The sequence below is a fragment of the Vibrio sp. CB1-5 genome (genome assembly GCF_059412285.1).
Window position 1 is genome coordinate 1 of the sequence record NZ_JBJHPB010000021.1, and the last position, 57,671, is coordinate 57,671.

A 57,671-nucleotide genomic window follows, 5' to 3' on the forward strand; every position below is an offset into this window, starting at 1 on the left:
TTTTTTTTTTCAAGCAGAAGACGGCATACGAGATACGCAACCATACCAAGGAACTGCGCTAGACGGTGCGCCTTAAATTTATCGGCCAATAAACCAATAATTGGAGCTGCAAGGCCTGCAACACCAAAGAAACCCATTGCTAGACCAGCGTTTGCAAAGCTGCCTGTACGCTCTGCAACAAAGGCAGGCATGACAATCGGAATGAAGACTAGCTGTACAAAGCCGTAGGCAAGGTGGGCGGAGAACCAAAGTTCTATCCCAAGTTTGTTAAATAGATTTTTTAGCATAACTATTCTGCGCATCCCTCTTGCTTGTGTGAAAACACTGTCTGCTTTCATACCGCAAAATTTCAGCAAGCATCCTTCTGGTAAATAAGTAGGCCACCGTGGCCTTTCATTCTGACTGGTATCAAACAAGTACAATATCCATACGACGACAGACTAAATGTTACTCCGGGTGTAACATTTTATTATGTTATCCATAGATCATATTGCTTTGTTTGTTGATTATTAACTTACTACCAAACTTAAATATTGAAATAGCCTGAATCAATATTTTGAAAAAATAGTCATGCTCAATGTCTCAAAATTATAAAATATTCTAATTAGAAGAACTAAAATGTTAATTTAAAGCTAAATGCATTAGCACAAATGACAACTTTTGATCCAAAAAGGTTAAAAACCAGCATCTTTTATAGCCTTATTGACCTATAAACATCAAAAATAGAACAAACAGCTATCCAGCAAAAATTCGAATAGAAGTAACGATTTTAATTTACCAGCTAACACAACAGCCAGAAAAATATACCGCAGTAAAATACCTGGGTATTTTACTGCGGTATATTTTAACTCAGAAGAATTAATTTATTCATAAGTTGATTTCTATAATTGGACATTCAAACCAACAAAAGAAAACGAAAGGTAAATATAGTTTTTTCATGTCTTTCGGGCAGGTAACAAGATGAGTAGTTACCACCAACCCCGTATCAGTTAAACAGATATTGCCTGGCGCACCTGCATCATCAGCAAAGCCAAAAACGAACATACCGTGCTTAGCACGAACACTACTAATGACTTCACTATGAAAACTCCTTGCCTCGCTTTTTCAGCATAGACAAGAAATTCATAGATTAGCAAAGAATTAGCTTTATTTTACTGTACAAAAAACCAGCACAAATGACTACAAGTCAAATCATTCACCAGGCCAATGCAAGGGCTGACAACTCACTTTCGCACATTTTGACAGCATGCATTCAGGATGACAATAAGTCTGACCCAACCATCACAAAACGCTGTCGGTTTGTTCCTACACTTTGTAGATCTCGATCCTCTGGGTAAACGCTATGCTATTGAATAAAAGACTGCTGATTCTAATTCTGAGTGCCTTTCTAGTAACCGGTGCTAGTATCTTTGATCTGAACAACTCCCCTAGCCAGCATCAGCTTCAGGCATACGCGAACGTGGTTAAAGATACTTACGAGTCCAGGCTATTCTCTCTATCTCCCTATAAACAGGGGCATTTTGGTTTACGCATGTACCGCCAAACTCAAGACGAGAAATACCACACCACCATTTTGGTCGACCTTGCCAATGTGACTGACCGGTTGAATCAAATAGCAGCAGACGTCACCACGCCCAAAGCAATTCGTCAGCACTCGCTTGCTCGCCTAACTGAATACAAAAAAGGTAAAGATGAGCGCAGTCAGCGCCGTTATGCTGCAACCAAAAATAATCCAGACTACTTCTATATGGGACTCGACCTTTTACGGTATCTCGCCAGATTGCAAGAATATGGAGTCACTCATAAGTCTGATCAAAAATTACGCAAAGTGCTTCGAAGCTACGATTTTGAAAACGTTCTGACTGATAAGACAATGATTACCGCCTGGGCGGCGCAACTGGCTAACCAAGCGTATTGGTTACGGCAGATCGGTGAACAAGATTTAATTTCCAAGTTTGTCGACGCGTTCCAACGCACGTACCCAGATAGCGAAGACTATCGTTTAAGCAAGCAGCAGTTTGGCAACAAACTCTATGGTATGACGCACATCATTTTAGCGGATTCTGGTTACTATCAACGCCCAGTCAATGAAAAAGACCATCAATGGATTTACGATTATTTCCGTCGCAACATCGATGACATCATCAAGCACACCAAGGAAGATATTGTTGCAGAAGTTGGGATCAGCTTTTTATTAGCAGGACTTCATGATGATCCTGTTGTAAAGAAAGCACGCGCCGCTATCGCTCGTGCCATTGATAAGAAACATGGCATGATCCCATCAGTTTCTGGCGATTTCGATTTTGCTTATGGCGAGCATCGCAACGTGCTCGCCATTATGTTACTCGACTGGAAAGCACCCTATATCGGACCGAATGTATCATCGGATCCAAAGCTCTTTAGGCAGTTGCCTTACGGCGTGCGACCAGGTGCATCACGAAAAGATGGAAGCATCGAGAGAAGTTAGAAGAATCGGCCTTTGGGTCTATTCACTGCCAGGTTTAAACTGTCCTGACTGTAAAAACTTCACAATGAGCCCCGTAACATAAGGATCTCGACGTAACCTGTCATGCTTAATGTCAACCTCAATAAAGTCTTGCATGCCTTTTAGCTTCGTTGACTCAACGGACACCAAACCATCATTGGTTTTGGCAAACATACCATTGAACACCGGGTAACTTTGTGTGCCAGCGATAACGCCAAAATTATAGTTGGGAAGTGGAAGACGGTTTGGAAAGCTCTCTGGTTTTGTCGTCAATGATTCTGCGGTGCCACCCACTAATGACAGCATCCAGGTATCAGAAAAGAAATCAGCAACATCACTACCATGATTAGGTGTGCCTACAAAAACCACATTGCCCATTTGCTCAGAATGAACAAAATCAGGTTGCTCCGCAAGATAAGAGCGAATCACCAAACCGCCGAGGGAGTGACCTACAAAATGGATCTTGGCGTGATTTTTTGAAGCATGGTTAGTCAAAGCATAGTTGGTTGGTACGTATTCACCAGAAGCATGCTCCGCCAATGCCTGACTATCTCTCTTCTGTCTAGAGTCATAGAACTCTGAGATGCAGCGCGACAATTCTTCGGCACTTCGATCCAAAGTGTTTTCGATGGGCTGACGCAACGTTGGATAATCTACGACACAGACTTGATAACCTTGTTCTTCAATGCCTTTCGACATATTTTGCATCGACCAAGCGCTACGAGCTAAACCATGCACTATCACCACCTGCTCGCCATGATGAGCCTGATACTGCGCGTCAGTGACATCCATTTCGGGTTTGCTACATCCTACGAGTAATATTGCGGGTACAAACAGTGCCCAATTCTTCCGCATCATGTTACTTCTCTCCAAACCACTGATCTGCTTTTAGCATATCAAACTGGTACTACCTGTACTAGAAGGAGATAAAGGGATTTTTGTTCCAAATTACGACATATTAGTGGTTGATAGAAGATTGAGAAAACGTGTAGCTCAACTTATTGATATAAAAACTATTAACAACTGAGAGATAGCAAAAGACGGGCAATCTTGAACTCGATACTACTTACCCCAATACTCACTCTCTAATGCGGAAGCAAAATCATAGTTTTGCCTCCTGAGCTCGTTAGATTTAATCACTTAGATTAGCTCCGCTTTCAATTAACCCATAGAAATACAAGGCTTAAATGATCAAAACAGTCACTTTTTCGTGATTAATATAGAAAGCGACAACAGTTATTCACTTTACGTACCAGACTAAACAAAACATTCACCAGGCCAATATCAGCCTTGTTTGATATATGAATTAACTTCGCTATGTTGAAGGTGAGTGCACTCCTATTTTCAATATCCATCGCCAAGCACGCCTGGCGGTGAAGATCTGCTTACCTATAAATAAGGAGTGGCATTATGTCCACAACCATAAAAAATCGAACACTGGTGATGGCCATTGCGCTTGCTTTTACGTCGACAACAACGTTGGCTAACGATACCGATGGAGATGGTATCAATGACAATCTTGATGTTTTCCCTTGGGATCCAACCAAATGGGCTTTGCCATTTCATGAGTTGCCCACCGTCATTGAAGCGGAAGACTTCGATCTCGGTGGTCAAGATGTTGCTTACTCGGATCGAGAGGTGGACAACCTAGGGTCAAAGAACTATCGAATCGAAGGGGTAGATTTCTCCACTCACGATGGCAAAGTCCATGTCGGCTGGTTTGGTCGCGGTGAATGGATGAACTACACCGTAAGCGTCCCTGAATCGGGTTATTATGAATTTTCGGCCTGGCTTGGTTCTAAGTCGACAAAAGTTCGCTCTATCGAACTGCATGAAGGGGATACTATCCTGGTCGACATGCCCTTCCTATCAAGTACAGGGGAGACAAGAAACTTTGAACAAACCCAACCACATACTCTGTTTCTAACCGCCGGTGAGCACACGTTTACTCTTTTTGCACGAGATGGTTCGGTACGCGTCGACAGAATACAATTCGACCTGTCACCACTATCAAAGGATTCCGATGGTGACGGTGTTGTCGATGCCGAAGATGCCTTCCCTAACGACCCAGCAGAAACTAAAGATTCAGACAAAGACGGAATAGGTGACAACCAAGATCCTGATGATGACAATGATGGCGTTCCAGATGTCGATGATGATTACCCTCTCGACCCAACACGTTCAGAAAATATCGCCACCAGCACTCAACCGGATCAATGTATAGGTGCGGAAAATCAGCAGCTGCTGTGTGATGTGCTCGCCAATGATCATGATCCTGAAAACGATCAACTCACCATTATACTGACAGAACAGCCAACATATGGCTCCATCAGTGTTGCTGAAGGCAAAGTCCTGTATACGCCTTCTGTTGATTTCGTCGGTCTTGATGAATTTAGCTACCGCATTGACGATGGATTCAATTTATCCGACCCAGAATGGGTAAGCGTACAAATAGATCGCACGACACCTATTGAGGATGCCGCCCCTATCTACACTGCCGGTTTCGAAAATGGAGACCCTCAATCAGGATTGAATCAAACGCTGACTGCTTCATTTTCAAGTAGCTATGACTCACTGACAAAAGAGCCAGCCAGCTACCATTATTACCAAGTAGAGAACGTCCCTTGGGCAAGAACGGGTGAGCATGTGCTCAAGTTTTATGGAGAGCCACCGGCGTATCGCAGTGAAATTGCCTTTATGAACAGTGATTACAATTTCGCGCCGGGGGATGATTACTATTACAGTGCCAGTATTCGCCCTGATGCATCATGGCAAAACATCACTAAGTACTCCATTATCGTTACGCAGTGGAAATCCTTTAGCTCTGGGCCACATGGCGCTATTCGACTGAGCAACAACGGCGACTTTAAGCTTACCTACCACGCACCTAACTATCCAACGGTGGATCTTGGTGTTGCGCCGCAAGACACTTGGACGGACATTCGGGTCTACTTCAAAAAATCGTTAGACGATGATGGTCGTGTGATGATCTGGGTAAATGGTGAATTGAAACTCGATCGCGCGGGTAAAACGCTACTGATTGGTAACAACGGTTATACCAAGCTTGGTATGTACACGGAGATTCGCGACGCAAGAACCCTATATTTTGACAACGTCTCGGTATCTAAAGCCATTAACCGCTCGTTAGAAGAATGGGGACAGGCGCCGGTAGATGGCATTTATAACGATAGTGACAATGACGGGGTGAGTAATGGACTCGATCCCTATCCTTTTGATCCCAATCGATAGCCAATAATACGCAGATCGGCGAACCGTCACTGACGATTCGCCGATCCAAAACTAAGTCACTCTATAAACACGTCACTCTATAAATAAAGTCGCTCTGCAACCTTGAGCAAGTCGAAAGATTTCGCTTAGTCTAAAAACTTCGCAACGTACCAACAGTCCGCTTCGATATCAAACTGCTCCGCACGAGCCCATTCCAGCCCCTTATCAACCAATTGTTTGGCGATACCTTGCCCACGAAATACATCCGGAACATAAGTACGAGTAAAGTTAATACTGTTACCGTTTAATTTATACTCCAACACACTCTCGTGGCCATCTTTCGCAACCACAAAACGTTGACGTTCTTGTTGGTGTTCAATCATAAAATCTCCAGATTCACGTCGGGATAGAAAGGCAAAGACTACAGAAATTCAGCGCGTTATGAAAATAGAAAACCAGTATTAAACATCAATCGTACCCCTAATTAGGGTCACTGCCTGTCCACACAGCTCAATACGCTCGCCTTTCACCATCATACCAACATAACCACCTCGCTCAGAATCCTGATACCCCACAAGTGAGCACTTGCCGAGTTTCTCTGCCCAGTATGGAGCGAGAGCGCAGTATGCGGATCCTGTCACAGGGTCTTCATTCACCCCAACCCAAGGGGCAAAGTAACGAGCAATAAAATCGACATCACTTCTCGAAGATTGAGCCGTCGCAATCACTGCCCGGCCATCCGATTCTAATAACGCATTAAAGTTTGGACGCAGATGGTGCAAGCTGTCTTCATGTTTCAGCACTAGGAAATCTTTCCCACCTTCTACTTCTCCAATAAACTCAATATCATCGCTGCTAAGCCCTAACGCAGCCAAACGCTCAGTTGAAATGGATGCCTGTGGGAGTGGTGGAAACAAAGGAAAGTCCATTGAAATCCGCGCACCAGATTTTTGCGCAGACAACTCTCCAGACAGAGTTTGAAAAGTAAACTCCCCTCCTGCTTCTAGCAGTCCAAGCTCATCTAACACATTAACGGTAGCCAAAGTGCCATGACCGCATAGCGCGACCTCAACTTGCGGCGTAAACCAGCGAAGTCGGTTATCACTAAGCGACAAAAATGCGGTTTCTGAAATCGCCATTTCCTTAGCGATATTGAGCATCAATGATGCTGGCAGCGGCTGCTGCGTAACACAAACCCCTGCGGGGTTGCCTTTAAACGGCTCGGCGGTAAACGCGTTTACCTGATAAATATCGAGTTTCATGAGAATGACCTTTTTACACCACTGCTGTGTAAAGAATAGATAATAAACGAGGGAATATCTCAATAAACCTGAAGCAACCTCGGAATCATGGTCACATTTGCTCCTATCTACAGCCGAGTTTCGTATATCAACTCACCGACCTAGACATGAGCTCCCTATGCACAACAAAACCCATCTGCCGAGTAAATTGTGCCCCGTGTGTCAACGCCATTTTAACTGGCGCAAGAAATGGCAACGCTGCTGGGACGATGTGAAGTATTGCTCAAAGCGCTGTGCTTCAAACAAACATCGATTACCACTCGATCATTGAACCATCGAAGGCTAGAAACTGACCATTGTTCTCACGCTGCAGCGACATCAACACACTCATGAGCAATCGTGCGGTTGTGTCTGCTGAAAACAGTTTGTGTTCAGGCACATTGGTTTGAAAAGGTTTTGAAAGAGAGGTATCGGTCGTCCCAGGATGTAGAGCAACAGTACAGGAATTAGGCATCAAACGCCCCCACTCAATACTGATATTTTTTAGCGCCATGTTCAGTGCCGCTTTCGAGCAGCGGTAGCTATACCACCCCCCTAAACCGTTATCACTGATACTGCCAACACGAGCTGAAACCGTTGCAAAACGAGGCGCAGCGGATCGCCTTAACAAAGACTGTAAATGCTGAGCAAGAAGCAGAGTCGGCAATGTGTTGATCTGCATCGCTTTGGCAAATCGCTCAGCCTCAATAGATTTCAGATTTTTCTCTGGCAGCTCGTGGTCGATAGAAAGCTGCCCAACACAGTTTATCACCCAATCCAGGCAAGCAGGCTGCCTAGCTGCCTGATTTCTTTCCCCTGATAGAACCTCTGTTATCCCTTCAACCAGAGACGCGTATTGCGAAGGCTCGCATACATCCAAAGGCAGCCAAGCAATGTCACTATAGTCTTCTGCTTCTTCTGGAATACCTTGTCGATATGTAGCCATTACTGTCACGTTGGGAAGTGTAGATAGAGTCTTGCATAGTGCCCAACCAATGCCGCCTGAGCCACCAACAATCAAAACGTTTAACCCTAAATCTGACATCCCTTGCTCCTAAACAGTGTAATGATTTATAACTCGTCAATTCGATCTAAATTGGCTTCCGCGGTCGTCAGATGCTCATCTTGCACTTCCGGCGCCATTCGATCCCAGGTTCGATATATCATCGCAACACGTGGGTTTCTCGCTAACTTGTCACGATGTTTGTGCATAAAGCGCCAATAAAAGCCATTAAACGGGCACGCTTGCTCTCCGCTTCTCTCTTTTACGTTGTAGTAGCAGCCACCACAATAATCGCTCATCTTGTTGATATAGCCGCCACTTGAGCAATACGGCTTTGTCGCAATGAGTCCGCCATCGGCGTACAAGGCCATTCCTCGCGTATTGGGCATCTCAACCCACTCTATGGCGTCGACATATATCCCGAGATACCACTCTTCAGCTTTGTCTGGGTCAACTTCCGTCAACAGTGCAAAATTACCCGTGACCATAAGGCGTTGAATATGATGCGCATAGGCAAACTCTAGCGATTGAGAGATGGCATGCTGCATGCAGCGCATTTTCGTTTGCCCAGTCCAGTAAAATTTGGGCAAAGGCCGATGTGCTTCAAGGGCATTTTTGTACTGATACTCCGGCATATTGCTCCAGTACATTCCACGAATGTACTCGCGCCAACCCAATATTTGACGCACGAAACCTTCCACCTGCGCTAAGCTAATTGAGCCCTCTGATTCGGAGTAGGTATTGATTGCGGCGTACAACACTTCCAACGGAGACAACATTTTGCTGTTGAGTGAAAATGACAACCGACAGTGATACAAACTCCACATCGAATCATGCTCCGCCGTCAACGCATCTTGAAATCGGCCAAATTTAGGTAGGCAGATCTGGCAAAAATGGGCGAGTAAGTTCAGCGATTGCTCGCGATTAATCGGCCACAGCAACTGCTGGCCGATCTCTCCAATGGACTCAATATCGTGTCTAACCATGCGATCGATGACATCACGGGTAGAGTTGGCGAATAGGAGAGGCGCTGGTAAGTCATTTAAGTCATTGCTTTTTAATTTATTTCTGTTGTCTGCATCAAAACTCCATTTTCCTCCAAGCGGTTTATCTTCGCTTTCCATCAACATGCCATGTTTCTTGCGCATTTTCCGATAGAAGCGATCCATAACGATCGCTTTCCCTTTCGGAAACAGCGCTTCGATCTCTGGAAACGGCAACAGAAAGTGCTCGGTATCCACCTCTTTCACCGCTATATCCGGCAGTGCGATTTGTCTCAGTTGCTCGAGCAAACGCCATTCGTCAGGTCTTTGATACTGAAAATGCTCGGCGCCATGATGTAGACACTTTGCGAAAATGAGTTCGTCTAGCGATTCAAACCGAGCGCTGTCATCAAGCGTTAAATGCTCAACATGATGCCCCAGCTCTGCCAACGCGTTAGCAAAGGACTCCATAGCAAGAAAGAAGGCGACCTGCTTTTGGATGTGGTGAGTCACATACTCAGACTCTTGTTTTAACTCAGCAATAAGATAGAGCACGCCATTTTCTACATCTGAAAACCAAGAGTGCTGTAAGTTGAGTTGATCACCCAGTATGAGTCGAACCGTATGATACGCCATCGCTACTCTCCCTTTCTATTGTATGTTGGCAGTCAGTTTTGCCCGTGATATCTGGCTCCGTCTGTATGATGCGACATCTTCAGCGGGTCATTTAGCTGTTATCAAGTGGCCAATCCACCATGTCTACCGCATCTACACTCATAGATATGCCATCACCTTCCCACTTACGAATGAAAACTTCATCAGGATCATAGAGTTGTGTCTGTTTTTGTAAGTCAAACTTACGATAAGAACGAGGGTCAGCCCCGACACCTGCCAAGTACTGCCAATTCCCCCAGTTCGAACCCACATCGTAATCAATCAATGTATGCTGAAAGTAGTTAGCGCCGTAACGCCAATCAATGGCAAGTTCATGGACAAGACAACTGGCCACCAGTTGTCGGCCACGATTAGACATATAACCTGTCTGTTTGAGCTGACGCATACAAGCGTTTACAATTGGATAGGGGGTGGTGCCGTTTACCCACTGACGGAATCGCTGAGCATAAAAAGAAGTCAACGGCGACTTGTGCTTAATACCTGAAAACGCGAACAAGCTGGCGCCGTGGCAGCGAGCGTACCAATGAAAATATTCCCGCCACAGCAGCTCGAACACAATCCAGTAGGTCGACTCGTTGGCACCAACCCGCCTTTCAAAACGATGCAGTTGACTAACAATCGTTCTCGGTGACACATTGCCATTGGCAAGCCACAACGAAAACTTGGTGGAGCCTCGCCAGTCGTCCAAAGCATTGCGTGTCTGCTTGTAGCTAAGCGCAGCATCTGTCTCGAAATATCCTCGCACATGCGAAAGTCCTGCAAGCTCGCCACCCCGGATGCCTTGTTCTCCCATATCTAACGCCTGCTCGAAGCATCCGTACGCTTCAGGAAGTCCTTGGCGATTGTTAATCGGAGGTGGCAGCTCAGTCACCGTACTTCCGGGAAGAGCGATGGGCTGCTTTTCTATCAGCTTTCGAAACTTTGAAAATGAATCGGGTAAATCAGACAAGTCGAAAGGTAATGTGTTTTCACTAAACAGACTGTGACTTTCTTCTCTATGTACAGTGAGTCTTGGGTACTGACGAACCAAGTGATCCACCACAGTCTCAGCGTACCAACTTGCTGTTTGTGCAACGAACAGGTCAGTAATGTCATAGCGGCCAATCAGTTCGCTTAACTGCAGCGATGCTTCCCCAAGGCTATTTGCCTCCAACTTGTGGAGCACTTGCCCAATTTGTCTGAGGGACTGATTAAGCTCTCCGACTGACTGCATTACAAAGTGCTGCTTGGCATCATTATTGATTTCAACCGGGAGAAATCGGCGTTCAAACTGTGTCTTTAATTCAGGAAAAAACACGCAGTGAAGAGAGCTAACCTCTCTAGCTGCTTTGGAGAGCAGTGCGTTGTCATGCAGCCGCAAGTCGTTATAAAACCAATACAATCCTCGTTTGATGGCCATCTTGTTCTCGCTATGTTCGTCGCGTTAAGCGTGGGCAGTGTTTACACATACGTACAGACGCGCTAGTTAGCTTAGTCAATGAGTGGGCGGTTCGCGAAGTACGCACGTAAGAAGTGTGTCTAAACCAAAAGAGGCTTGCGTTATGGCACTCAAAAAAACACTCAATAATCTCGCCCCACATTTTGAGCCAGGAGGAAAATACCAAACCTACTACCCACTGTACGAAGCTGTCGCTACCCTTTTTTATACGCCCGGTCACGTAACCCAAGGCCGCACCCATTTGAGAGACAGTATCGACTTGAAGCGCATCATGATCATGGTATGGATTGCGGTCTTCCCTGCCATGTTTTGGGGAATGTACAACATAGGTAACCAAGCAACAGCGGCACTCAGTGTCACCTACACACTGGATGAACTGGTGCCCGTGTTTGAGCAAAGTTGGCGCTTGTCTCTAGCGTTTGGATCCCCAGAGACACTGGCCAGTGCCGGTTGGGGTAGTGAAATGTTCTACGGCGCACTCTTTTTTCTACCTGTCTACGCGACGGTGTTTATCGTCGGCGGTTTTTGGGAAGTGTTGTTCTCTATCGTTCGTAAACACGAAGTCAACGAAGGTTTTTTCGTCAGCTCTATCCTGTTTGCACTTATCTTGCCCCCCACGATTCCCTTGTGGCAAGCAGCGCTTGGCATCACCTTCGGGATAGTGGTTGCAAAAGAAGTATTTGGAGGGACAGGGCGTAACTTTTTAAACCCTGCGCTTGCCGGACGGGCTTTTTTGTATTTCGCCTACCCCGCTCAAATGTCTGGAGGGGCAGTATGGGTGGCTGCCGATGGTTACTCGGGCGCAACGCCACTGAGCCAATGGTATGAAGGTGGCCAAAGTGCGCTTATCAATAATATGACGGGTGAAACACTCTCTTGGAGTGATGCCTTTATTGGTAATCTGCCAGGCTCCATGGGCGAGGTGTCGACGCTGCTTATCATGCTTGCTGGCATATTCTTGATTGCGATAGGCATCGCCTCTTGGCGAATTGTGCTTGGCGTATTGATTGGCCTAGCTGCTACTGCGACATTACTCAATCTGATTGGGTCAGATAGCAACCCTATGTTTTCCATGCCGATATGGTGGCACTTTGTGATTGGTGGTGTCGCGTTTGGTACTTTCTTTATGGCGACCGATCCGGTTTCCGCTGCATTTACTGACTCGGGAAAACTGGCTTATGGTGTACTAATAGGCGTCATGACCATCTTCATACGCGTGCTAAACCCAGCTTATCCAGAAGGCATTATGCTCGCTATCTTGTTCGCGAACCTGTTTGCTCCGCTGTTCGATCATGTGGTCAAAGAGTCGACGGTTAAGCGCCGAACACGTAGGATGAACAAGTTTAATCAATAATGTTCAAAAAGCGTCCAACGCAAATTGTAAACTGCAACAGCATTTATAAGAGTGCTGTTGCTGAAGCAAGATCACGCCTTTTTTAGTGTCTATTTTCAAAAACTGAGGATCCGAAAGTGACAATTTACTCATCTCATTAGATAATCGAATCGCTACATTGTAAAAAATAACTACAAGAAATCATGGCAATTATCAGAATGAGCTAAGGACAACGAAGGAACTATGAAGAAAAATGATTTTCAGAAATCAGCTGCCAATCTGAAAAAAGCAGTTCCGTTAATGGTCAAACATCACGTACCGGCGACGCCAGCGAATTATGCTTTGTGGTATACCTATGTGGACCAAACCATCCCTGAGTTAAATGCTGATATGGACGCTATACTCAAAGATTATGAAGTCCTACCACCTGTTAATTCCGCTTCTCTTTATCGAAACCATATTGCTGAAAAAGCAGAAGTGGATCTTCAGGGTTTAAAAGAAAACCTCGAGGCGATTGTGACTGAGATGTCGAGCTCGATGGATGATGCGCTCAATGATACTAGCGAGTTTTCGCAAGCACTCGAACACAGCTTTGATGGCTTGTCCTCAAGTCTGGATGCCGAACGTGCACCGACCCTTGATGAAGTGATGCCTCTTATCAAACAATTAGTCGATGAAGCCAATGACATTAGGCACTCCACAGACTTTATACACGGACAGCTAAAAAACGCCAGCGATGAGATCAGCCGACTCAAATCTGAGTTAGCAAAAGTCCAATGCAACGCCATGTTCGACAGCTTAACCTCGCTGTATAACCGCGGTGCTTTTGATGCTGACTTAACCATGTTTTGCGAAGCCAAGCAGCCGCTAAGTTTGATTTTGTTAGATATCGACCACTTTAAAAAATTTAACGATGAAATGGGACACCTGTTCGGGGACACCATTTTGAAAGGTATCTCTCAGCGTCTGAAGCAAGCTTGTCGCGGCGGCATTACAGCCTATCGATTCGGTGGCGAAGAATTCGCGCTGATTGTACCGAATAAATCACTGCGCGTTGCAAGACAAATGGCAGACGCCCTGCGTTTGGCCGTTGAAAAAATGACCATTAAAGATCGTAAAAACGGCCAAAAGATCGGCAACATTACCGCTTCGTTTGGAGTCGCAGAATTCATAGCAGGTGACAGCTACGCATCGCTGGTTGATCGTGCCGACAAGCAGCTTTACGACGCTAAACGTTCTGGTCGTAACCGAGTGATGCCGTTCTAAAAAAACGCCCCACCGTTAAGGCGGGGCAATACTACCAAAGGAAAATGCGGTAATAATAAACGTGCTAGCGTGAATTAAAATGCGAAGCTGAATCCTAATGTGTAATCATCACCGTTTTTCGCGGTGTACTCTTTATCCTCACTGCAAGCACGTGGTCGTCCTTGCTCATCGCCTTTCACTAGACTAACCCAGTGACGAATTCCCGAAGCGTGACAGTTTTCTGACTGACCAAACGTGGTACATGTTTCCAATTGAATGTCTTCGATTTCTACCAGCTCTAAATTGCCAGTACCTTTACGGCGACCAATCGTAACCTCCAGGTGAGTGCCGCTTTCATCGCGAAGCAAAATACCTTCTGGTGCGCATTTATCACCAAGGTAAGCCACAAAGTGCTTAGCGCGTTTGAGTCCCGTGTGCTCACCATTTTTGAAATACGCCTGTACGTGGCGATAATCAATTTCGTAGCTCACCACGTCCTCGTGTGAACCTTTTTCGAGGGGAAACAGGGTGTCTAGCAGCTGTTTTGCCATCTTTTGTTTTTCCATCTGCTCATCAGCTTTAACCATCTCGACGGCGAACACGGCTTCTGCGATAAAGGTTGAATGGTTCTTATGAAGTTCTGTTTTATCGAATGTCAGCATGTTCATAGTCTGTCCCTCTTACTGCTGCTAGATCCAAATTAGAGTAATTAACCCAAACGGATGTTTAAATTTATATTCGTTTTGTGATTTGTATACTTTGTAGACTAGCGTGTTTTTGACTACAATTTCACAACAAAAATTTTACAATGTGAATTTTACAAAATGCCAGTGTCAAAAAGTCTGATCCGCCAGTCCCATTTTTTGGGCACCAAAGTTCGTAACCTACGAAAACGTAACCACTTAACCATGGAAGATCTGTCTGCGCGTTGTATTCGCGTCAACCCAGAGTACGCGCCTTCCGTCTCTTACCTGTCGATGATTGAACGTGGAAAACGCGTCCCTAGCATCGATATGCTGGAGGTGATCGCCGAAGTATTTCAAAAGGATCCCGCTTGGTTTCTCGACAATGAACCCGAGCCAGATGAAATTACCCCGGTAAAAGGAAATCGCGGCGGAATAAGTGGTATGGCACTTGAGCCAAGCTTTTTGTTCTCCAATGACATTTTGCAGATCGCCATTCCCGAAATGCTCTCGCAAACCGGGATCACGGGTCGTCAATTTGCTCACTTGTTAATACGCGCGCATCAGGAAAGTTTGCAGAACCATTTCCCCGATCTTGAACGTGCCGCAGAAGACGTTGGCTTGAAACGACTCAATCTCTCGATTGAAGATCTCATCGATATTGCGAGCGATTTAGGGCTGCGCGTGCAATGGGTAAACCGGACTCCCAAAGATGTGGTGGACGAACTTGGGGTGAACGCCAAGCAGCTGGTGACATCATTTTTCGAGCCACCCGGCACCATCTACCTCAACGAAATCCTGAAAGCCTACCCAACACGTCTAAAGTACGATTTGGCGGTGTATATTGGTCACCGTATCCTGCATCGCGATGAAGGCTTAAAAAGCGTACTCAGCGTCGGCAATCAAAATACCTGGGACGACAGTGCGGCTCATCAGTCTTCTTCAGCACTCAACTCACAGGACATCCTTCAAGCATGGCGCGATTTTGAATCCAGCTTCTTTGCAGGGGCACTACTGTGCCCCAAGGTACCCTTTCGACAACTGCTCGACCGAAGCGGCTATGAGATTGATGTTCATAAACGAGTCGGCGTGTCACCTTCGGTAGCAATGCGTCGTATGACCGTCGTGTCGCCATATCCCCACTGGCACTATTTCGATGCTTATGGCCCAGGGAAACTCAAGGCCGTCTATCGCGGAAATGGTATTCCGCTTCCGTGGGGAAATATGCGGATGGTTAATGACCCCTGTCAGCACTGGGCGGTATTCAGAAGGTTGTCTGAGCCACAGAATGGTTCATCGGCGCAAATATCGATATTGAATGTCGGTGATGAACCAAGGATCTATTGTTGTGAGTCCATCAACATGACCGATCCTGCGGGTAACAATCGAGTGCTATGTGCAGGTATCGATCTCAATCCAGCGATAGATGCGCAAGGCGGTAATGCATTAGAAATCGCTAGCGAACTTAAGCGTTCATGCGTTGAAGGTGGTGGTAGTGTCACCATTCCGCGTCATATCAAAAAAGATCTGCAAACGGTCGCCAAGATACTCAATATCAACTGGGTAGAACGTGGTATTGAAGGCGATGCTCGATTAATCTGCTCTCGAGGTGCTGTTTGTCCGCGTAAACCAAGTTGTTATGAAGGTTGTAAGGATGACGCAAATCAGACACTGGGAGACATTGTTTAACACGCACAAGACCTAGCAAGCGAAAAATTGATGCAATGAAAGGGGAATCTAAATTAGGTGAAGAATAGGCTTGGAAAGAGCCTTTTCTGAATCCAGAAAGAAAAAAAGCCAGCCACAAAATCTGTGTGACTGGCTATATACAAGTGTGAACAAAATAGGTTCACTAACAACGTCAGTTGGCTAGGTGACCCTCGGCTTAAAAAGGGTCACTTTTATTAATGCAGTATGCGTGCCAACTTTTTAAAGTCTCTTTTTAATTGATTTTGACTAGATCTACACCAATTTTATGTAAATAGCGTTCATATGGCATTTGCAAAATGCAAATTTAAATGCATTTTGCAATCACAGCGCTTCTCATAGTAGGAATATTGATAAAACACGCACCCTACAAGCGTTATCTGTTGCATAAATGAAGGCATGAAAGAATTAAGTTGTCGTTAAGCCAGTTCGATTAAAGACACCCAACACACAACCTTCCAAACGTCAGCAATTGTCCGATTCTAAATTGAGCAACCTAAGTTTTCGCTCCACACCACCCGCGTAACCAGACAACTTTCCATTTTTACCCACCACTCGGTGACATGGCACCACAATAGAGAGTGGGTTTTTACCATTCGCCGTCCCAACCGCTCTCACTGCTTTTGGGTTACCCACTCGATTGGCTAACTCTTGATAGCTGATCGCTTCTCCATACGGAATCTCGCAAAGAGCTTGCCAAACCTTGCGTTGAAATTCAGTCCCTATGGCAGCTAGCGGCAAAGTAAACGCTTGACGCTCACCAGCTAAATACTCCTTTAGCTCAGTTTCTGCTTGTCTCAGCAATGGATAGCTTGGGTTGTACTCCCCAAGTTCATCAGGACAAGTTGTATGCTGCTCAAACCAAATGCCCAATAAGCCTTCACTACTTGCTTGCACAGTAATAGGCCCTAGCTCACTTATGAGCACAGTGTAATAATTCATGAGAAATGGCTCCAACAGTGAAGAGTGGCATAGCTGCCCCATGGTGCAGTATGCTCTGCATTGACTTCGTTATGATCAATCAAATATTTTTTAACAATAAGATCTGAGCTAAGTAGCAAATCTGGGGAGGATAAGCCGCGCATTTTTGCATAATTGACGGTCCATGGCCCGATGCCTTTTAGCGACAACCAATTATCAGGATGATCGTCTGGGTGTTCGCCTAGATGGCAGGCAAGTCGCGATAAGGTTTCTTTCCTGCTTTCGGGCATTCGCAAAAAACTCAGGTCTTTTCCTGCGACATGGTCAGGGGTCGGAAACACTCGCTGGCCTGAAAGGCGCTGATCCATAGTCTCAGTCAAAAGATTGAGCTGACCTATCGCGGCCTTCACAGATACCTGCTGTCCAAGCACCGCCCGTGCGCCCGCCTCCCAAGCCGACCAAACTCCAGGCAATCTAAGACCAGGCTTTAAAATAAGCCCCTCATCAACAGCGTTTAGGTGAGACTCGACAGCAGTAATGTCAGTATCAAGATCGAATACACGCTTAATACCACTTAACAAACTTGCCAACTGGGTGACCTGCTCTAGTTCAAACTCGACTTTGACCGTCTGCTCCCCGTTTAGGTCTGCACACAATCGAAACCAACCTAGCGTCCCATCGATATCAACGTAGCGCTCATAGCTTTGATCGGTGATACGCTCAACGCCGCTGATCGCACGTTTTTGAAGGAAACTGAGCATTGCAGACCAATCATATGCGCCTCGATAGGCCAGATAGACTTCGTTGCGAGCAGTGACTTTGCCGTCTCCGCGACGCAATTCCGATGGGGTTAACTTAAGCGTCTTCTTAAATGCATCATTAAAACGCCTTACACTATTAAAGCCGCAGGCAAAGCCAATATCCGAGATCGATAAATGGCTATGATGGAGAAGCTGCTTAGCAAACATTAATTGATGGTACTGGGCGTATTTCTTAGGTGACAAACCAAGATGCTCTTGAAATAGCTGGCGTAGATATCGGCTACTAATACCTAAACGATCGCTGAGTGTCTCACAACTCGATTGATTCAGCGCCCCTTGCTCAATAAGTGTCAAAGCACGGCGAAAGCTGGTTTCCGCGCCAAGCCAAGCCCATGAATTGGGAGCACTCTCTGGACGACAACGCAAACACGGACGATACCCCGCCTCAAGTGCAGCATGAGCGTGCTGAAAATAACTCACGTTGTGCTCTTTCGCCAGATTAGCAGGACAAATCGGCCGACAAAATATGCCTGTGGTTTTTACACCAACAAAAAACACGCCATCAAAACGTACATCACGCGCTAGCCTCGCCTGCTGGTACTGTTCGTTGGTCATTGAGATTACTGCCACTGCGTCGCCCCGCTCTTTTTGTCATTAGTGTCCAGTGTAAACCAAGAACGCTCAGTGACTAGCCATTTTCGGAACTCAACATAAGGTAATTTTCGCAAGGAAAGCTTCATCACATTGTCATCTAACTTTCAAATTTTCACGTGAAAGTAACGACTTACTAAATGCTTAAATTAATCGTCTGGCAAAATTTCAAAAAACGCCAAAGCTCTGTCTATACTGAGGCAGAGTTTGATGATAAACGTCATTTTATGAGGGTGGCTATGTCTAATGTAGATTTTCGTCTTGGAAAGAAACCATTCTACGACAACAAACGGTTTCGACGTGGGTTTGCAAAATCCGGAGACTTTACTATCGCTGAAGAGGAAATATTGATCCGCTTCGGGGATACAATGAACTTACTTGAAGGTGGCGAACTCGCTCCTGAATCTGAAGAGGAGCGCCATTTTCTGCAAGCTGTCGCCGATGAACAGCAAGCGGAAAGCAAGCTTGAGAAAACTTGGATCAAGTACATCCATCTAGCTCGAGACCGGAAGAAGTTCCATACTCTAAATGGGAAACAGGCAGCCGCAACCGAAAGCGTCGAGGATGAGTCTGATTATAATGATAGCAATGACGATATTGGCAATGACATCGTCGATGATGAGGCTCGCTCAGGCGACTAAATCTCAGTTTCGCGAACAACGGATCGTCTGAAGACTTTAGCCCAATTTGGAAATTGGGCTATAACTGATATTCGTAAGCTAAAAGCTAAGTGTCTAAGCTGGAGTCAACTTCCATTCAATGACGGATCGTGATTTGGGAATTCGACAACAATTACAGTAATAGCTTACATTGCCACACGCTTTCATGGCATCCAGCTTTGTGTCGCAATCAGGACAAAATGGCGTTTTATTGAAGCTCACCTGACACTGAGTGCAAGTGCGACCTTCCTCATTTTTCACTTCAATCTTGCATGTTGGGCAGGCCAACGTTAGTGCTTGAATCGCTGCGTGATCCATGTTCTACCTTTTACTTAGCGCTTCTCTCAACCTGTTCAAGAAGGCAAACAACTACAGATAGCTCAGTATAATTCCTCACCGACTTTGATGACAAAACCATCAAGCACTGACAATTGAAGTTGTAAATAGGTCAGGCTGGCAACTATTAAATACGTTGGTTCATCAGCTTCACCCATAGGCATTGTTCTAGCTAACGTTGATTAGACTAATATTGATTTAACACAGTTTTATCGATTGCCACCCCAGAAATGAGAGTAAGAGTCATTTACAATTTATAGCGATAAAGATGCCTATATACTGCGGGTAAGGAGAACACCATGACCACAGCCATCACTCAATGGTTAGCACGAGATCCGGATTCAAAAACTCGTCAAGAGCTTCAACAGCTTATCGATAGCAACAGTCAGCAAGAACTGAAAGATAGATTCAGTACACGTCTAGCTTTTGGTACCGCAGGACTCAGAGGCAAAGTCGGCGCCGGTCCCAACCGAATGAATCGACTCGTCATCCAAGAAACCGCAACAGGGCTTGGGCAATATCTGCTTGAGCAAATAGATAATGCGGACACGCGAGGCGTTATCGTCGGCTATGATGGTCGAATCGATTCAAAACAGTTTGCTCACGATACCGCTAGCGTGCTTACCGCTATGGGAATTAAGGTCTATTTGACCAGCCAAGTGGCGGCAACGCCGATTGTCGCTTTTGGTGTGAAAAAATTTAACGCCGCCGCAGCAGTCGTCGTCACAGCGAGCCACAATCCGCCAGAATATAACGGTTTCAAAGTCTATTGGGAAAATGGCGCACAAATCATTCCGCCCCATGACGCGGGCATCGCTAGTAAAATTGACCAAGCCACGACCAAACCACTCACTTTATTGCCTCTAGAGCAAGCGAGCGAACAAGGCCTGTTGGAATGGCTAAAAGAAGACTACTACCAATCTTATCGCAGTGCGATGAATGGTAACCCACTACTTAAACGTAGCAATAACACTGACGTTTCCATTGTCTACACCGCAATGCATGGTGTGGGTGCCGAGATGGCAGAAACTTTACTCGCTGATGCCGGATTTGACCACGTCGCTAGCGTTACAGAGCAGCGAGAGCCTGATGGTACCTTCCCTACCGTCAACTTCCCAAATCCAGAAGAGGCGGGCGCTATGGATAGGGTGATGGCACTTGGCAAAGCCCACAACGCGGATATCGCCTGTGCGAATGACCCAGACGCTGATCGCTTCGCCGCCGCAGTAAAGCGCGAGGATAACGAGTATCAAATGTTAACTGGTGACCAAGTCGGGGCGCTGTTTGCCGATTACCTATTGGAAAATCAGCCAAATGCGCTGGTTGGCAATACGATTGTGTCTTCCAGACTATTGAGTGCGATAGCCAAAAAGCACGGCGCGCAATACTATCAAACACTCACCGGTTTTAAATGGCTCACCAACATCGCTATGGAGCAGCAAAGCAAAGCCCATCCGTTCCTATTCGCCTATGAGGAAGCACTAGGCTATACCATCGGAAATCAAGTTTGGGATAAAGATGGTCTGTCTGCACTGGTTGCCTTTGCCCAGCTAACAGGCGAGCTAAAAGCACAGGGCAAAACTATCTGGGACAAGCTCGAAGCCTTGTATCGACAACATGGCTTCTACTGCAATGTGCAGCGCAGTATTGCGCTCGACCCGAATTCGCCACCTATCAGTGACCAGTTACGGAAGCAACCACCAACCCAGATTGCAGGGCAAATGGTCACCGTGACTGAGGATCTTAAGTCTTCAACACGCTTGTTAGCCAACGGTACGACTGAGCACATCAATTTACCTGCCAGTGATGTACTTATTTACATCCTTGAGGATAAATCGCGTGTTATCGTGCGCCCTTCTGGCACCGAGCCTAAATTGAAGTGTTATTACGAAGTGATCAGTGACTTTCCTGATACGATGAGTTACGAGGAAGCGAGTAAGACGGCGGAAGAAAAAATGGCTGCGCTCATTACTGCGCACCAGCAAAGTCTATAGAGACAAAAAAAGGAGTGAGCAATCACTCCCCTTAGACTTTTGTTAGAATCAGATATTCATAAAAGTGTCTAGCTTAACGCTATTAATGCACATAGAAGATTCTCACGCTTAGTACCTAAAACGACGGATCTGACTATTCAATTCAGTCGTGTTCAACGTGATGGCTTCAGCTAAGGTTTGCAGTTCATTGTTAACACTTCGCATGTCTGCTGCGCTGGAATCAAGCTCGCGCATATCCCCCGCAACGGTATTACTCACATTAGACTGCTCTCACAAGCACTCGCGACAGAATCAACCATGGCGTTGATGCTGGTTACCGCTTCAATGGCAGCGTTTAGAGCCAAAAGATTAGTCACAAAAATCACCTTACCAAACCTGGTTAAATTTCACCCAACCAACATAAATATGCGAGGCACTTCAACTATTGATCAAGAAGCGCCCCGACGAATAATGGTCAATATTGAGACGAATCTGGCTCGGTCTCAGGTGACACATCGTCATTTTCTTCATCTACCCACTTCATGAATACCTGATATCCCGCAGTCAAAAACGCCGCACCGATAAACATGCCGAGAATGCCGCCAGACATCATACCGCCAATGGCGCCAATGAGTACCACAGGCATAGGGACACTTAAACCTCGCCCAAGCACCATAGGTTTAAGTATGTTGTCCACTAAACTAGCAGCGATAATCAAGACAGAGAAGATAGTGTTATGCATGGTCGAACCATCGGTACTCGACCACAACATCGCGACAGCAACAATGGCAATAATGGTGACAGGCAATTGAGTGATCGCAAAAACTAAAGCAATGACCGTTAAAAACGCCGCAGCAGGCACACCAGCAAGTGCGATGACTGCACCAAAAATGGTTGCTGTTAGGAAAGCAATACCGATAACACCTACCGCCACTTGGCGAATGGTTGCCGTGGTCAAATGATGTAGCTCAGGCCCTTTGTGTTCATCGGAAAAGCTATTGAAAATCCGGCGCATCGCTTTTGTGCCATCTTCTGCCCAAGCGAGCATAATACCAGCGATGATCACCGCACCAATCAACATAAAGACACTCCCCGCGGCACCGCTGGCTTTATCAACAAACCAGGCAGATGCATTTTTAAGCTGTGGCTGATACTTATCGATAAAGTTCGGCAAGTCTCTCGCCGCCTCATTCCACGCCGTATAAGCATCTTCACCAACTAGTGGCCAATCCTTCACCTTTTGAGGAGGCGCTGGAATATGAAGATCACCTTGCTCATAACTTTGGTAGGTCTGCAGAGTTTTTACCGCGATTGAATTGCCCACCAAAGCGACAGGTGTACCTAGTACCAACACCCCTATCAAAGCGATGGCAATTGAGCTTCGTTTGGTTGTCCAACCAAACTTAGTCTTTAAGAAATTGCGCACTGGAAACAGAGCAATCGCAAGAACCAGCGCCCAAAGCAAAATGGGCAGAAAAGGAGCGAATGCCCACCAGCACATCAATACAATGAAGGTGATAGTAGAAAAACGTATTAGGGATGCCGTAAAGGCTTGGGATAAGGCTTGCTTAAGATTGTCCTTGTCGTTGTTCACGTAACACTCCATGTGCTAAAGAAAAGTATCAAACTCGTCGCTTTAAACAAGCGACTTCCTTTGAACTATAGTCCATGATAAATAGCCAACAAGCATACGATAACTATGCAACAACATTTCTCGTAAACGCCCGTAAAAATGAAACTCGACCCAAATCACATTTAACTGAAGAAAGTAGAAATATTACTAACCGTACGTTACCTAGAACTGGTAGATTTGGTCATATTAAAACGACGTTTCAAATAAATTCATACCACCTATTCATTTTGCATAGTCGGTACTAAAGAAAAGCGCAGAACAAATGTTAATGGGCTTAAATTCCGTACCTATATCACTTGCATTGATACAGCTAACCAACTGTAAAATATGAATTTAGACTCACAAAACTTAGTAAAACGGGTTAAACCGGTTACTCTCAAGCTGGGTATTTGACTATGAACCAATACAAAATAGCGATCATCGGCGAATGCATGGTGGAGCTACAACGCAAAGAAGATCTACTGAAGCAAAGTTTCGGTGGTGATACATTGAACACGGCGCTGTACCTTTCTCGCTTGACGAAAAATTACAACATTTCAGTAAGCTACATTACCGCACTAGGCAACGACCCTTTCTCATCTGAAATGCTTAAAGCGTGGTTGGACGAAGGTATCGATACCGACCAAGTGTTGCGCCTAAACGACAAAATGCCCGGCCTTTACCACATCGAAACAGATGAAACTGGCGAGCGCACCTTCTTCTACTGGCGCAGCGACGCAGCAGCCAAGTTCGTGTTTGATCAACCAGAAAGCCAATCTCTTGTTGAATCGTTAATGGATTACGATGCGGTTTACCTAAGCGGCATTACCTTGGCTATTTTGACCGACTCTGGACGTGACACTCTGTTTAGCTTCCTAGAGAAATTCAAAGCCAAAGGCGGCAGCGTCTTCTTTGACAACAACTATCGTCCCAAGCTTTGGGCGAACCGTGATATCGCTCAGCGCACGTACCTTGCGATGCTTGGTTTTACCGACACCGCACTGCTTACCTTCGAAGATGACCAAGACTTGTTTGGCGACACATGCCTAGAAGATTGCATCGAGCGCACTCAAAACGCTGGTGTCAGCGAAATTGCCATTAAACGTGGTGCAAAAGAGTGTCTAGTACTTAGCGAAGGTCACGCAGAGTATGTCGCACCGAAGCCAGTCGACTCCGTGATTGATACCACAGCCGCAGGTGACTCATTCAGCGCAGGTTATCTTGCTAAGCGACTAACCGGTGGCGACGCGTTTAACTCAGCCGCAATGGGGCACAAAGTAGCAGGCACAGTAATTCAATACCGCGGTGCTATTATTCCTAACACAGCAACGCCAACTCTTGATTAGTAGGACAAAGACAAATGACAACCCTAAACGAACAGCTAGCAAGCCTTAAAGTAATTCCTGTAATTGCCATCAACAAAGTTGAAGATGCTATTCCTCTAGGTAAAGCACTCGTAGACAACGGCATGCCATGTGCAGAAATCACGTTCCGTACCGAATGTGCAGCCGACGCGATTGCAGCGATGCGTCAAGCGTACCCAGAGATGCTGATTGGCGCAGGTACCGTTCTTACTAACGAGCAAGTCGATCAAGCGATTGAAGCAGGCGTTGATTTTATCGTAAGCCCAGGCTTCAACCCACGCACCGTTCAATACTGCATCGACAAAAACGTACCCATCGTACCGGGTGTTAATAACCCAAGCCTAGTTGAGCAAGCGATGGAAATGGGCCTGCGTACATTGAAGTTCTTCCCAGCAGAGCCATCTGGTGGTGTGGGTATGCTAAAAGCGCTGACAGCTGTGTATCCTGTGAAATTTATGCCAACAGGTGGTGTAAGCCTGAAGAATGTCGATGACTACCTATCTATCAAGTCTGTATTGGCATGTGGCGGCACTTGGATGGTTCCAACGAACCTTATCGACGAAGGTCGTTGGGAAGAGCTTGGTCAGTTGGTGAAAGACGCGGTTGCTCACGTTAACTAATTACACCCGAATGAAGGTTATGGCCTCGCGATTTAGTTCGCGGGGCTTTTTTGTTTTAATGTCAACCAAAGAGACGGCCTGTTAGGCGCTTACCATTCTTGAATATCATCGCGCTTGTTCTCGACTTTTATGGTTTGCATGCATTGGCACCGAAAGATCGCGAAACCGCCCCCAATTTAGAAACTCTTTTTCGAACCTTCAATCACTTAGCAAGCACATCGTTCAAATGTGTCTTTAACGAGTGATTAACTCTATTTATGCTCACGGTAATTCGCGATGAACCAAAAAAAAGCCAGTGATAACACTGGCTGGCAAAGTCCCGATATAGACATCAAGACAAACAACAAAAGAATAATAAACATGTAGTGCTGCTATGACTCTAAGTAACCTCGCTAACAAGGGTTCTCGAGGTTACTTGAATCTGAGTCGCGTCAATCAATCAAAGTGCGAACGTATTCAGCAATTTCTGACACTTGGCAATTTGCAAAGAAACACTCTTGGAACTGCGCACTGCCAACCGCTTGCTTAACTAGGTCTTGATCAATCGCTTTTAGTGACGCTACAACGTCTTTACAAACAGCAGCTTTAACTTCGCTAAGAATGGCCGCATTACGTTGCTGAGGTTCAGCACGCTCAATTGGGTAACCTTCGCCACGTGCACCAGTAAACGCTTTTTCGAAGATGTAACGAACGTTTAGCTCCCCAGCCCAACCAAAACCTTTCGCAAATGCCAATGAAATCGCATTACCGTTGTTAATTTGGTTGAAAAGGAATGCATCTGATGGCTCTAAGCAGTAACCACATACCACGCCAGGGTGAAGGTTACTCGCCATCAACGCACCTTGACCTGTACCACAACCAGTCACGACAAAGTCCACCGCTTTTGAGTTCAAAAGAATGCTCGCCATGATACCAAGGTGAATATAAGTAAGGTGATGGTCATTCTCATCAGTCATACCAACATTAAAAACATCATGACCTAGGCCACCAGCTACTAAGTTTAGCTCTGAAGCAACCATTGCATTTTTCGGTGCTTGGCTGTTTTCCATCATTAGTGCAATTTTCATAACGTATCTCCAGCGACTTTTGTCGCCCAAATTCTAAATTTCTTACCAAATAACTGATTCGTTCTCAGTCGCCACGCTCATTTTTTACTGTGACGACTGCGTTTGAATCACTACCACTTTGCTATCAATATACATTCTATAGATAGTCACCGAATTCGTGACGATCAATGTCGCTTCTAACAACATCCCACCAATCGAACCTACAACGATATTGTTAATTAACCAACATATCGCCCCAATCAGAAAGCCCACACGCATAGCAATACCATTGAGCATAAATACGCAGTAAGTACCGATAGCAGTACCGAGTATTGGCCAAATGTGAATAACGCCTTCAGAAACAAAGAGACCAAATACCACCGCAGCTACAATGAATGCCCAAGCGACGAGTTTTGATTGAGTAAATATCGATGCAAACGTTCGACTTGCGGACAACGCCGATGCAACCACTGACACCAACGAACCCAGTAAAAAATAGTGAATCAGATGATTGATATTGAAAACCACCATTAAGATTTTCAGTTGCTTGTCGTCTTTTTGGTAAAACGTCGCGATGCCCAAACCAAAACTCAGAAAACCAAGCAGTTGACCGACAAGCAACAAATCAATCATCGTTCTTTTAAACCTGCTAGCGAGCTAGCCAACCGCCATCAACAGCGATAGTGTAACCATTGATGTAGTCAGATGCCTTCGAAGCTAAGAATACACATGGACCTGCTAAATCTTCTGGTGTGCCCCAACGGTCTGCTGGAATACGCTCTACGATTTCTGCATTGCGTTTTTCGTCTGCACGCAGTGCTGCTGTATTGTTAGTTGCCATGTAGCCAGGTGCAATCGCATTCACATTGATGCCTTCTTTTGCCCATTCGTTTGCCATAAGGCGAGTCACACCCATCACACCACTTTTTGATGCGGTGTAAGACGGCACACGAATGCCACCTTGGAATGACAGCATTGACGCCACATTGATGATCTTGCCACCTTCACCCTGGGCAATAAATTGCTTGGCAACTGCTTGAGACATAAAGAACACCGACTTGATGTTAATGTTCATTACGTCATCCCAATCTTGCTCAGAGAACTCAATCGCGTCATTACGACGAATAATACCAGCATTGTTCACTAGGATATCGATACGGCCTAGCTCAGTAACAGCGCGGTCTACGATGCCAGGAATATCGTCTAACTTCATCAAATTTGCGCGAATATCGATGAACTTGCGTCCAGTCTCTTTCATCATCTCAATGGTTTCTAAAGGCTCAACAATGTTCACACCCACGATGTCACAACCTGCTTTCGCAAGACCTAGAGCCATACCCTGACCTAAACCTGTATCGCATCCAGTAACAACCGCTACTTTACCCTCAAGACTAAATGAATCAAGAATCATAATCCGTTCCTTTTAATGATTGTGTGGTGAACAAATTGGCATGCTCACTATGTTGCAAACTACAGTACACAAAAAAAATCATCATTGAAAGATTTTTTTGAAACATCGGTTCATTATTTACATAAACCTATCAAAAAAGTGAAGCAAGTCTCATGATGTTGGTTTTAAAATAATGAAATGGCATTTTGAAAATGCTGACTAACAGAAAGATGTCCGTTATAATCACTTGAACTAATTATTGATTTCAGAGCATAAAATGGAAAAATCAAGTCAGCCAGAGGCAGTATCCTCTGTACTAAAAGTGTTTAACATCTTGTCAGCACTTGCCGAGCAAAAGGAAATTGGAGTATCTGAACTATCTCAGCGATTAATGATGTCTAAGGCAACGACCTATCGTTTCTTACAAACAATGAAAACGCTAGGCTTCGTAGAACAAGAAGGCGAAGCGGACAAATACGCTTTAACTCTCAAGCTGTTTGAAGTCGGCGCAAAAGCTCTAGAACATGTTGATTTAATTAAACTGGCCAATCGAGAAATGGAAACTGTGCACAACGTCACGCAGGAGACACTTCATCTGGGTGCCTTAGAAGAGAATGCCATTATTTATCTTCACAAAATAGATTCCAGCTACCAGCTTCGCATGTATTCTCGCATTGGTAGACGCAATCCAATTTACAGTACCGCCATTGGCAAAGTTCTCATGAGTGGCCTGCCTAAAAAAGAGGTTTATGAGCTATTAAAAGATGTAGAGTTTGTCAAACATACCGAACGAACCCACTCAAACATAGATGAACTATGGGAAGAACTCTGTATAGTTCGTGAGCAACATTTTGGTGAGGATAACGAAGAACAAGAACCGGGGCTGCGATGCATTGCCGTACCAGTATATGACCGCTTTGACAAAGCCATTGCTGCGGTATCAATGTCATTCCCGATTATCCGCTTTGATGAACTTAAAAAGTCTGAGTATGTGGCGCTGCTGCATACCGCAGGGCGAAATATTTCACTAGCACTAGGCTGCAAGAACTACCCTGTGTAGTAGAACACAGCTAAACAGACACAATCCAGTTATACCCAAGTGCGCGCAAATAATTAAATGCATTTGGGTATAGCCATAAAGCACAACTGCTTCCTTTTCTCTTCCCTTTTGACTTTTTCTTCGCGACGCGTCCCTTACGTAGCTTCATACCACAACCTACATCACACCTCTTCAGATAAAGCACCTACTGTTTTGACTGTCTTCTTTTTTGGAATGGCGTTTCAAAATGAGATTTCTATCAAGAATTCTGATTAATTTCCACGCTTTTTAGAGTCATAGGTCACCATTAAAGTCGTTCATATACGAATGGTATTGATCATATAAGAATGTTCACTATCATTAATTACATCACTAAAGGCTAAGGAAAGTTATGTTAACGAAGTATTCCGCAAACCCAAATGACGTAAAAAAATACTCCACAGAGCAACTACGTGAAGAGTTTTTAATTGAAGAGTTGTTTGAAGAGTCAAAGATCAAAGTCGCTTATAGCCACATAGATCGAGCTGTAGCATTGGGTATTACTCCGACTGATAAGCCACTGGTTCTACAGGAGTGGATCGACAGTAAGTCTTTCGGTACTGAATTCTTTCTAGAGCGCCGTGAACTTGGCCTTGCTTGCTTATCTGGTTCAGTAAAAGTCACGATTGATGCCCAGACCTTTTACCTAAATACACTCGATGTTCTTTATGTTGGTTGTGGCGCCAAAGATATTGAAATCGTTCGAGAAGATGGTGAAGCAACGGTTTACGGATTGAGTGCTCCTGCTCACAAAGCACTCCCAACAAAAATTGTCACACAACAAGAAGCTCGTGTTGTTGAGCTAGGCTCCCTAGAAACATCGAATCAACGTGTTATCAATCAATATTTGCATCCAGACGTAATTGAAACTTGCCAACTTTGCTTGGGAATCACGCACTTAGCGCCAGGAAGCGTTTGGAACACAATGCCAGCACATACTCATGAACGTCGTATGGAAGCGTACCTGTATTTCAACATCAAACCGGAACAAGCCGTTTTCCATATGATGGGTGAACCGACTGAAACTCGTCACATTGTAGTACGAGATAAGCAACTGGTTCTTTCCCCAAGTTGGTCTATCCACTCGGGTTGCGGCACACAAAATTATAGCTTTGTTTGGGGAATGTTAGGTGAGAACCAAACATTCGACGATATGGACTTTATTCCAATGGATACATTGGCTTAATTGATAATAATAGGAAATCAACATGAACAAAACTCTGAAAAAAGCACTCCTAACCACTATTGCTGGTGCAACCGTTTCTGTTTCCTCAATGACATTTGCGGCTACGGAGATCAAAGCAGCTTTCAACCAATCAGACAGTCACCCTCAATACGCAGCTCTAGCTGAGTTCGGCAAACAATTGGAGACTGCGACCAATGGCGAGTACAAGGTAACCATTTATCCAAATGCACTTCTAGGCGACCAACGTGCTTCCCTAGAGTTGGTTCAATCAGGTGCTGTACAGATGGCGGTCGTAGCAAACCCACTCATCGAGAACTATGACAATACGTTTACGGCAATCGGTATGCCGTTTGCCTACACTGGCATTGAACACCAAGAGAAAGTGTTTACTTCTGGCGTACTCGACGAACTATTTGCCTCAACGAAGAAGTTTGGCTTTGAAGTACTAACAGCGTATACAGCGGGTTCTCGAAATATCTACACCAAGAAAGATAACGTCAAAACGGTTGCAGATATGGATGGCCGCAAGATCCGCGTAATGCAGTCGAACACTATGGTTGAAATGCTGGGCTGTATGGGCGGCACTGGCGTACCAATGAGCCAAGGTGAAGTATATACGGCAGTTCAACAAGGTGTACTTGATGGCGGTGAGAACAACGAAATCACCTACGCAGACATGAAGCACTACGAAGTTGCTCCTTACTTCAGCAAAACGTCTCACCTAATGGTGCCAGATCTTGTTGTTATCAGCGACGACTTCATGAATAGCCTACCAAAAGAAGACCAAGCGACCATCCGTAAGCTGGCAAAAGAGTCTACTCTGGATGAGTTTGCAAAATGGAACGCTAAGATCGGTGATGCACGAGCAGTTGCAGAAAAGAATGGTGCAACCTTCTTAGACGTAGATGTGAAACAGTTCCAAGACAGCTGCAAGCCACTACAAAATAAGCTAATCAAAACGGACGCTCAAAAGTCTCTAGTTGAAGCAATTAACGAACTTAGCTAATTCAGTAATTAGGTTCACATAGAAAGGCTAGGCTTGTGGCCTAGCCTTTCTTCTTTGTAAGGAAGAGTCTAGTGGAAAAGTTGTTATTCTGGACAGATAAACTCAAATCAATGTTGGACTGGATCGTAGAACGCGCATGTATTGCTATTATGGCGACCCTCACGATCCTCGTCACATACCAAGTCATTACTCGTTACGTCTTTGATAGTCCAAGTGCTATCAGCGAGGTACTTTCTCGTTATATGTTTGTTTGGTTAGTACTTATTGGCGGCGCCTATGTATTTGGTTTGCGCGAACACATGGCGATTAGCTATGTCCGCGATAAGTTTTCTCCTAAGGTCGGCATCGCTGTCGACATGCTCACCGAGTGGGCAATCGCTATCTTCGCCTTCATCGTGATGTGGCAGGGCGGTTACAAAGCGTCTGTCCGCCAAATGTGGCAACAAGACTCGGCATTAGAAATCCCTATGGGTGTTATCTACTCCGCTTTGCCGATTTCAGGTGCGTTAATTCTCATCTATTTCGCCATCAATCAAGTAAAGCTAATAGATAAATTTCAACAACTTAGAGTAAAAGGATAAAGTCGTATGGATGCTGCTACTCTTGCTGCGCTGATTATGTTTGGCGGCGCAATTTTGTTACTTATTTTAGGTGCACCAATCGGTATTAGTATTGGTCTTCCTTCTTTCGCTGCTATGCTCAGCATTCTCCCGCTCGCAGGGGCAACTACAACGGCGGCACAACGCATGTTCACCGGCCTCGATAGTTTTGCACTGCTCGCGATCCCGTTTTTTATTCTAGCTGGCAATATAATGAACAACGGTGGAATTGCGATAAGATTGATTAACTGTTCGAGAATTGTTACGGGCTACTTCCCGGGTGCGCTTGCTCAAACGAATGTAGTCTCCAACATGCTATTCGGTTCAATCAGTGGCTCTGGCGTTGCCTCTGCCGCTGCGATTGGTGGCATTATGAACCCAATTCAAAAGAAAGAAGGCTACGACTCTGCATTTCGTACGGCAGTTAATATAGCTTCCGCTCCTACGGGCATGCTCATTCCACCTAGTAATACGCTTATCGTGTATGCGACTGTTGCTGGTTCAGTATCTATTTCTGCCCTCTTTATGGGTGGCTATCTGCCAGGGCTTCTTTGGGGTGGCGGTGTCATGCTTATTGCTGGAATCATGGCATATCGTCGTGGTTATATGACAAAGCACACCATGTCAGGTATAGAGCGTGTGAAGCTGTTAATCGACGCCTTGCCAAGTTTGTCTCTCGTCGTCGTTGTGATTGGTGGCATTCTTGCTGGTATCTTTACTCCTACCGAAGCTTCAGCGATTGCCGTTGTATATTCCCTAATTTTAGGTTTTGCTTATCGCGCCTTAAAGGTAGAGCAACTTCCAGAAATTCTTCTTGCTACCGCTAAATTGACAGCGATTGTCATATTCATGATTGCGGCCTCTTCAGTTATGTCTTGGGTGATGGCATTCACTCAAATTCCAGGCGTTATTGCAGATACCCTACTGTCCTTAACAGACAACCCAATCATTATCCTATTGATCATCAATGTCGTACTGTTATTCGTTGGGACGTTTATGGATCCTACGCCGGCAGTGCTTATTTTTACTCCTATCTTCCTACCGATTTGTATGAACTTAGGTATGGATCCTGTCCAATTTGGTATTCTACTCGTATTTAACCTTTCGCTAGGTACGATTACTCCACCGGTAGGCCCTATCCTATTCACAGGCTGCAAGGTTAGCGACATTAAAATTGACCACGTAATTAAAACGTTGCTACCATTCTTTGCGGTCATCTTCTTGGTGCTCATGGCAGTTACCTACATTCCAGCAATTTCGATGACTATCCCTCAAATGATGGGTCTAGTTAAATAAGGAGTACGTGCTTGGAAAAAGCAGTAAGGCAGGAGTACAACGCTCCTGCTCTAGAAAAAGGCCTAGATATTTTGGAGTTATTGGCCGACTCTATCGAGCCTATGTCCAAAAAAGCTATCGCAGAAATGACAGGGCGCAGTGTCGGAGAGATTTTTCGAGTACTGTCGGTGTTAGTTCGCCGTGGTTATGTTAGCTATTGTGAAGACACAGGCGAATATGCTTTTTCGATGAAAATGTTCTCTGTTGCCAACCAATATCCTCCACAGTCATTGTTGTTGGATATTGCAAAGCCATTGATGAAAGAGCTTAGTGAACAAGTGAACCAATCATGCCATATCGCGATGTACGACAATCTTAATCTTGTTGTTGTGGCCAGAGAGGAAAGCCCATACAAAATGGGCTTTAGCTTGAAAGTAGGTGCTAAATTGGATGTCTGTTCATCTGGCTCTGGCATTGTGTTACTCAGCTTCAGCCCAGAACAAGAACTCATTTTAGAGCAAAGTAGGGCAACCGAATCAGAAATACTAAAAGCGCTAAGCCAGACCTCTAATACAAAGAAGCAAGGCTACTTCATTGGTCAAAGCCCACAAATTTCAGGGATTACCAATATCAGTGCTCCAATCTATTTAGGTTCAAAGCTAATGGCTGTGATGACAGTGCCTTATGTCACTCTAGATTCAGAAGCTGTTCACCACGCTGTTGATAGTGTCGATACGACCAAAGACAAGCTGCTTGACGTATGCCAAGCCATCGGCAGAAGAATTACACCAATTTCTCTATTAACTTAACAAGGCTAAGTTGCCCCATTAAAGAAAAAACACCCAGTGCTAATACAGTGGGTGTTTTTTCTTTAGTTATAGAATGTATATTCTACTATTAGTTGCTAGCTACCTTCTTTGGGCCAGTTGGACCAAACCACGCTTCACCATTAACAAAGAACTTATAGTTAGAATGGTCGATCTGCATGCCTTTTCCGGTATACACACCAAATTGGTAGTAAGGCGCAAACTTGTCATTTTTGCCGATTGGACCTTGGTAATCTGCCTCTAACTCACCATTGACCCAAAACTTTGCATGGCCGCTTTCAAGGACGCGATCTTCCTTGTCAGCATAGGTCGCATACTTCACTTCTAGCTTTAAGTTCATCCATTCATCAGCTTTAAGCTCTGATACTGGACGCTCCCATACGATGGTAGCAGAAACGCCATTCCCCAGTTTTGTGTAAGGAAGTGGATGTTTACCTGGGTGTGGAACGGGAGAGTCTGCATCGGTACCTGATAAACGATGCGGGTCATTACGGAAGAACAGATACAGATAGCCATCGGAGACCATAAGCTCGCCTATTGGACGTTGGTAAGAATCAACATACCAGCCATTTGGCTCCTTAGTCCCTTTTACATAGCCAACGCCTTGGTCTACTTCTGCTGAAATATCCATGGTTTTGCGTAGCTCTGCCATCTCTTGAGGCGTATTGTATTTAATGTTGCCTTCGGGATCGCGAGTCAAGGTTTTATCCGGACGTCCATGCCACTGAGCAATGATACCTTCGTGGCCATTTTGCGGCAGGTTTGGAAAGCGAATGCTCCATTCATAGGTGATGGTATCGCCGTAGTCACCAAGATTCGCGAGTCTATATAAGTCTTCGATATCTCGAAGAGTCTCAATAAATTCAGCATCATATTCTTTTGCCATTGATTCAGTCACATAGGCAGTGCTCAACTCAATACGACGACCTGCATTTAGGCGGAACTGATAGGCCGGAGACCCATCCACACCTGTAGTCTCATCACGATAAAGCACACCTTTTGGCGCATCATTACCGAGAATTGAAAACTGTTCATCAACAATTTGGTTGTCCGGATAAACCGTCGCATGACCGTACAACGCTGGTCGGAATGTCACCTCTTCACCGGAAAGCTTTTGATCTTTCGGACTTAACTCTGCTGGAAGTACGTAGCTGATCTCTTGCCCTTCTAGCGCAGGATCTTCAGTACAGCTCATCACTCGAGCTTCTAAAATGCTGTTCCATTTAGCGGAGTCTGGGTTGGAGTTACCATAACCGGTCAAACGAACATATCGGGCCTTAGTGGCTTCAAAGGGAAACGCCTCAAATCCTGCTTTATTGCCAGACGATTGGGTTTTATCAAGCACGCGATGCCACTGCTTACCGTCATCTGAAACATCCAGTTCGAAGAAGGTGCTTCTAACTTCTGCCTGGAAAAACGCAATATCAATTTGATTGATAGGCTTAGACTGACCTAAATCGTAAGTAATTTGTTTACCTTGGCCAGGGGAAGACCAGCGAGAGCCATCCAATAAATTATGGTCAATGGTATATTCCGGCCCATGACCGTCATTCTCACCGTCATCAAACGCTCGGTCGATAGCTACATGATAGAGAGGACAAGAAGCATCATTTGCTGCAAGTGCAAATCCTGGTGTTGCTAATAATGATAAGCAAATAACCGTTTTTCTCATGGTGTGTAGAGAGTTAGAGTTCTTATTTTTCACAACTTTTTCTCTTATTTATTTTAGGGTAATGGATTTTTTAAGATGTGGTAACGCCTTTCAATGGCATGACTGCATGCCATTGAAAGTGGGGGTAATATTAGACTGGTTTTAATTGGTTAGTTAATACCAAATAGTTTTGGTAGACCCATGGTAAATATTGGGAAATAAGTAATCAGCATGAGTCCTATAAACTGCAAGAAGAAGATAGGCAACAGTGGTTTCACAATACTTGTAATTTTTTGACCTGTGACACTACAGGAAACAAACAGCACAGTACCAACCGGAGGAGTGATCAAGCCCATACATAAGTTGTAAACGATAATGACACCAAATTGAACAGGGTCCACACCCAATGACATCGCTACAGGATAGAAAATTGGTGTGAAAATCAATAGTGCAGGAGCCATATCCATGAAGATACCGACCATCAACAAAGTCAGGTTCATAAGTAGCAACAGAACAATCTTGTTTTCTGATACAGTGATCAGCAACTCACCGATGGTGTCTGGAATACTGGCGAATGTCATACTCCAACTCATCAAGCCTGAACATGAAATCAGGAAAAGGATCACCGAAGACATCATTGCAGAGTCACGAAGTGTTTTTGCAAGAGAAGACCAAGTCAATGTGCGATAACACAGCGATAACACTAAGCTATACAAAACAGCGATACCACCCGCTTCTATCGCAGTAAACACACCTGTCAAGATACCGCCAATGATCACGACAATCATGGTTAAACTTGGAACTGTTTTCCAGACAGTGTCTAATACTGATTTTAGTGACTTCGATTCAGTATCTGTTTTATAGCCCAGTCGTTTCGCGTAAAAATAAGCAGCTACAATGACTGAAAGCCCCATCATTAACCCTGGAATATAGCCAGCAAGGAACATAGCTGCAATAGAGGCACTACCACCAGTAATCATGGAGTAAATAATAAACACACCTGTTGGTGGAATAAGCATACCAGTTGGTGCAGAAGCCGCGTTGATAGCAGTCGTAACTGACATATCATAGCCCTTCTCTTTTGCCATCGGCGTCATTACACCACCAATAGCAGTGGCAGCAGCAATGCCAGAACCTGACAGGCAACCGAACAGCATGTTTGCTATGACGTTCGAATGCCACAAGCTTCCCGGAATTTTACGACCAATGAGTAAAGCCAACTCAATTAAACGTCGAGCAATACCACCCTGGTTCATCAAGTTACCAGCAAGAATAAAGAATGGGAGAGCTAGGAAACCAAAGCTTTCCAAACCACTGAATAGCTTCTCACTTGAGGTCATGATCAACATTTCAGAGTCAAGTTGCAATGACATTGCAATTAAGCCTGAATATGCAAGTCCTACGGCAATGGGTAGGTTAATCGCCAACAATGCAAAGAAAACGGTAAATAGTACGATAGTAGATGTAATCTCAATATGTTCATCTACCAAATATTCATAGTACTCTGATGACTGAAATTGAAAATAAAACAGCGCAATGATAGACAAAATCAAACTAGATTTTAGAAAGCTTACTGCCAGCTCTTTATTGAAACCGATTTGCTCTATTACTCGACCGATCTGTTGCACGATCGTAATGCCACCAGCTATCCAAAGAATAGATTGCAGCACTGACATAGACACTTTCATCATTGGCGTCATAAAGCTGGCATTTTTTTCAACAGCTCCAAGCCCACCAACGATCATAATCACCGCCAAAGCACAAACTAGTGTGCCGTTTAGCATCGTAATCACGTTTTGTTTTTTTGGTGTTAGCGCGTCAAATAAGAGTGGAAGACTTAAATGAGAGCCCTTGCCAAAACACACCGCGCTACCTAGAAACGCCAGCCAAATCATCGAATAAATAAGAAGCTCTTGTGATGTACCGCTCGCTGAGCCTAGAACATATCTCGTAAATACTTGATATATAATCAAAGCACTCATTATAGAAATCAGTGCAATCAACACCGCTGACATCACGGAATCTAAACGCTTATATGCACCAACTACTGACTTTTTCCAACCCGATACTTCAGGGCACTCATCAATCGGTGTCTTATTCATTACTTCAGCCATTACAACATCCTTTGGTTGAATACGTAAAAGGGAGCCTAGGCCCCCTTTTTATGTTATCTAGGGGCTTAAAATTCGCGACCCTGTAGTTCAAATACTTTCTTCAACATAGGGCCCTTGTCTGGGTCTTCCATAGCTCGCTCATAGATAGGAGCCATTGACGCGACTAGTGGTGCTTTGTCAATTTCAACAATCTTCACACCAAGTTTCTCTTGAGCCAGTTTCAAAGACTCAGCTTCTTGGTCACGAACCACATCGTAAGACTTCTCGGTCACATCTTTCATGATACGTTTGACCGTATCAGCATCAGCTGGCTTCATTTTAGAAAGTGCTTTGTCGTTAATGACAATCAGGTCAACCATGCGAGTTTGCTCAGATTTAATTGCGTATTTTGCGTGCTCACCAAACTTGATTTCCCACAGAGCGCCAAGACCGCCTTCACCACCATCGATCATACCTTGCTGAAGCGCTGAATAGATTTCGGAGAAATCAAGCGGCGTTGGAGCTGTACCCATTAGCTCAAGCATTTCGATGTAAGTAGGGCTCGACATGACTCGGAGCTTTAAGCCTTTTAGGTCATCAACAGAATTGATTGGTTTAGTCGAATAGATGCTACGTGGACCATTATCTAGGAAACCAACAATCTTAAAACCTTTGTCTGCAGTTGAAGAGAACAGCTCATCTTGAATTAGATCACTGTCCATCACCGTCTTAAACTCATCGAATGAGCGATAGATATAAGGCAAGTTCAAGACACCAAACTTCGGTTCAATGTTTTCCATCATGGCCGAGTTCACTAGACCCATTTGGATCACGCCACTTTGCACTTGTTGTAGGTATTGTGCTTGGCCGCCTAAAGTGCCGTTAGCAAAAACCTTAATTTTGACTCGGCCATCGGTATCTTCAGTAACACGCGAAGCAAACTCTTGAAGTAGCTGACCTGGAGGACCATCAGCAGGAACGTTGGATGCCAATTTATAAGTCTTAGCCATCGCGCTCGCTGAAGTCAACGCCACTGCGCCTGTTAGCATTAGTGCTGCAAGTTTTTTTAGTTTCATGGATATTTCCTTTCCATTTTTGTAGGGGGTTGGTAGGCAGAGTCCTACCTCTTATTGTTTACCAGAACAGTTCTGTGTGCCCTTGAGCACGAAGCACTGCTTCGTAGTAGTAGTAGTCACCGTAAGGCAACATAGAATTCGCTTGATAGTCACAGTCATTTTCATGTGCGAAATGAACAAATGACGCAGCTTTGCAAAGTAAGCCTTGAGCTTCATCGATATGGGTAATATCACAGTGCTCACGAAGTGCCGTTAGCATAGCCAAACCAAATTCACGGTATTTAGTTGCTTTCTCTTCATTACCCATGCGCTCATAAACTGAAGCGAGAAGAAGTGCACCAGCTGCTGTCACTGAGCCAGCAGAAGAGTCTTTGTACTGAGGTTCATGTGCAGGAAGACGGTAGTCCCAAATTGGCACTAGGTCGTCGGTGATGTTCTCAATCACATAATCCAGAAGCTTGGCACTCACATCCGCATAACGTTCGCAGTTCTCAACGTCTGCAAGATGAGCAAAGCCATGAATTGCCCAAGCTTGACCGCGGCTCCAACAAGAGTCGTCTGCGTAACCTTGATAAGTGCAGCCGCGAATGGGTTCATTCGTCGTTGTATCAAAGTCGAAGGTATGGAACGTACTCCAGTCATCACGAACAATGTGCTTCAATGTTGTTTCCGCTTGAGCAAGCGCAACCGTTTTGAAAGACTCTGCGTTTGTCTCACGATATGCCCAAAGCAATAGTGGAAGGTTTTCCATACAATCGATGATGATTTTTCCTTGGATTTTCTCTGCGTGCTCTTTGCCTTCACAGCCTGCAGTCCAAGCGACTAGATAGTTTCCGTTCCAGTTAAATCGATTACGTAGCGCTTCAGCTGCACGTAGCGCGATGGATCGAGCTTCTTGGTTACCCGTTAATTTATAGTCGGCAACTGCACTTAGAGAGAACTGAAAACCCAAATCGTGGTTCATTAGTAATGGGTTGTCCAAAATTTTGCTTAAGTGACCCATTCTCATACGAGCTTGGTTTTTAAACTTCTGCTCACCTGTCTGCAAATACGCTAACCAAAGCTCTCCTGTCCAAAATGAATCCGTCCAAAAAATGTTTTCTGGGTAACGCCATTTAAATTCCGTTGGGCTATAACCAACCATCGGGTTCTTGATACCTATGCGCGGCATGTTGCGCTCAATACTATTTAGGATATCGCCGTTGATGTGTTCAAATTCTTTCATTTTGTCTGTACAACCTTGCTTTCAAACTTTGAGATAAATATACACACTCAAATTATGGAAAAATGTGATCTGTTACACCCTGTGAAACATCTTATCTTTCATGAAACGTTTCATGTAAGTACCATCACGTTTCATGGAGGAACTACTCTTTTTTTTGGTAGGAACACCTCTGTACTGGGTATGATATGGATGTATTAGTTTTGTTAGAGCTTAAGGTTTAACTACATGGGAATAAATGCAGGCATAACCCTTGATGACATTGCTTCGATGAGCGGAGTTTCAAAAGCAACGGTTTCAAGAGTCATCAATAAAAGCGCGTACGTGAGCGAAGCGACAAAACAAAAGGTAGAGGCGGTTTTAGACGAGCTAAGTTATCAACGTCCAAATGCCAATGTTAAATGGCAAGTCGCTTACGACGAAATTACAGTCATTGTCGAGAATCAGCTCAATGCAACGGGCGGTAATACGTTTTACGGTAACTTGTTCAGTGCAATGGAAAGCCAAGCCCATGAATTAGGCTTGAAAGTCAGATTAGTTAGAGTCCCTCGCTCATTGCATATTTTTAGCGAGAAGCTTAAAGAAGCAAGCGCAGTCGTATTGCTAGGTGTCGACGATACGGACATATTGAATGTCATTAAAGAACATCAACTTCCGGCCGTAATCATCAATGGTATTGACCCTAAGTGCGGAATATCAAGTGTATCACCGGATTATTATCTCGGGGCATATCAATCGACCAAACTGTTGATTGATAAAGGGCACTCTCGAATTAAAATGTTAACAAGTAACATCAACCATACGACACGCTTGCGACAGGAAGGATTTCGAAAGGCAATGAACGAGCATGGCTTGACGACACAGGACTGTATCATTGACTTTCAGAAGCTAGATCCTATTAATTCGCGTCAAGAAATCGATTTTGCTGCCAATCGTCTGCTTCCATCCCTAATTGAATCAGGCGAACTTGATGGCTATACCGCTATCGTCTGCATGTGTGACATGATAGCAATTAGTTTAACGGACACACTCGAAGAGCTGGGTATCAATGCTGCTGAAAAGTTCGCGGTTGTCGGCTTTGATAATATTGAAGCTGGTCGATTCAACACCCCCTCACTTACGACAATAACGAGTGAAGTGTCTGATTTATGTACGATAGCACTCAATACCCTTGTTCAAGTATCCAATAGCCCTAGTACGGCTGGAGCGCGCATTTCATCAAGAGTCACTCTAATTGAACGAGAGTCAACATCACTCATAGTGAGTAACAACTAACTTATTTATACCCAAGCAGCTTCTCGAAACAAGTCTAATCGACGGGTTCATTCTATTGAGCGCGCGACAATGTCAACAACGAAAGCTGCTTGCTATATTAAAGATCGAATGGAGAATATTATGCTGTACGGTTTAGATATCGGCGGGACGAAAATTGAATTGCGCGCCTACGACAATGAATTGAACGAAAAGTTAAAGATCAGGTTAGCAACACCGACCAATAGCTTCGATAAGTTTATCGATGCTGTCGTCAACATTATTGAGCAAGCCGATGAAAGCCTCGATTGTAAAGGTCGTATCGGGATTGGTATTCCTGGCTCAGAGTCCAGTGTCGACCAGGCTATCTTTGCTCCCAACATTCCTTGTATCGATGGCCGAGCTATTCGCGGCCCCATTGAAAAACGCTTACAACGAACTATCCGTATCGACAACGATGCGAACTGTTTTGCACTTTCTGAGGCGATTAACGATCAGCTTTCGTATTCTGATCATGTCTTGGGTCTAATCTTGGGGACAGGTTTTGGCGCTGGACTGGCTATCAAACACAAAAGTTATAGCGGAGCTAACCAACTGGCATTAGAACTGGGCCATACCCCATTAAGCTTCAAAGCAGCACAAACATTAACCTGCTCAACAAGAGGCACACCGATTTTTAAATGCGAGTGTGGCGCGACAGGCTGCCTAGACCGCTATCTATCCGGTACTGGGTTTGAGGATCTTTACCGCTTTTATTTCAATGAAAGCAAAAAAGCACCGGAAATCATCCATGACTACCAACAAAAACAACCAAACGCAGTCGCTTTTGTTGAGCGTTTTTTAGATCTTTTGTCGTTGTCACTCGCTCCTTTCGTCAACGCCTATGACCCCGACGTCATCGTACTTGGTGGCGGGCTATCAAACTTTGACGCCCTTTACCCTGCACTAAATCAACGCCTGTCAGACCTGAGTTTAAAACGCGACCGATTCCCTCAGGTGACCAAAGCTCGATTTGGTGACTCTAGTGGCGTTCGCGGCGCAGCGATGCTCGCTAGATAGTACCTATCAGCGTAACGATCTTACTGTATTTGGGGTGACATCAAGACACCCCTCTTTAACGCCATCAATAGGGACAAGAGTCACGGTTGTGCTTAGATCGTTGATTAGATATTGTAAACAATCCAATGTCTTACCAAGTAGTTGACCATGAAATATCCCAAGCCATTACAAAAAGGCAGTACCTTCGGTATCACCGCTTTCTCATCCGGGATTTCACCCAAACATAACGCGCGCTTTGAATGCGTTACCAACCACCTCAAGTCGCAGGGCTTTAACATAGTGGTTGGAGACTGCCTGTACGACCAAGGTAAACATGTCAGTGGCTCGGCAAAGCAAAGAGCCGAAGAACTGATGTCGATACTACTGGACGACAACATCGATGCAATCTACCCACCTTGGGGCGGGGAAGTTGCGATGGAGTTATTAACGCTGATTGATTTTGAAAAACTCAAACGGACACGTCCCAAATGGATTCTGGGATTTTCCGATGTCAGCACGATAACGGCCACCTTTGCGTACAAACTTGGCTGGGCAACGGGGCATTGTTCAAATCTTATGGATCTATCACCCAGCTCAAACGACCCACTTACCTCCAACACTCTCAACTATTTCGCAACGCCGTCAGGAGAAAGTTTTACTCAGTCACTACGCCAGTCAATGGCCAGATTTCGTGAACCAACCTGAATCCGGGTTAAACCTAGACACTGAGACTCAATGGCAATGGCTAAGAAAACCGCAGCACGGTAAAGCCATGAAAGGCAGACTCATTGGCGGATGCTGGGATACGCTCTCACACCTTTTTGGCACTGAGTACCTCGACCTCAAAGTGATGTCAGAACGTCACCCTGAGGGGCTTATTCTCTACTTGGAGAATGCAGAGATGCCGCCAACGGAAGTGGCACGAACCATTCTAAGCATGAAATATCGTGGTGTCTTTGAATGTATTAACGGCTTACTTATAGGCCGAAGTACAGCAGCAGATGAAAGCGACCCAAATCGCCTCAGCTATGACGAGTGTCTAAGACAATACCTCGGCGATCTCTCTATTCCAGTTATGATTGATCTCGATATTGGCCACAAGCCGCCTAACTTAACACTCATCAACGGGGCAATAGCATCCGTATCGCTGAGCGAAAAGTCGGAGGAACACATTGGCTCAATTACCCAGACTTTAGCGTGATAAGATAGCGGCCCCCCTGAGCAAACTACAGCGATAGTCTAGGCTGGATAAACTCAATAAACGCCGTAATTCGACGCGCGACCGACGACGAGCGGTAGTAGACGGCGTTAACTTGCGCGCGTCCTGTCGTAGTGGTCTTTTTGACTCAAGAAGTGGCACCAGTTGATGGAGAACAAACGGGCTTGCGGCATCGACTCTAAATCGCCCTTTTGGCAGCTCACCTCTGGCCACTATCTCCTCTTCTGTCTGCTGAAGAATACGCAGCCCTTCTCGGACTCCTTCCACAAACTGACGACCTTCATCGGTGAGCTCAATGCGGCGAGTGGTACGGTTTAACAGCGTCACCCAAGTTGGGTCTCAAGCTTACTCACACTGCGAGACACCTTCGCCACTTGAATGTCGAGTGCCTCTGCGGCAGCGGAAAAACCGCCACTATCGACAACAGAGAGTAATATTTCCAAATCATCAGAACGAGTAAGCATGTTTATTTCATAAATAGCAAAAGTTATGCCTGAGAGTATATCAATTTGGCAATGATCGGCGAGAAAGATCACGGGCTAAGATCAGCGCTAAGCCGAGAATTTGTAGAAAAACCGCGATGTTTTTGTAATACGCCATATCTTCTTCGACACTTGCTAACGTTTCTGAAAGCTCCAAATTGTCTAGATAGAGCCCATCAATCAAATCACGCTGCGTATCTTGCGCGCTATTGATCATAGCCATCAATTCAGGCAGGTGCTTACGATGAATCGGAGGAACTTGAGCGGTCACCCATTGAGATAGGTGCCCTCTCAACATATCCGCAATATCAGTATCAATATCATCACCATCAAGGTGCAGAAGCAATGCTTCGCGCTTTCTTTCCAGAGTTTCTACTTGGTTCCACGCAAGCTGCATCGAATACAGATTTGCCTCTTTACGTTCTTGTATTAAAGCAATATCACTCGACATTCTGTCCAGTACTTGGCTTGAAAGCACAATCGCCATCACATTAAGGATAAGACCAATAGAGACCATCACCCAAGCTGGCGGCAGTAATGCTCGTGTCATCCTTATCTCCCTTTGTTTTTATTCAGTGTAGGCAACAATCGTGATTCGTCACACAACTGGCATAAAATCAATCAGGTACCTAACCTTATAACAGTGTTACTGAGATTTCTCCGAGTGAGACCAACCGAGTGGCCATGTATCAAGTGTCTATGCATCAAGTAAAAATGTACCAACTGACCCTGTATCAACTAATTTTCATCGTTGTTGCTTCCACCCCTTTCGCAGCTAGCGCGAGCTGGTTCAACGAGCACAATATTGATAAATTTGACCGCATCGAAACCCACAGGGTGTGGGGGTTTGGTGATCTGGTTGAAGATAAATTTACCACATACGGTATTCGCTGCGATGATCGCTCGAAGTTGCTCATCACCTTCGGTCTTGCTCAAGACTTGGATGAAGAAAACGCCAAAGTGGATTTGGTATTTAAGGTCGACGACAACAAACCGCTAGCCTTTGAAGGGCAACTATTCTCAAACAGCAAAGAGTCAGGATTTGTGAGGGCCGACAAGCAAAACTTGGCGCTAATCAATCGACTGATATTACAAAGTAAGGAAGGCAGCACTGTCGATATCCGAGCCTCCAACAAAGACCAAAGTCAGTTTATTGAATACTCGGTATCGCTCTCTGGGTTTACTCGATTTAGCCAAGCCACCAGAGACGCTTGTGGGGTTGGAACGATTAAGCTCACCGTCACCCCGAAAGATAAGGCTGAGCTTATTCGGCTCAAACAGCAACTTAAAGATATAGAAAAGAAAATTGCCGAGATTGAGGCTAAGTACTCGACTGGTTTTTAACTTCTTGTCATCACCCAGTGATGAGTGGACAATCCCACCACTTTGTTACCTTCGATGTCAGCCATTTTTCTCTGCCAATCAATGCCTTCAATAACCTGTCGTTATTCCATTTTCACCTCCCACCTTACGTTAGGGTCAGTTATTGTTTTCATCTAAAGTACAGCGACTTAATGAGACAGCAGCGAGGAAAGTCATTAGTAACGGTAATTTCATGGTTTCTCCTTATGACCCTTAGAGTTAGGGGCCATGTCTTGTTAGTAAGTACTCAAGCGTTAAAAGGCGTAGTTATATTCAAGCCATACTTTGTCCGGAGCATCACTGTCAGAGAAGTTATGGTCGTTAAGGCGTAGGTTTTGACGGTTAGTGTACTGGTAACCGAGCGTCAATTCGATTTGCTGAGGGCTCAGCTCTAAACCGCCATCAATACTGGCCAGTAGCGTCGCGACTGCGCCGGCTTGAATTACTGCAGTCTGACTGTAAAAAGGATGATCTTTAACCACCGCATTCACCATGTGTCCAAGGCCGTTAGTGATATTCAGTGCTCTATTCCTTGCCAGTAAAGTTCAACCTCACAAATCACAGTGAGGTGGTTTGACCTACTTCTTCTAATCAGCATAGTTTCTATGAAAGTGGGATCTTAGCAACTTAGCTAACTGGTTCGAATAGGCCGTCTTATTTCCATTTTTTAACCTACCGAAGAAACGTATTCTCTGTTAGAGTCACCGTCAACTACGCTAATGAATAAAGATACCCACAGATCGCATGTAATTGATGGTTTTTTATTCACCCTTAGAACTCATTTTAGGAATCCCTAGTGACTAACAACGAAATTTTACGTCGTATCCAACACGCGTTAAACCTTAAAAACGCGCAGATAATGAAAGCTTTCGGGCAGGCCGAAGTCACTGTGGCTCACGATAAAGTGGCAAACTGGTTAAAAGATGAAAGTGACAAATCTTGCGTTAAGATGAAGGATCAAGAGTTAGCGGTATTCTTAAATGGCTTTATTAACCTCAAGCGAGGCAAAAAAGACGGCGAGCAACCTAAGCCAGAAGTCGCGTTGACCAACAACATGATTCTCATGAAGCTGCGCATTGCGCTAGACATGAAAGCAGAAGATGTGTTGGACGTATTAGAAGTGGTTGGTATTAGTTTAAGTAAATACGAAATTGGTGCGTATTTCCGCAAGCCAAACAACAAAAACTACAAACAGTGTGAAGACCAACTGCTGTGCGACTTCTTAAATGGTGTGCAGTTTACCAATCGTCCCGATTCTGAAGAGTTTACTGGGTAATTTTAATCTCGAATCGAACGTGGTAATTGACTAAAAAAGCGAGAACCATTTCATTTGGCTACTCGCTTTTATCATGTTAAAGATCGATATTAGAGCTTCACAATCACGTCTACTCTTTGCCTTTCTTCAGTAGATACCTATCAAACCACGCTGAAATCTGGCCAGCTTTTAGAATCAAGACACACACCGCCCCTATGACCCTACTAAGATAAACCCAAGCTAAAACCTTAAACCAGTTAGGAGCCCCTATTCTGGTCAAGCTATTCCAGACATTTTGTAGTGATTCACTAAAACTGGCCACGTAGATAGGGTTTTTCCATACTTTTTATCATGCTAGCCGAGTCACGACTGGCGCCATTGGTAACACAAATTTGTCCAAAAATCATTTAGGTAATATAACAAAAATACCCACGAGATCTGGCATCTCGTGGGCATCAAAATATTTACTAATCAATTAAGAGCATTACTCGTAATCAGAAGCATAAGTGTCTTCGTAAGAGTGAGAGTAGAACTCAAATAAGTTACCAAACGGGTCTTCTAGGTAAACCATTTGTGCTTGCTTTGAATCATCTTCTGGGTGGTAACGGTGAATATCCATGCGCACTTTACCGCCGAACTCTTCTACACGTTTAATTGCAGATTCAAACTGCTCTTTTGGAAGCTGTAGACAGAAGTGGAAGATACCTAGGCGAGAGAAGTCAACGTTATGACGCTCTTCACGGTCAACCATTTCGAAAAGCTCCACACCGATACCATCATTTGTCACTAGGTGAGCAATATTGAAACCTTTAAAGCCTTCACCAAATACAGCAATACACATACGACCGATTGCAGATTCGCGCTCTTCAATAACTTTAGTGTTGTTCATTACAACACGAAGACCTAGCGCTTTAGTGTAAAACTCTACCGCTTTGTCCATATCGCCAACCATGATACCAACGTGATTCATTTTCATAACTTTCTCCAAAAACTGATTTGATTAATTGTTTCGTGTTTCGTTTCGATGTGGAGAAGTATAGGGATGGCGCGACAAAATGAAAAATTATCAATGATAATAACAATGATAACAAAAAATTATACCAATCTTTCAAGGCTATTTGTTACAACTAAGATAAGGTGATTTCTTTTTACCCCGTTTCGTGCTTCAAGCCTTCGTCAAGATTACCGTCATTCCCTTGAAAAAGGGAATCTCATTCAGCGCGTCTCGAAACTGATTTACGTGACTGAGTTCAACTAACCCACCGTCTTAGATTTCAATTTCAACTTAGTCAGCACCTCTTTCCCTTTATCGGTACTATGAGGCCACAATAGAACGATAAACTTAACAACGCCTCGATTCACATCGGCTTTGGTTATCGACTTGCTCACGGAGTTTGCCATTAAATAGCTCACCCAGAAGCCACCAACGACGCACATCAATTCAATTAGCTCATCGATTTGATCGTCGTCGATGACAATAAACCCGTCGCGTCGCAGATTGAGCACCGACTCATGAGCTCTGGCGACCAATACATCATGCGCTTGCAAGTAGGCTTGATGCAGGTAAACCTCCGCAGGTGTATCACTGGATACCGGAACAAAGGAATCACGGACGTAGGCAATATGGTTGGTGGTAATGGCGCGTTCGCCTTTCTCATTGAATAGCTTCAAGCTGGCTTGAATGATCTTATCGCGGGTCTTCATACTCGTTAACGACTCTACCTCTCTCGTAGAGCGTGATAAACAAGAGCCCCAGCAAAGTGCTGGGGCTTCAACTCATTTAGCCTTGGTATTTGTAGAATACCGTTGAAAGCGGCGGCAGACGCAGTGATAGAGACTGAGGCTGCGCTTCACTCTCAACACTCTCCGTTTCTGCAAACTGAGCAACGCCAAAACCACTGCCTGCATAGAGGCTGTCGTCGGTGTTTAGCAATAGCTCATAACGACCCGCTAGCGGCACACCCAGTCGAAATGCTTCGTGTGGCACTGGCGTAAAGTTGCTGACAACCAGCACTCGTTCGCCGCCTTCGCTAATGCGCTCGTGCGCTAAAATACTCGCTTCTGAAGCATCTTGCAGTCGCCACTCAAAGCCTTGCGGATCTGAGTCTTGATCAAACAGCGCCTTTTCACGGCGATAAAGTAAGTTCAAGTCTTTAGTCAGCGCTTTCACACCTAGGTGGCGCTCAAAATCAAGCAAGAACCATTGAAGCTGGTCATCGTGGTTCCACTCACCTGTTTGACCGAACTCGGCCCCCATGAAGTTTAACTTCTTGCCTGGCTGAGCATACATATAGCCTAAGTAAGCACGTAAGTTTGCCGTTTGTTGCCACTCATCACCTGGCATCTTATTGTGAATAGAGCGTTTACCATATACCACTTCATCATGTGATAAAGACAATACGTAGTTTTCACTATGAGCGTAAACTAACGGGAACGTGATGGTATCGTGATGGTATTTTCTGTTAACAGGATCCTCTTGGATGTATGACAAACTGTCATGCATCCAACCCATATTCCACTTAAAGCCAAAGCCTAAGCCACCAGCAAACGTTGGTGCTGATACGCCAGGGAAGGCTGTCGACTCTTCTGCAATCGTCATGGCATTTGGGAAGTGCTTATACACTTCTTCATTCATCCATTTTAACGTCGCTATCGCGTCGTAATTTTCACGACCACCGTCCACATTTGGGATCCATTGATCGTGACTGCGGGAGTAATCTAGATAGAGCATCGATGCCACCGCATCCACACGAATACCGTCGATATGGAACTGCTCAAACCAATACAAGGCATTAGATACTAGGAAGCGACGAACGTGCTCACGTCCAAGATCGTAGATGTACGATTTCCAGTCTTGATGCCAACCACGTCGTGGATCTGGATCGTGAAACAGTGGCGTGCCATCGAAGTTTGCTAAGCCATGATCATCTGATGGGAAGTGCGCTGGTACCCAGTCAAGTACAACACCAAGGCCTGCTTGGTGGCACTGATCAACAAAGTATTTAAAGTCATCTGGCGAGCCAAAGCGACTTGTTGGCGCAAACAGCCCTACTGGTTGATAACCCCATGAACCATAGAAAGGGTGCTCCGAGACTGGCATTAGCTCTACATGGGTATACCCCATATCAGTAAGGTAAGGAATAAGTTCATGCGCTAACTCGCGGTAATTTAAGAAATCACCGTTGTCATTGCGTTTCCAAGAACCAGCATGAAGCTCATAGAAAGAAAGGGCTTCTTTACGCTTTTCTGTTACTGCACGCTGTTGCCACGTCGTATCTTGCCAGTCATAGCGGTCATGATCATAGGTAACAGAAGAAAACGATGGGTACTGCTCTGAGTAGAAACCCCAAGGGTCCGCCTTATGTGGCAGACCTTCGCCATCAGGGCCTTTAAGCTCAAACTTATATTGAGTACCCTCTGGCAAATTAGGAATGAAGATCCCCCAGATGCCGTAGTCTAGTCGCTGCATTGGGTTGCGACGACCATCCCATGCGTTGAAGTTACCAACAAGGCTGACAGCTGACGCATGCGGTGCATACACCAAGAAACGGGTACCTTCGACTTTGTTACCGTCTCTTTGTTGCGTAATGAACTGCGCCCCCATGTGATGGTACATCTCTTTTGGCGTGTGCAACTCTTCGTATTCTGCATACAAACCGTGATATTGGTACGGATCATCAAGCATCTGCTCGTTACCATTCCAATCAATAGCCAACTGATAATGGGTAAAGCGCAAATCAAGGTCTGATTCAAGGACAAACCCTGACGCCTGATCTCGCACCATTGGCATTCTCGTGCCATCTTCTAAAACAACCGCAACAGCATCTGCGCCGGGCATCCAAACCCTAAGCGCATGAGTCTCATCCTGTAGATATGGACCTAGGAATGAAAATGGGTCAGCAAACGATGCACCTGAAAGTCGATCGTACGCCTGTTGTTGTCTTTTAAGCCCTTTTTTATTCAACGTTCATCTCCCTCGACCTTACACTGTGCCCCCCCTTTTTATTGTAAAGTCTTAGCCAAAGCAAAAGACGTCGGAGGCACGAAATAAAAAAGCCCACGATGCGCGGGCTATCTGCAAGATTTCATTGTACTGTAAACCACATGTACGGGAAGTGACAAACGCCCACTTTTGTAGTGCAATCCGTCAAAATCACCGACAATTTACAATATAAATTTTCAAATAATATAGCGAAGTCTTTATGCAAAAGAAAAGCACGACCCCTTGGAGATGACAGAACAAATTTCCAAGAGAGTCGTGCTTTGTTAGCGATTCAATAATTTATGATTAGCTGGCTTTCGCGCGTACTTCCGTTAGACGTTTAGCAATGCGATTTACCCCTTCTTGAGCGAAGATTTCTTCAAGGTTCATCGACAGTTTACGACGCCAGTTTGGATACTCATTGACCGTGCCAGGAATGTTTACTGGTTTATCCATCTCGAGCCAGTCTTCCAACTGAACACTTAGTAGTGCAGATGAACCTGCCGCCACGTGAAGTTGCAGAGCTTCACTTAAGTAAGCGTCCATCGGCACAAGGCTTGCGTCACGACCTACACCTTTAGGCAGGTAACCATGCCATGCAACACTGTCTAAGATACCCTGCTTGCACTCTAGGCGATCATCAAACAACCCAGCTAACTGCTCTTCATTTGGATAAAGACCAATTTCACGGCCCATTTTCAGGTCATCACAGTGCCAGAAACCACGTAATGTTGGCATATCATGCGTACATAGTGCAGACATTGATTGATCGGCATAGTGCTCAGGAGAGATAAAGCCGCCATCTTCTGCTGTTTCGAAGAAGAATACCTTGTAAGAATGAACACCCGCATCACGTAGAATTTCTACGATTTCGTCTGGCACAGTACCCAAGTCTTCACCGATAACGCTACATTGATGACGATGTGACTCTAGCGCTAGGATTGCTAGCATATCTTCTACAGGGTAGTAGATGTAGGCACCTTTTGTTGCGTTCTCACCTTTTGGAATCCACCAAAGGCGCAGCAGACCCAATACGTGGTCAATACGCAGTGAACCACAATGCTTCATGTTCGCACGAAGTAACTGAATGTATGCGTCGTAAGACGTTGCTTGAAGAGCTTGCGGATTCAGTGGAGGTAGACCCCAGTTTTGACCCAGTGGACCAAGAATATCTGGCGGCGCACCAATGCTCGCATCCATCACTAGGTTGCCGTTATCTGCCCAAGTTTCTGAGCCAGAATCCGCAACGCCCACAGCTAGGTCACGGTACAGACCTACCGCCATGCCCTTCTCTTCTGCTAGTGCTTGAGCTTCATTGATCTGTACGTCTGCAATCCACTGCAAGTACATGTAAAGCTGAACTTTGTCTTGGTTATCTGCAATGAACTTCTGTGTCGCTGCATTTTCGAAACGGCGGTACTTCTCTGGGAATACAGGCCAGCCCCACATGTTGCTGTCTTCTGCATGAAGCTCAGCATGGATCGCGTCGAACGCGGCTTGATGCAGTAGGCTCTCACCGCCTGCTTCAATAAAGTCTAGGAACAGTTTCGCGCGCTCAGACTGTTTGTCTAGGTGACGAGATTTAAACTCATCGAATAGCAGCGGCAATACGCTCATCTTAAGCTCAGCCACTTCGGTGTAGTTCACCCAGTGTGACTCACGCGCTTTTTGTAGGCGTGCTTGGAACTCAGAACCACCAACGATTTGTTGTGCGTCTGCACTTAGTGCAAATTCCGCAACAGAGCTTACGTCGATGTAGAGAATGTTTAACCAGCGACGTGAAGATGGGCTGTATGGGCTCGCACCTTCTGGGTTTGCTGGGAATAGCGAGTGAATTGGGTTAAGACCCACAAAGTCACCACCACGTGCAGCGATATCCGCAACCAACTGTTTAAGGTCGCCAAAGTCACCGATACCCCAGTTGTGCTGAGTACGAAGTGTGTAAAGCTGGATACTTGGACCCCAAAGCTTTTTGCCTTCATCAATCGCGCTCTGCTTGTAACATGCACGAGGTGTGCGAATAAGAGTCATCTCATAAGGTGCTTTACGGCGCTTACGCTCCAGGTAAAGCTTGTGATAACCCCATGGGAGGTTGCTTGGTAACGCAAATACTAAAGGGCCACCCTCAGCACGTTCATCACGAACGATCTGAGATTGAAGATAGCCTTCAAGTACTTCTCCTTGCTCAGTCTCTAGACGCCAGCTGAAATCGCTTTCTCTCGCGCTCACACCTAAATGAAGTTCTACTTCTACTGCATCACCGTCTTTAACAACCAGTACTGGATCGAGCACTTCTTTCTTGTGCTTTTTCTCAGCAGATTTTAGTAGTGATTCATCATTTGTCGTGTCGTAGCCTAAAGACGCAAGCAGACGAAGAATGGTTTCGTCCTCAACTTTGGCTTCATCGCCCCACGCACTTACGTAGCTGTCGGCTATTCTTGCCATCTCAGCAACTTGTTTTAATGCTGTTTGTTCTGTCATCGCTCTCTCCGAAGGACTTCTCTTAACCTTCAAATCGGTAGGGTTATTATTAATTCAAGTAAAAACCAAGGTACCTCTATCCCTTGAGGAACTGAGGTACCTTGGTTAAATTTGTTAGCGTGAAACGGATTCAAGCTTCCAAATGTTATTCACGTAATCGCGAATCGAACGGTCTGAGCTGAACTTGCCAACTAGCGCCGTGTTTAGAATCGCTTTCTTCGCCCAACCCGCTTGGTCACGGTATTGCGCGTCCATGTCTTCATGTGCCTTCACGTAAGATGCGAAGTCAGCAAGACATAAGTACGGGTCACCACCATCTAGTAGGCTGTCGTATGTTGCACGTAGCAGACCTGGTTGACCTGGAGTGAACTCTTCACCTAGCAGTAGATCTAGAGATGCCTTCAGTAGTGGGTCAGCGTTGTAGAAGTCGTATGGGTTGTAACCTGCCGCTTTGGTGCGTTTCACACCATCAACCTCTAGACCGAAGATGTAGATGTTCTCGTCACCGACTTCTTCACGGATCTCAACGTTAGCACCATCCATCGTACCGATAGTGAGTGCGCCGTTAAGCGCCATCTTCATGTTACCTGTACCCGATGCTTCTTTACCTGCCATAGAGATTTGCTGAGAAACGTCAGCAGCTGGAATCAACATTTCAGCCATGCTTACACGGTAGTCAGGGATGAATACCACTTTCAGCTTACCGCCTAGGCGTGGGTCGTTGTTTACTTTCTCAGCAACCTTGTTAATCGCAAAGATGATCTCTTTCGCTAGGTGGTAACCCGGTGCAGCTTTAGAGCCGAAGAATACAACGCGTGGCGTCATATCAAATGTTGGGTCATTCAATAAACGGTGGTACAGAGACAACACGTGTAGCAAATCAAGCTGCTGGCGCTTGTACTCGTGTAGGCGCTTGATCATCACATCAAAGATAGCATTCGTATCTAGCTCAATACCCATGTTCGCTTTAACCCAGTCAGCTAGACGCTGTTTGTTCTGCTTCTTAACAGCCATGTAGTCTTTCTGGAACTTAGCGTCATCAGCGAATTTCGCGATACCTTCCAGCTGCTCAAGCTTAGCTGGCCACTCAGAACCAATCTTCTCAGTGATAAGAGCCGATAGACCTGGGTTACAGAATTTCAACCAACGACGTGGTGTCACACCGTTCGTTACATTATGTAGACGAGTTGGGTACATCTCGTGGAATTCAGGGAACAGATCTGTTTTCACTAGCTGAGAGTGAAGTGCTGCTACACCGTTCACTGCGTATGAACCGATAACACATAGGTTAGCCATACGAACCATGCGGTGGAAACCTTCTTGGATGATAGAAAGCTTCGCTTGTTTCTCACCATCACCAGGCCACATTGCACGTACTTCTTGTAGGAAGCGGTGGTTGATTTCAAAGATGATTTCCATGTGACGTGGAAGTAGACGCTGGATTAGCGACTCAGACCAAGTCTCTAGTGCTTCTGGAAGTAGAGTGTGGTTTGTGTATGCGAAAGTCTTAGAAGAAATCGCCCACGCCTCATCCCAGCTCAAACCTTTCTCATCTAGAAGGATGCGCATCAGTTCAGGGATAGCAATGGTTGGGTGCGTATCGTTAAGCTGAATGGTTTCTTGCTTAGGAAGATCCGCTAGCGTGTAACCTGCTGCTTCGTGACGACGTAGGATGTCACGTACAGACGCCGCTGAGTGGAAGTACTGCTGCATTAGACGCAGAGTCTTACCTTTCTCGTGGTTATCGTTCGGGTATAGAACCTTAGTGATGTTACCCGCATCGATTAGCGCGTGCTGTGCTTCGAAGTAATCACCATTGTTGAAGCTCTCTAGAGAGAATGGAGCAATTGCCTGACATTCCCAAAGACGCAGTGGGTAAACTGTATCTGACTCGTAACCAACAATTGGAAGATCCCAAGGCATTGCTTTTACAGACATACCAGGAACCCATTGACGTACTTCTTTGCCATCAACGTTTACAACTTCAACGTGACCAAAGAAACCAATCTCTTGTGCAAGCTCTGGACGAGCGACTTCCCACGGGTAGCCTTCAACAGCACGCCATGCATCAGGCGCTTCTTTTTGCCGACCATCTTCGAATGACTGCTTGAATAGACCGTATTCGTAGTGAAGACCGTAGCCTACAGTTGGGAATTCTTGAGCTGCACATGAATCCATGAAACATGCTGCTAGACGACCTAGACCACCGTTACCAAGTGATGGGTCACGCTCTTCTTCTAGAAGGTCAGTTAGGTTGTGACCTAGTTCAGCCATTGCATCTGTCACTTTTTCGTACAGACCCATGCTGATTAGGTTGTTACCTGTTAGACGACCGATAAGGAACTCAAGCGAAAGATAGTTGACACTCTTCGCTTTCTTAATGCGTTCGTCCGCTTCAGTAGCCAATAGATCAAATGTTGTTAGCTCTGCTAGAGCACGGCCCATTGCTAGGTACCATTGACGCTCAGTTGCTGTCTCAACTGTTGTTGCGTAAGTAGCAGACAGGTGCTTTTTAACACTTTCTTGGAAAGAAGCTTTATCAAATTTTTTCTGTTGCGCAGGTTTCATTACGAAATCTCACTTTAAGTTTTATCCATCTGTCACATATCGTGCATGGTGACGTTTCCATAAACATCCTCCTAAGTCCGACTCCATGGAGGATGAGTGAGGAGGGCGTAGGGGGCGTACTCCCCTCCACTAAGTGATCGATGTCCCATTCCGATATTGGATTCGGATTTTTCTGGTGATAGCGATCACGCCAAGCTCAGTTTTTAATCTAAGCGCTCTCGGAGAAACCACTACTATCGCATCGCTGACTAAATACAATAATTGCTGCGGAGATCACAATTAGCCTTAAAAAAGCCCCAATAAAACAAGAAATTTTGTATACATGTCGGTCCAACAACCTAGAACACGGTCTAATTTAAGTGATGAGCTTCACACTTATGAGGCGTAGTTAGGGGTTGGCCCACGTAATAATTAAAATCTAGCGCTTGATCAAAAACTGTATAACCCACTGTTTCATACCATCGAGCTAGCTCTACAAAACTGTGGTAATCGCTCCCTCCTCCTTGAGGAGTAGAAAACAATAATTAGTAGGAAATATCTTTATGTGGATTCCTTCAAAACTGACTCGACCCGGCCGCTTGCACAATGCCATCGTTCGTCCACGAGTATTAGATCTGCTTGCACAGGCTCCCTTTTATAAGCTGGTACTTTTTCGCTCGCCTGCAGGTTATGGTAAAACTACAATGGCCGCTCAATGGTTGTCGGATAAACCGCATGTAGGCTGGTACAGTATTGATGAAAGTGATAATGACGCTTTCCGCTTTGTAAACTACCTTCTACAAGCCATCAATAAAGCGACCAACAACACCTGCCCAAATGCACAAAAGCTGGCAGAACGTCGACAGTTTTCTTCACTGCACTCTCTCTTTAGCGAAGTGTTCGCCGAGCTGACTAGCTACCATCACGAGTGCTATATCGTATTAGATGACTACCACCTAATCTCTGATGAAGAGATCCACGAGGCAATGCGCTTCTTTCTTAAGCACATGCCAGACAACATTACGCTTGTGGTCACCAGTCGCGGCAATCCGCCCCTTGGGACAGCGAACTTGCGTGTCCGAGATCTGATGATCGAAATCGGTAATGAACTTTTGGCGTTTGATACCGAAGAAACAACGCGCTTCTTTAGTCAAAGACTAGCGAGCGAGATTGACAACGAAACCGCTAACTCACTGCGCTCCTACGTAGAGGGCTGGCCTTCAGCACTACAGCTTTTTGCCCTGCAAGCACAGCATCAAAAGCGAACGTTGGCACAATCTGTTGAAACCATGTCGCAATTTAATCACGCGCACCTCTGGGACTACCTAGTAGAAGAAGTATTTGACCTGCTTGATAAAGAAACGCGCCATTTCTTAATGCAGTGCTCCGTACTTGATCACTTCAACGATAGCTTGGTAACGGCACTCACTAAACGTGACGACGCACTTAGCATGATCGAGTCATTAAACCGTTTTGGCTTGTTTATTTACCCGCTTGAAGGTGAAAACAATTGGTTTAGATTCCATAACCTATTCGCTGAGTTCTTATCTCATGAACGCAAAGCGCGCATCCCACAACAAGAACATGAACTGCACCTAGCAGCTGCGAGCGCGTGGCTTCAGCAAAAAGTGCCGCACCAAGCGCTTCGTCATGCACGTTTAGCCAACAATAGTGATTTGGTTGCGAAGATCCTTATCGATTTCGGCTGGAAGATGTTCAACCACGGGGAACTGGCCACCTTAGAAGACGCGATTGGGGTGTTGAGTGATGATCAGCTCTACAGCCAACCTAAGCTTTGCATGCTGCAAGCTTGGCTTGCACAGAGCCAACATAGATACAACGATGTCGGTGAGCTCATCGCCAAAGCCGATGCCGAAATGGCCGCTCGCCAAGTCAAGCTCACGGCTAAAGAAGAAGGTGAGTTCCATGCGTTACGTGCCCAAGTTGCCATCAACCAAAACTCGCCAGATAGCGCGATTGAGCTCGCCGAGCTCGCATTGAGCGAACTCGACCACTCAGAATATCGCAGCCGTATTGTCGCCACCTCCGTCGTCGGTGAAGTTAACCACGTTATCGGCAACCTCAGCCGTGCACTGTCAATGATGCAGCAAACAGAAAAGCTGGCTAGACAATATCATGTCTACCACCAAGCTTTATGGGCACAACTTCAACAAAGCGAAATCCTTATCGCACAAGGCTATGTGCAAGCCGCTTATGAGATTCAGGAAAGTGCCTTCAAACTGATTGAAGAGCAACAACTGCATCAAATACCCTTACACGAATTTTTGCTACGCGTTCGTGCCCAAGTTTTGTGGTGCTGGAACCGTTTAGACGAAGCGGAAGAGTGTGCCTACAAAGGTATTGATGTGTTGGGTAATATAGACCCAAGTAAACACCTGCATAGCTACTCCATGATCGCTCGCATAGCGATTGGCCGCGGAGAGTTGGACAAAGCTGCCAAAGTAATCGAGCAGATTCAGCACTTGATGAAACAGTCGACCTATCACGTTGACTGGACGGCAAATGCTTCACTATCGCTACTGCTTTACTGGCAAGCAAGAAACGATATCGAATCCATTGAGCAGTGGCTTGAAACAGCAACCAAACCACAAGAAGCCTGTAACCACTTCTCGCAGCTACAATGGCGC

At 45.2% G+C, this 57,671-nt stretch carries 49 protein-coding genes and 2 pseudogenes (1 of these 51 running past the window's edge); 23 read left to right on the top strand and 28 right to left on the bottom strand.

Features of this window, described 5'->3' with window-relative positions; genetic code table 11:
* Nucleotides 1-287, bottom strand: a pseudogene (locus tag ACJB0T_RS14750) (MFS transporter); the annotation flags it as partial.
* Nucleotides 288-1,342: 1,055 nt separating this feature from the next.
* Here ACJB0T_RS14750 and ACJB0T_RS14755 point away from each other — a divergent pair.
* Complete coding sequence (locus ACJB0T_RS14755) at nucleotides 1,343-2,467, top strand: DUF3541 domain-containing protein (RefSeq protein ID WP_479294286.1); 1,125 nt, start codon at nucleotides 1,343-1,345, stop codon at nucleotides 2,465-2,467.
* Nucleotides 2,468-2,485: 18 nt separating this feature from the next.
* Here the strand turns inward: ACJB0T_RS14755 and ACJB0T_RS14760 are convergent, their stop codons facing one another.
* Nucleotides 2,486-3,343: an alpha/beta hydrolase gene (locus tag ACJB0T_RS14760; protein ID WP_479294288.1), complete on the bottom strand. Its 858-nt coding sequence runs from the start codon at nucleotides 3,341-3,343 to the stop codon at nucleotides 2,486-2,488.
* Between the two features lie 552 nt (nucleotides 3,344-3,895).
* On the opposite strand from ACJB0T_RS14760, the gene ACJB0T_RS14765 reads away from it, so the two are divergent.
* Complete coding sequence (locus ACJB0T_RS14765; protein ID WP_479294290.1) at nucleotides 3,896-5,734, top strand: heparin lyase I family protein; 1,839 nt, start codon at nucleotides 3,896-3,898, stop codon at nucleotides 5,732-5,734.
* Nucleotides 5,735-5,859: 125 nt separating this feature from the next.
* On the opposite strand, the gene ACJB0T_RS14770 is transcribed toward ACJB0T_RS14765, so the two are convergent.
* Nucleotides 5,860-6,096, bottom strand: a complete 237-nt coding sequence (locus ACJB0T_RS14770; protein WP_479294292.1) for a GNAT family N-acetyltransferase — start codon at nucleotides 6,094-6,096, stop codon at nucleotides 5,860-5,862.
* Between the two features lie 78 nt (nucleotides 6,097-6,174).
* The gene (locus ACJB0T_RS14775; RefSeq protein WP_479294295.1) at nucleotides 6,175-6,975 is read right to left on the bottom strand and encodes a PhzF family phenazine biosynthesis protein; all 801 of its coding nucleotides are present in this window, start codon (nucleotides 6,973-6,975) and stop codon (nucleotides 6,175-6,177) included.
* A gap of 157 nt (nucleotides 6,976-7,132) precedes the next feature.
* Here ACJB0T_RS14775 and ACJB0T_RS14780 point away from each other — a divergent pair, with 157 nt between their 5' ends.
* Nucleotides 7,133-7,285, top strand: coding sequence for a DUF2256 domain-containing protein (locus ACJB0T_RS14780; RefSeq protein ID WP_479294297.1), 153 nt, complete (start codon nucleotides 7,133-7,135; stop codon nucleotides 7,283-7,285).
* Here the strand turns inward: ACJB0T_RS14780 and ACJB0T_RS14785 are convergent.
* From ACJB0T_RS14785 to ACJB0T_RS14795, 3 genes are all read right to left on the bottom strand, one after another.
* Nucleotides 7,268-8,038: an SDR family NAD(P)-dependent oxidoreductase gene (locus ACJB0T_RS14785; RefSeq protein WP_479294299.1), complete on the bottom strand. Its 771-nt coding sequence runs from the start codon at nucleotides 8,036-8,038 to the stop codon at nucleotides 7,268-7,270. The two genes, ACJB0T_RS14780 and ACJB0T_RS14785, sit on opposite strands and share 18 nt — an antisense overlap.
* A gap of 26 nt (nucleotides 8,039-8,064) precedes the next feature.
* Complete coding sequence (locus ACJB0T_RS14790; protein ID WP_479294300.1) at nucleotides 8,065-9,615, bottom strand: cryptochrome/photolyase family protein; 1,551 nt, start codon at nucleotides 9,613-9,615, stop codon at nucleotides 8,065-8,067.
* A gap of 91 nt (nucleotides 9,616-9,706) precedes the next feature.
* Nucleotides 9,707-11,053 carry a DASH family cryptochrome gene (locus ACJB0T_RS14795; RefSeq protein ID WP_479294302.1) on the bottom strand — a complete coding sequence of 449 codons (1,347 nt, stop codon included), beginning with the start codon at nucleotides 11,051-11,053 and terminating at the stop codon, nucleotides 9,707-9,709.
* Nucleotides 11,054-11,195: 142 nt separating this feature from the next.
* Between ACJB0T_RS14795 and ACJB0T_RS14800 the strand changes: the two genes are divergently transcribed.
* Together ACJB0T_RS14800 and ACJB0T_RS14805 are read left to right on the top strand one after the other, a co-directional pair.
* Nucleotides 11,196-12,446, top strand: coding sequence for an NADH:ubiquinone reductase (Na(+)-transporting) subunit B (locus ACJB0T_RS14800; RefSeq protein ID WP_479294304.1), 1,251 nt, complete (start codon nucleotides 11,196-11,198; stop codon nucleotides 12,444-12,446).
* 222 nt (nucleotides 12,447-12,668) lie between these two features.
* Nucleotides 12,669-13,691, top strand: a complete 1,023-nt coding sequence (locus ACJB0T_RS14805) for a GGDEF domain-containing protein (RefSeq protein ID WP_479294306.1) — start codon at nucleotides 12,669-12,671, stop codon at nucleotides 13,689-13,691.
* 74 nt (nucleotides 13,692-13,765) lie between these two features.
* Here the strand turns inward: ACJB0T_RS14805 and ACJB0T_RS14810 are convergent, their stop codons facing one another.
* Nucleotides 13,766-14,338: an aldolase/citrate lyase/malate synthase family protein gene (locus ACJB0T_RS14810; protein WP_042502951.1), complete on the bottom strand. Its 573-nt coding sequence runs from the start codon at nucleotides 14,336-14,338 to the stop codon at nucleotides 13,766-13,768.
* A 156-nt stretch (nucleotides 14,339-14,494) separates the two neighbouring features.
* Here ACJB0T_RS14810 and ACJB0T_RS14815 point away from each other — a divergent pair, with 156 nt between their 5' ends.
* Entirely contained in the window at nucleotides 14,495-16,042 is a 1,548-nt protein-coding gene (locus ACJB0T_RS14815; RefSeq protein WP_479294308.1) for a DUF3612 domain-containing protein, read from the top strand.
* Nucleotides 16,043-16,525: 483 nt separating this feature from the next.
* On the opposite strand, the gene ACJB0T_RS14820 is transcribed toward ACJB0T_RS14815, so the two are convergent.
* Together ACJB0T_RS14820 and ACJB0T_RS14825 are read right to left on the bottom strand one after the other, a co-directional pair.
* On the bottom strand, nucleotides 16,526-17,002 hold the full coding sequence (locus tag ACJB0T_RS14820; RefSeq protein ID WP_479294310.1) for a methylated-DNA--[protein]-cysteine S-methyltransferase: 477 nt from the start codon (nucleotides 17,000-17,002) through the stop codon (nucleotides 16,526-16,528).
* Nucleotides 16,999-18,357, bottom strand: coding sequence for a DNA-3-methyladenine glycosylase 2 family protein (locus tag ACJB0T_RS14825; RefSeq protein WP_479294591.1), 1,359 nt, complete (start codon nucleotides 18,355-18,357; stop codon nucleotides 16,999-17,001). Before ACJB0T_RS14825 ends, ACJB0T_RS14820 begins: the two co-directional genes overlap by 4 nt.
* Before the next feature lie 275 nt (nucleotides 18,358-18,632).
* Here ACJB0T_RS14825 and ACJB0T_RS14830 point away from each other — a divergent pair, with 275 nt between their 5' ends.
* Nucleotides 18,633-19,034 carry a MaoP family protein gene (locus ACJB0T_RS14830; RefSeq protein ID WP_479294312.1) on the top strand — a complete coding sequence of 134 codons (402 nt, stop codon included), beginning with the start codon at nucleotides 18,633-18,635 and terminating at the stop codon, nucleotides 19,032-19,034.
* Nucleotides 19,035-19,127: 93 nt separating this feature from the next.
* On the opposite strand, the gene ACJB0T_RS14835 is transcribed toward ACJB0T_RS14830, so the two are convergent.
* The gene (locus ACJB0T_RS14835) at nucleotides 19,128-19,370 is read right to left on the bottom strand and encodes a YfgJ family double zinc ribbon protein (protein WP_479294314.1); all 243 of its coding nucleotides are present in this window, start codon (nucleotides 19,368-19,370) and stop codon (nucleotides 19,128-19,130) included.
* 317 nt (nucleotides 19,371-19,687) lie between these two features.
* Between ACJB0T_RS14835 and ACJB0T_RS14840 the strand changes: the two genes are divergently transcribed.
* The gene (locus ACJB0T_RS14840; protein ID WP_479294316.1) at nucleotides 19,688-21,382 is read left to right on the top strand and encodes a phospho-sugar mutase; all 1,695 of its coding nucleotides are present in this window, start codon (nucleotides 19,688-19,690) and stop codon (nucleotides 21,380-21,382) included.
* Between the two features lie 108 nt (nucleotides 21,383-21,490).
* Here the strand turns inward: ACJB0T_RS14840 and ACJB0T_RS14845 are convergent, their stop codons facing one another.
* Entirely contained in the window at nucleotides 21,491-21,640 is a 150-nt protein-coding gene (locus ACJB0T_RS14845) for a hypothetical protein (RefSeq protein ID WP_479294318.1), read from the bottom strand.
* 196 nt (nucleotides 21,641-21,836) lie between these two features.
* Nucleotides 21,837-22,955 (bottom strand): AI-2E family transporter, encoded by a 1,119-nt coding sequence (locus ACJB0T_RS14850; RefSeq protein WP_479294320.1) that lies wholly within the window; start codon nucleotides 22,953-22,955, stop codon nucleotides 21,837-21,839.
* A 434-nt stretch (nucleotides 22,956-23,389) separates the two neighbouring features.
* Here ACJB0T_RS14850 and kdgK point away from each other — a divergent pair, with 434 nt between their 5' ends.
* Nucleotides 23,390-24,319: a 2-dehydro-3-deoxygluconokinase gene (gene kdgK / locus ACJB0T_RS14855; protein WP_479294322.1), complete on the top strand. Its 930-nt coding sequence runs from the start codon at nucleotides 23,390-23,392 to the stop codon at nucleotides 24,317-24,319.
* A 14-nt stretch (nucleotides 24,320-24,333) separates the two neighbouring features.
* The gene (locus tag ACJB0T_RS14860; RefSeq protein WP_456055216.1) at nucleotides 24,334-24,957 is read left to right on the top strand and encodes a bifunctional 4-hydroxy-2-oxoglutarate aldolase/2-dehydro-3-deoxy-phosphogluconate aldolase; all 624 of its coding nucleotides are present in this window, start codon (nucleotides 24,334-24,336) and stop codon (nucleotides 24,955-24,957) included.
* Between the two features lie 431 nt (nucleotides 24,958-25,388).
* Here ACJB0T_RS14860 and ACJB0T_RS14865 read toward each other — a convergent pair whose 3' ends face one another.
* The 3 genes from ACJB0T_RS14865 to kduD form a co-directional block, all read right to left on the bottom strand.
* Nucleotides 25,389-26,024, bottom strand: a complete 636-nt coding sequence (locus ACJB0T_RS14865; RefSeq protein WP_479294324.1) for an RpiB/LacA/LacB family sugar-phosphate isomerase — start codon at nucleotides 26,022-26,024, stop codon at nucleotides 25,389-25,391.
* A gap of 84 nt (nucleotides 26,025-26,108) precedes the next feature.
* Complete coding sequence (locus ACJB0T_RS14870; RefSeq protein WP_479294325.1) at nucleotides 26,109-26,636, bottom strand: YgjV family protein; 528 nt, start codon at nucleotides 26,634-26,636, stop codon at nucleotides 26,109-26,111.
* A 16-nt stretch (nucleotides 26,637-26,652) separates the two neighbouring features.
* Nucleotides 26,653-27,414, bottom strand: coding sequence for a 2-dehydro-3-deoxy-D-gluconate 5-dehydrogenase KduD (gene kduD / locus ACJB0T_RS14875; RefSeq protein ID WP_479294327.1), 762 nt, complete (start codon nucleotides 27,412-27,414; stop codon nucleotides 26,653-26,655).
* Between the two features lie 256 nt (nucleotides 27,415-27,670).
* Between kduD and kdgR the strand changes: the two genes are divergently transcribed.
* The 6 genes from kdgR to ACJB0T_RS14905 all read left to right on the top strand — a co-directional run bounded on the left by kdgR (nucleotide 27,671) and on the right by ACJB0T_RS14905 (nucleotide 33,346).
* The gene (gene kdgR / locus ACJB0T_RS14880; RefSeq protein WP_479294329.1) at nucleotides 27,671-28,453 is read left to right on the top strand and encodes a DNA-binding transcriptional regulator KdgR; all 783 of its coding nucleotides are present in this window, start codon (nucleotides 27,671-27,673) and stop codon (nucleotides 28,451-28,453) included.
* Nucleotides 28,454-28,823: 370 nt separating this feature from the next.
* Entirely contained in the window at nucleotides 28,824-29,657 is an 834-nt protein-coding gene (kduI, locus tag ACJB0T_RS14885; protein ID WP_479294331.1) for a 5-dehydro-4-deoxy-D-glucuronate isomerase, read from the top strand.
* Nucleotides 29,658-29,679: 22 nt separating this feature from the next.
* On the top strand, nucleotides 29,680-30,663 hold the full coding sequence (locus ACJB0T_RS14890) for a TRAP transporter substrate-binding protein (RefSeq protein WP_479294333.1): 984 nt from the start codon (nucleotides 29,680-29,682) through the stop codon (nucleotides 30,661-30,663).
* A gap of 71 nt (nucleotides 30,664-30,734) precedes the next feature.
* Complete coding sequence (locus ACJB0T_RS14895) at nucleotides 30,735-31,244, top strand: TRAP transporter small permease (RefSeq protein WP_479294335.1); 510 nt, start codon at nucleotides 30,735-30,737, stop codon at nucleotides 31,242-31,244.
* Between the two features lie 6 nt (nucleotides 31,245-31,250).
* On the top strand, nucleotides 31,251-32,558 hold the full coding sequence (locus tag ACJB0T_RS14900) for a TRAP transporter large permease (RefSeq protein ID WP_479294337.1): 1,308 nt from the start codon (nucleotides 31,251-31,253) through the stop codon (nucleotides 32,556-32,558).
* A gap of 11 nt (nucleotides 32,559-32,569) precedes the next feature.
* Nucleotides 32,570-33,346, top strand: coding sequence for an IclR family transcriptional regulator (locus ACJB0T_RS14905; RefSeq protein ID WP_479294339.1), 777 nt, complete (start codon nucleotides 32,570-32,572; stop codon nucleotides 33,344-33,346).
* 88 nt (nucleotides 33,347-33,434) lie between these two features.
* Here ACJB0T_RS14905 and ACJB0T_RS14910 read toward each other — a convergent pair whose 3' ends face one another.
* The 4 genes from ACJB0T_RS14910 to ACJB0T_RS14925 all read right to left on the bottom strand — a co-directional run bounded on the left by ACJB0T_RS14910 (nucleotide 33,435) and on the right by ACJB0T_RS14925 (nucleotide 39,409).
* Complete coding sequence (locus tag ACJB0T_RS14910) at nucleotides 33,435-35,069, bottom strand: heparin lyase I family protein (protein ID WP_479294341.1); 1,635 nt, start codon at nucleotides 35,067-35,069, stop codon at nucleotides 33,435-33,437.
* Nucleotides 35,070-35,185: 116 nt separating this feature from the next.
* On the bottom strand, nucleotides 35,186-37,129 hold the full coding sequence (locus tag ACJB0T_RS14915; protein WP_479294343.1) for a TRAP transporter large permease: 1,944 nt from the start codon (nucleotides 37,127-37,129) through the stop codon (nucleotides 35,186-35,188).
* 65 nt (nucleotides 37,130-37,194) lie between these two features.
* The gene (gene dctP / locus ACJB0T_RS14920; protein ID WP_479294345.1) at nucleotides 37,195-38,184 is read right to left on the bottom strand and encodes a TRAP transporter substrate-binding protein DctP; all 990 of its coding nucleotides are present in this window, start codon (nucleotides 38,182-38,184) and stop codon (nucleotides 37,195-37,197) included.
* Nucleotides 38,185-38,242: 58 nt separating this feature from the next.
* Entirely contained in the window at nucleotides 38,243-39,409 is a 1,167-nt protein-coding gene (locus ACJB0T_RS14925) for a glycoside hydrolase family protein (protein ID WP_479294347.1), read from the bottom strand.
* 225 nt (nucleotides 39,410-39,634) lie between these two features.
* Between ACJB0T_RS14925 and ACJB0T_RS14930 the strand changes: the two genes are divergently transcribed.
* From ACJB0T_RS14930 to ACJB0T_RS14945, 4 genes are all read left to right on the top strand, one after another.
* Nucleotides 39,635-40,681 (top strand): LacI family DNA-binding transcriptional regulator, encoded by a 1,047-nt coding sequence (locus ACJB0T_RS14930; protein ID WP_479294349.1) that lies wholly within the window; start codon nucleotides 39,635-39,637, stop codon nucleotides 40,679-40,681.
* A gap of 120 nt (nucleotides 40,682-40,801) precedes the next feature.
* Nucleotides 40,802-41,716 carry an ROK family protein gene (locus ACJB0T_RS14935; protein WP_479294351.1) on the top strand — a complete coding sequence of 305 codons (915 nt, stop codon included), beginning with the start codon at nucleotides 40,802-40,804 and terminating at the stop codon, nucleotides 41,714-41,716.
* Between the two features lie 147 nt (nucleotides 41,717-41,863).
* Nucleotides 41,864-42,400 carry an LD-carboxypeptidase gene (locus tag ACJB0T_RS14940; protein WP_479294353.1) on the top strand — a complete coding sequence of 179 codons (537 nt, stop codon included), beginning with the start codon at nucleotides 41,864-41,866 and terminating at the stop codon, nucleotides 42,398-42,400.
* Complete coding sequence (locus tag ACJB0T_RS14945; protein WP_479294355.1) at nucleotides 42,387-42,896, top strand: S66 peptidase family protein; 510 nt, start codon at nucleotides 42,387-42,389, stop codon at nucleotides 42,894-42,896. Before ACJB0T_RS14940 ends, ACJB0T_RS14945 begins: the two co-directional genes overlap by 14 nt.
* Nucleotides 42,897-43,037: 141 nt before the next feature.
* On the opposite strand, the pseudogene ACJB0T_RS14950 reads toward ACJB0T_RS14945, so the two are convergent.
* A pseudogene (locus ACJB0T_RS14950) lies at nucleotides 43,038-43,378 on the bottom strand (LysR family transcriptional regulator); the annotation flags it as partial.
* A 40-nt stretch (nucleotides 43,379-43,418) separates the two neighbouring features.
* Nucleotides 43,419-43,946, bottom strand: a complete 528-nt coding sequence (locus tag ACJB0T_RS14955) for a DNA mismatch repair protein (RefSeq protein WP_479294357.1) — start codon at nucleotides 43,944-43,946, stop codon at nucleotides 43,419-43,421.
* Nucleotides 43,947-44,080: 134 nt separating this feature from the next.
* Between ACJB0T_RS14955 and ACJB0T_RS14960 the strand changes: the two genes are divergently transcribed.
* The gene (locus ACJB0T_RS14960) at nucleotides 44,081-44,740 is read left to right on the top strand and encodes a hypothetical protein (RefSeq protein ID WP_479294359.1); all 660 of its coding nucleotides are present in this window, start codon (nucleotides 44,081-44,083) and stop codon (nucleotides 44,738-44,740) included.
* 272 nt (nucleotides 44,741-45,012) lie between these two features.
* Here the strand turns inward: ACJB0T_RS14960 and ACJB0T_RS14965 are convergent, their stop codons facing one another.
* Entirely contained in the window at nucleotides 45,013-45,240 is a 228-nt protein-coding gene (locus ACJB0T_RS14965; RefSeq protein WP_479294360.1) for a hypothetical protein, read from the bottom strand.
* A gap of 314 nt (nucleotides 45,241-45,554) precedes the next feature.
* On the opposite strand from ACJB0T_RS14965, the gene ACJB0T_RS14970 reads away from it, so the two are divergent.
* Nucleotides 45,555-46,034 (top strand): YehS family protein, encoded by a 480-nt coding sequence (locus ACJB0T_RS14970; protein ID WP_088878683.1) that lies wholly within the window; start codon nucleotides 45,555-45,557, stop codon nucleotides 46,032-46,034.
* Nucleotides 46,035-46,497: 463 nt separating this feature from the next.
* Here the strand turns inward: ACJB0T_RS14970 and ACJB0T_RS14975 are convergent, their stop codons facing one another.
* The 5 genes from ACJB0T_RS14975 to ACJB0T_RS14995 form a co-directional block, all read right to left on the bottom strand.
* Complete coding sequence (locus ACJB0T_RS14975; protein WP_006069926.1) at nucleotides 46,498-46,989, bottom strand: VOC family protein; 492 nt, start codon at nucleotides 46,987-46,989, stop codon at nucleotides 46,498-46,500.
* Nucleotides 46,990-47,267: 278 nt separating this feature from the next.
* Nucleotides 47,268-47,717 carry a TetR/AcrR family transcriptional regulator gene (locus tag ACJB0T_RS14980; protein WP_479294363.1) on the bottom strand — a complete coding sequence of 150 codons (450 nt, stop codon included), beginning with the start codon at nucleotides 47,715-47,717 and terminating at the stop codon, nucleotides 47,268-47,270.
* A gap of 76 nt (nucleotides 47,718-47,793) precedes the next feature.
* On the bottom strand, nucleotides 47,794-49,977 hold the full coding sequence (gene glgB / locus ACJB0T_RS14985; RefSeq protein ID WP_479294365.1) for a 1,4-alpha-glucan branching protein GlgB: 2,184 nt from the start codon (nucleotides 49,975-49,977) through the stop codon (nucleotides 47,794-47,796).
* A gap of 324 nt (nucleotides 49,978-50,301) precedes the next feature.
* Nucleotides 50,302-52,476, bottom strand: a complete 2,175-nt coding sequence (malQ, locus tag ACJB0T_RS14990; protein ID WP_479294367.1) for a 4-alpha-glucanotransferase — start codon at nucleotides 52,474-52,476, stop codon at nucleotides 50,302-50,304.
* Between the two features lie 114 nt (nucleotides 52,477-52,590).
* Complete coding sequence (locus ACJB0T_RS14995; RefSeq protein WP_479294369.1) at nucleotides 52,591-55,044, bottom strand: glycogen/starch/alpha-glucan phosphorylase; 2,454 nt, start codon at nucleotides 55,042-55,044, stop codon at nucleotides 52,591-52,593.
* A gap of 542 nt (nucleotides 55,045-55,586) precedes the next feature.
* On the opposite strand from ACJB0T_RS14995, the gene malT reads away from it, so the two are divergent.
* Nucleotides 55,587-57,671 carry the 5' portion of an HTH-type transcriptional regulator MalT gene (gene malT, locus ACJB0T_RS15000; RefSeq protein ID WP_479294370.1) on the top strand. The gene runs 624 nt beyond the window's last position, so 2,085 of the gene's 2,709 nt are visible here — the first part of the coding sequence; the start codon lies at nucleotides 55,587-55,589; its stop codon lies beyond the right edge, outside the window.

Coding starts and splice junctions, on each gene's coding strand:
- ACJB0T_RS14755 (WP_479294286.1), top strand. CDS start 1,343: ATGCTATTGAATAAAAGACTGCTGATTCTAATTCTGAGTGCCTTTCTA.
- ACJB0T_RS14760 (WP_479294288.1), bottom strand. CDS start 3,343: ATGATGCGGAAGAATTGGGCACTGTTTGTACCCGCAATATTACTCGTA.
- ACJB0T_RS14765 (WP_479294290.1), top strand. CDS start 3,896: ATGTCCACAACCATAAAAAATCGAACACTGGTGATGGCCATTGCGCTT.
- ACJB0T_RS14770 (WP_479294292.1), bottom strand. CDS start 6,096: ATGATTGAACACCAACAAGAACGTCAACGTTTTGTGGTTGCGAAAGAT.
- ACJB0T_RS14775 (WP_479294295.1), bottom strand. CDS start 6,975: ATGAAACTCGATATTTATCAGGTAAACGCGTTTACCGCCGAGCCGTTT.
- ACJB0T_RS14780 (WP_479294297.1), top strand. CDS start 7,133: ATGCACAACAAAACCCATCTGCCGAGTAAATTGTGCCCCGTGTGTCAA.
- ACJB0T_RS14785 (WP_479294299.1), bottom strand. CDS start 8,038: ATGTCAGATTTAGGGTTAAACGTTTTGATTGTTGGTGGCTCAGGCGGC.
- ACJB0T_RS14790 (WP_479294300.1), bottom strand. CDS start 9,615: ATGGCGTATCATACGGTTCGACTCATACTGGGTGATCAACTCAACTTA.
- ACJB0T_RS14795 (WP_479294302.1), bottom strand. CDS start 11,053: ATGGCCATCAAACGAGGATTGTATTGGTTTTATAACGACTTGCGGCTG.
- ACJB0T_RS14800 (WP_479294304.1), top strand. CDS start 11,196: ATGGCACTCAAAAAAACACTCAATAATCTCGCCCCACATTTTGAGCCA.
- ACJB0T_RS14805 (WP_479294306.1), top strand. CDS start 12,669: ATGAAGAAAAATGATTTTCAGAAATCAGCTGCCAATCTGAAAAAAGCA.
- ACJB0T_RS14810 (WP_042502951.1), bottom strand. CDS start 14,338: ATGAACATGCTGACATTCGATAAAACAGAACTTCATAAGAACCATTCA.
- ACJB0T_RS14815 (WP_479294308.1), top strand. CDS start 14,495: ATGCCAGTGTCAAAAAGTCTGATCCGCCAGTCCCATTTTTTGGGCACC.
- ACJB0T_RS14820 (WP_479294310.1), bottom strand. CDS start 17,002: ATGAATTATTACACTGTGCTCATAAGTGAGCTAGGGCCTATTACTGTG.
- ACJB0T_RS14825 (WP_479294591.1), bottom strand. CDS start 18,357: ATGACCAACGAACAGTACCAGCAGGCGAGGCTAGCGCGTGATGTACGT.
- ACJB0T_RS14830 (WP_479294312.1), top strand. CDS start 18,633: ATGTCTAATGTAGATTTTCGTCTTGGAAAGAAACCATTCTACGACAAC.
- ACJB0T_RS14835 (WP_479294314.1), bottom strand. CDS start 19,370: ATGGATCACGCAGCGATTCAAGCACTAACGTTGGCCTGCCCAACATGC.
- ACJB0T_RS14840 (WP_479294316.1), top strand. CDS start 19,688: ATGACCACAGCCATCACTCAATGGTTAGCACGAGATCCGGATTCAAAA.
- kdgK (WP_479294322.1), top strand. CDS start 23,390: ATGAACCAATACAAAATAGCGATCATCGGCGAATGCATGGTGGAGCTA.
- ACJB0T_RS14860 (WP_456055216.1), top strand. CDS start 24,334: ATGACAACCCTAAACGAACAGCTAGCAAGCCTTAAAGTAATTCCTGTA.
- ACJB0T_RS14865 (WP_479294324.1), bottom strand. CDS start 26,024: ATGAAAATTGCACTAATGATGGAAAACAGCCAAGCACCGAAAAATGCA.
- ACJB0T_RS14870 (WP_479294325.1), bottom strand. CDS start 26,636: ATGATTGATTTGTTGCTTGTCGGTCAACTGCTTGGTTTTCTGAGTTTT.
- kduD (WP_479294327.1), bottom strand. CDS start 27,414: ATGATTCTTGATTCATTTAGTCTTGAGGGTAAAGTAGCGGTTGTTACT.
- kdgR (WP_479294329.1), top strand. CDS start 27,671: ATGGAAAAATCAAGTCAGCCAGAGGCAGTATCCTCTGTACTAAAAGTG.
- kduI (WP_479294331.1), top strand. CDS start 28,824: ATGTTAACGAAGTATTCCGCAAACCCAAATGACGTAAAAAAATACTCC.
- ACJB0T_RS14890 (WP_479294333.1), top strand. CDS start 29,680: ATGAACAAAACTCTGAAAAAAGCACTCCTAACCACTATTGCTGGTGCA.
- ACJB0T_RS14900 (WP_479294337.1), top strand. CDS start 31,251: ATGGATGCTGCTACTCTTGCTGCGCTGATTATGTTTGGCGGCGCAATT.
- ACJB0T_RS14915 (WP_479294343.1), bottom strand. CDS start 37,129: ATGGCTGAAGTAATGAATAAGACACCGATTGATGAGTGCCCTGAAGTA.
- dctP (WP_479294345.1), bottom strand. CDS start 38,184: ATGAAACTAAAAAAACTTGCAGCACTAATGCTAACAGGCGCAGTGGCG.
- ACJB0T_RS14925 (WP_479294347.1), bottom strand. CDS start 39,409: ATGAAAGAATTTGAACACATCAACGGCGATATCCTAAATAGTATTGAG.
- ACJB0T_RS14930 (WP_479294349.1), top strand. CDS start 39,635: ATGGGAATAAATGCAGGCATAACCCTTGATGACATTGCTTCGATGAGC.
- ACJB0T_RS14935 (WP_479294351.1), top strand. CDS start 40,802: ATGCTGTACGGTTTAGATATCGGCGGGACGAAAATTGAATTGCGCGCC.
- ACJB0T_RS14940 (WP_479294353.1), top strand. CDS start 41,864: ATGAAATATCCCAAGCCATTACAAAAAGGCAGTACCTTCGGTATCACC.
- ACJB0T_RS14955 (WP_479294357.1), bottom strand. CDS start 43,946: ATGACACGAGCATTACTGCCGCCAGCTTGGGTGATGGTCTCTATTGGT.
- ACJB0T_RS14960 (WP_479294359.1), top strand. CDS start 44,081: ATGTATCAAGTGTCTATGCATCAAGTAAAAATGTACCAACTGACCCTG.
- ACJB0T_RS14975 (WP_006069926.1), bottom strand. CDS start 46,989: ATGAAAATGAATCACGTTGGTATCATGGTTGGCGATATGGACAAAGCG.
- ACJB0T_RS14980 (WP_479294363.1), bottom strand. CDS start 47,717: ATGAAGACCCGCGATAAGATCATTCAAGCCAGCTTGAAGCTATTCAAT.
- malQ (WP_479294367.1), bottom strand. CDS start 52,476: ATGACAGAACAAACAGCATTAAAACAAGTTGCTGAGATGGCAAGAATA.
- ACJB0T_RS14995 (WP_479294369.1), bottom strand. CDS start 55,044: ATGAAACCTGCGCAACAGAAAAAATTTGATAAAGCTTCTTTCCAAGAA.